Source organism: Acidimicrobiales bacterium, from assembly GCA_016716005.1.
In the GTDB taxonomy this organism is placed as follows: Bacteria; Actinomycetota; Acidimicrobiia; order Acidimicrobiales; family JADJXE01; genus JADJXE01.
Genome location: JADJXE010000001.1, coordinates 672,225 through 729,895, shown reverse-complemented (window position 1 = coordinate 729,895; position 57,671 = coordinate 672,225). Strand labels below are relative to the sequence as shown.

Genomic DNA, 57,671 nt, shown 5'->3' with positions numbered 1-57,671 from the left:
GCCACTCACCAGGGGGTGGCCGGGCAGCGCCCCGGCGGCCGTGGTGGCCAGGGCCCGCAGCCGGTACTCCTGCGCCGTCGCCGGCCGTTCGCCACGCGTGACCCCTGCGGCGAACGACGGCACGTGGGTCACCCAGGGCTCGTCGAGCGCGGCCAGGTCGGCCGGCCAGAGCCGTCGACCGACCTGCTCGCCGGCGATGCGCAGCAGCCACCGGGACGGCACCTGCTCGGCGCTCCGGCGGAGGTCGCCCCGGGGAGCGGCCAGGATCACCCGGTGGCGGGCGGCGGCCACCGCCGCGACCAGCTCGCGGTGCTGCCGGGGGAGGGTGTCGGCCCGCAGGGGGAGCTCCCCGGCGGTGGCGGCGCGCTCATGGTCGGGCAGCAGGGCGTCGTCGCTCACCCGGGCGGGCAGCAGGCCCTCGGCCGCTCCCACCACGACGACGACGTCGAGGTCGAGGCCCAGCCCCAGGCCGAGCGCGCCGACCAGGACGCCCTCGCCGAGCCGTCCGGTGCGTCCCAGGTCGTCGTCGAGCTCGGCTTCGAGGGTCCGGGCGAACTCCTCCAGGGTGGGCCGGTCCGCCACCCCCTCGAGGCCGGCCAGCCGCTCCAGCGTGGCGTCGACGCGGTCGGCCGCCCGCTGTTCGGCCGCCGGCCACCGGGCGCGGGCCGCCTCGCCGCCGAGCAGCCGGCGGAGCAGGTCGCCGGCCCACCGGGCGGTGGCCGGCCAGCTGGCGAGCCGGGCTCCCCGGGCCAGCTCGGACCCCAGGGCGAGCACCCAGGCGCGCAGGGCGCGGGCCCGTTCTGCGTCGCGGCGCCGGCCCTCGATCGACCAGGGGCGCGGCTCGGGGGCGGCCTCCTCGGCGGCCGCTTCGGCCTCGAGGCGGTCGGCGAGCAGCGTGAGCCGCCGGTCCCAGTCGTCGAGGTCGCGCACCACCCCGGCCTCGCGGGACAGCCGGTCCCAGGCGGCCGCAGGCACCCAGCGCCCCTCGGGGTCGAGGATCGGCGCCCCCGTGAGGAGCGCCAGCGTGTCGGGCCGGGCGAAGCGGGCGGCGGGGAGGGCGAGGGTCCGGAGCAGGGCGCGGCCCGCGCCGCGCTCGCTCACCGGGCGCACCGCGGTGCCGTTGAACGGGATGCCGGCGCCGGCGAGCTGCTCGTGCAGGATGCGGGCGTAGGGGTCGCGGGTGCCGTACAGCACGGCGATCCGCTCGGCCGGGACGCCCTCGCCGAGGGCCGCGATGATCCGTCGGACCACGGCCCGCACCTCGTCGTCGGCGTCGGAGGCGGTGAGCACCTCGACCGCGGCGGCGGACGGGGCCGCGGGCCCCGGGGCGGCGGGGCAGGGGCAGAGGCGTTCGAGGGAGCGGTGCACGTCGGCGTCGGCCCGGTCGTCGCCGGTGAGGCCGGCGATCACGACGAGGGGTCCGCGGGCGCCGAGGGCCTGGAGCAGGCGGCCCGCGCCCTGCGAGAGCTGCTGGGGGAGGTGGACGACGACGGTGCCGAGCTCTCGTGCGACGGGTGCCACCTCGGTGGCGGAGGTGGCCGCGTCGAGCAGGTCGGCCTCGTCGTACCAGCCGGGCCGGAGGTGGGCGCGGGCCGCCGCGCAGAGGCGCACCACGTCGCTGGCACGGGGGCTGCAGGCGGCCAGCGCGGCCTGGGCCCGCGACGACACGTCGGCCAGCTCGCGGAACGCGCCGACGAGGGCCTCCTCGGTGGCCGGATGGCCGGCGACGGGCTCGAACACGCCGGGCTCGGCCCGGAGGGCGTGGCGCAGCGCGGCGGTGACGACCGGCGTCGACACCGGTCGGCGCCCGCCGGCGGCCAGCGCGGGCGCGCCCAGGAGCTCGGCCAGGCGGTACGGCGTGAGCAGGGTGACCCCGGCGACGCCCGCGCCGCGGCCGGCCAGCGGGCCCAGACCACCCGACGCCAGCTGCCGGCGGGCGGCCACGCCCACGTAGTTGGAGGGGACGACGATGGTCACGGGTGCCAGCGGGTCTCCCCCCTTGGCCGCGGCCACGGCACGGTGGAGCGCCTCCGCGGCCGGGGGGCCGTAGGCCGTGGTGATCACCTCGATGGCCACGTCCCCACAGTACGGACGCGGTGTGTCAGCAACAGCGCTGCCGGCCGACGGATCCGTTCTCCGACCGGTCCACCACCCAGGAGGGGGTCGACGTGCCGCAGAAGGCCGCGCCGCCGTGTGCGAGCCGGCCGCGGGTCCCGTTCAGGACGCGATCGGCCGGGGCGCTTCGCCCTCGGCACCGAACCACGGCGACGGCGGCATGGGTTCGGGCGGCGGCTCGGCGTGCTGCTCGTAGCCGAGCCACGAGTGGGCCGCGCCGTCGGGGAGGGGGAGCCCCAGCCCGGCCCGCTCCCGGAGGGCCTCGGCCACCTCGTCCTTCACGGCTCGCAGGGCGTCGAGGTCGGCCCGGCCTCGGAAGCGCGAGCCCTCCTCGAGGAACCAGGCCCGCACCCGGGCGTCGACGGCGGCGTCGGTGAGGCTGCGGGCCCGGGCCCGATCGGTGTCCGTGAGGTCGGCCAGGCACTCGCCGGCGCGCAGCCAGCCGTAGTCGAGGTCGATCCGCATCAGCCCGGGGTTGACCTCGAAGGCGTCGACCACGTCGAGGGTGGGGTCGACGACGGTGTGCTCGGCCCCGGCCGGTAGGGGCGAGGCCACGTTCGAGCGCTGGATCTCCGACAACTGGATCAGGCCGGCCCGGAGGTGGATCTCGAGCAGGTTGGCCGACGTCCAGTCGCGCCCGGCGACCGGCTGCACGTAGGGGACGGCGAGGACGGTGACGATCCGGGTGGCGCCCAGCAGCAGCGCCGCCTCCACCGGCACGAGCTGCCGGGAGCCGCCGTCGGTGTACACGCCCCCGGCCAGGCGCCGGGGCGGGAACACCATGGGCACGCTGGCCGAGCTCAGCACGCCGTCGACGAGGTCGACGCCGCCCTCGGCCCCGACCGCCGGGGTGGTGGCGTCTCGCTCGACCAGCCCGCCGCGCTCGGTGACGTAGCGGGTGGCACCGTCGTCGATGCAGGTCACCGCCAGGCGCAGCTGCAGGCCTGGGCGGCCGACGAGCGCTGGGTCGACCGGACCCAGCTCCGGACGCCCGCCCCGGAGCTGGTCCTCGAGCGGGTCGAGGGTGAGGATCGACGAGGGCGCGGTGCGCAGCTTGGTGCCGGCCCGGGACACCGACGGCAGCGACCCGAGCGCCTGGACCAGCTCGCCGAAGAGGTGGCGGGCCCGGCGGCGGGGCGGCTCGCCCGGCACCGGCTTCGGCGGGGAGAGGAGCCGCTCGACGGCGTCGCCGACAGGGGTGCCCTCGAGCTCGGCCAGCCACGGCTGGGGTGCGAAGACCACGTCGCGGTCGGTCATAGCGAGCAGGTCGCGCTCGAGCTCGTCGAGCCGGCTCCGCAGCTCGTCGGGGCCCCGGGCCTCGGCCAGCTTCACGCCGATGAGGGCCCCCGCCGACGTCGCCGTGATGATCGACGGCACGAACCCCCGGTCGTCGATCACGTGGCGCAGCGCGCCGACCTCGAAGGCACCCTTGGTGCCGCCACCCGAGAGGACCAGCGCATCGCTCATCCGGCTGTTGTAGCCGCCCGCGGCGCGCCGGTGGCGGCCGGGTCCCCGGCGCCCGCTACCCTCGCCGGGGAGAAGTCCGAGGAGCCACCATGTCCACCACCGAGGCGACACCGACGTCCGGGCCGCGCGACCGGCGGCCCCGCGCCGAGGACCGGCCCCGGCTGCGCGGCGTGTCCCACGAGGTCGCGTTCTTCGTCAGCCTGGTGACGGGCCCGCTGCTGGTGGCCATGGCCCCGGCCGGTGCCCGGTTCCCGGTCGTCGTGTACGCGCTGTCGATGTCGGCGCTGTTCGGGGTGAGCGCGCTGTACCACCGGCGGTCGTGGCGGTGGTCGGCCAACGCCCACCGCTGGATGCGCCGGCTCGACCACTCGACGATCTTCGTCTTCATCGCCGGCACGTACACCGTCGTCGCCGGCCTCACCCTGTCGGCGCCCCTCGTCACCGTGGTGCTGAGCGTGGTCTGGGGCGGCGCCATCGCCGGCGTGGTGTTCAAGCTCGTGTGGATCGACGCGCCCAAGTGGCTGGTCGCGGCCATGTACGTGGTGCTGGGGTGGGTGGCGGTGATCGCGCTGCCGGCCCTCTGGAGCGCCCTCGGGGTCGGCGGGTTCGCCCTCGTCGTCGCCGGAGGGCTGTCGTACAGCGCCGGCGCCCTGGTGTACGCCAGGCACCGGCCGAACCCGTGGCCCCGCATGTTCGGGTACCACGAGGTGTTCCACGGGCTCGTGATCCTCGCCGCGGTCTGCCACTACCTGGCCGTGGCGATCTACGTCCTGCCGGACGCGTAGGGCGCTCAGGCCGGCAGGGGCCCGGCGGTCGCCGCCACCAGCTCGGCGACGGCCGGCGGGAAGGCCGCGGTGAGCGCCGCCAGCGGGGGCGTCACGTCGGGGCAGCCCAGCAGGCCGATCTCCACGTCGTCCTCGCGGCTCATCACCGTGAGGTTCAGGGCGATCCCGTCGAAGATGGGTCCCAGCGGGAACAGCCCGACGATGCGGGCCCCGGCCATGTAGAGGGGCGTCGTGGGCCCGCTGAGGGTGGTCAGCAGCACGCTCGCCACCGGCGGGGCGTGATCGGCGCCGTCGAGGCCCGAGAAGGCGCGGAAGGCCGGGCTGACCAGCCGCCACGGCGCCAGCTCGGCCAGGGCGGCCAGGAGCGGGCCCAGGTCGTTGCGCAGGAGCCGCCCGGCGTGGAGCCGCTCGCGCAGGAGCTCGATGCGCCGCCGGGGATCCGCCTCGTCGGTGGGGAGGGGCGCGAACAGCACCGACAACCGGTTGCCCGGCTCGGGGCCGTCGAGGCCCTCGATGTCGGTGGTGGCCAGAGCGGGGATGGTGGCCAGGAGGGGCGTGTCGGGCAGGGCGCCGGCGTCGGCCAGCCACCGGCGGAGCGCCCCGGTGACGATGGCGGCGAGCACGTCGGTGAAGGTGGCCCCGGTGGCCAGCTTCACGGCCAGCACGTCGGCCACCGGGACGGTGGCCAGCGCCACCTCGCGCTGGGGGGTGATGGCCCGGCTGAGCGGCGTGGGTGGCGCGGTGAGCGGCAGGGTGACGTGGTGGGGGCCGGCGACGTGCTGGATCACCCGCTCGATGGCGAAGGCGGCGCTGGCGAGGCTCCGGGCCACCACCGCGGGGCGGCGCACCAGGTCGGCGGCCATGGCCGCCAGCACGTCCAGGGGCCCGGTCGCGGGAGGGGCGGGCCGGGCGGGTGGCTCGGCGGGCGGCGCCACGGGCTCCGCGTCGACCAGCGTGGCCAGCAGGCCCAAGGCCGACGCACCGTCGGTGATGGCGTGGTGCACCTTCATGATGAGGCCGACCCGCCCGTGGCGGAGCCCCTCGACCACGACGGCGTCCCACAGCGGCCGGTCGAGCGGCAGCGGACGCTCGGCCTCCTCGGCGGCCAGGCGTGCCAGCGCGGCCAGGTCGTCGAGGTCGTGATCGCTCGCCCCGCCCGCGAACCCGTCGTCGAGCGGTCGGGCATCGCCGCTCCGGGGGTCGTCGAGCTGCAGGTGCACGGTGCGCATCTGCACGTCGACGTCGACCGAGTCGTCGACCCACAGCGGCCGCGAGGGCAGCCACGGGAGGTGCACCATCCGGCGGCGCAGGGGGGCCATCCGCGCCATGCGATCGGCGAACAGGCGCTTGAGGGTGCGGGTGTCGACGGGCTCGGGCGCATCCGTCGGGTCGAGCACGACCACGGCGAGGACGGCCCAGCGGGTGGAGTCGGTGTCGAGGTGGAGGAAGGCGGCGTCGATGCCTCGGAAGCGCTCCATGCGACGCCATCCTGTCGCGTGGACCGGCCGTGCGTCGGCGCGGCGCGTCGCCACCGTACGATCGGGCTCGTGGCCGACGCCCTGGTGCGCTACGAGGTGCAGGCTCCGGCCGCAATCCTCACGCTGAACCGGCCCCGGGAGCGCAACGCCCTGAGCCCCGAGCTGATCGACGCGCTCCTGGAGGCCATCGAGCGGGCCACCGCCGACCGCCAGGTGCGTGCCCTCGTCGTCACCGGCGCCCCGCCGGCGTTCTGCTCGGGGATGGACCTGGCCGAGCTGGCGGGCGTCCTCGACGACCTCCGGGTCGATGGGCGAGGGGCGGTGTGGGACGCCGCGCTGCGGGGCGAGGAGGTGCTGGACGCGCTGTACCACTGCCCGAAGCCGACGATCGCCGCGATCAACGGCGTCGCTGCGGGCAACGGTGCCGGCCTGGCCAGCGCGTGCGACATGGCGGTGATGGCGGACGGGGCGTCGATCGGCTACCCGGAGATGCACAGCGGCATCCAGGCCGGGATGGTCGTGGTGCACCTGATGCGGCTGGTGGGGGAGCGCGCAGCCCGCTGGCTGCTCCTGCGCGGCGAGCTCGTCGACGCCCCGACCGCCCTCCAGATCGGGCTCGTGAACGCGGTGGTCCCCCCGGCCGAGGTCGCGCCCACCGCGCTGGCGTGGGCGCGCCAGACCGCTCGCAACGGTCCGCTCGCCGAGGCCGGCACCAAGGATCTGCTCTGCCGGTTCTCGGGGCAGGCGATGGCCCTGCACTCCACCGCCTACACCGCGGCGCCGCACCTCACGCCCGAGGCGCGCGAGGGGCTCGAGGCGTTCTTCGCCAGGCGACCGCCGCCCTGGGCGCCCCCGGCCGAGCCCGGCTGAGCCGCCCGGGCCGGCACGGCGCGACGCTCAGCCGGTGTCCCCGTCGGGGGTGGCGGTGCCGCCGTAGTGGCGCCGGGCGAGGGCCCAGGCGTCGATCCCGCACTGGGCGCCCATCCGGCGGCCGGTGAGGTCGTCGGCCCGCACGTGGATGCCCCCCCAGAGGCGCGAGGTGCCGGCCTGGTCGGCGGCGTCGTCGTACGTGGCCCACTGCAGGGTGACGTCGGTGGTCGGCCCCGCCTCGAACTCGAGCCCGCCCGCCGGGACGGTGTGCTCGGCCAGCCCGCCCGGGAAGTAGGGCGACCCGGTGATGGCGGTGAGCACCTCCGCGCCGGCGTGGCTGAAGGTGCTGTGGCCCGACACGTAGCCCGCGAACGCCGGGGTCACGAAGGTCTCGCGCTGGTAGGGGACCCACTCGACGGCGCGGACCCAGCCCACGCCGGCCTGGTCGGTCTCGGGGTCGTCGATGTCGCCGGTCCAGGAGCGCACCGCGATCTCTCCCACGTGGTCGGCGAGGTGCTGGTGTCGCTGCCCCGGCGCGCTGGACTCGGCGGTCACCACCTCGACGAGCCCGGGGACGAGGGGCAGCCCCTCGGGGTCGTACGAGGGGCCGCCGGGGTCGCTCGACTGGCCGAGCCCGCCGAGGTACCGGATCATCGAGATCGGACGGACGGAGTCGTAGTGGCCCTTGACGCCCCAGGCTGCGACGGCGGCGTCGTGGAGCGCGCCGTTCAGCGCGACGTAGAGCTTGACGTCCCACTCGAGGCGGTCGACGACCGGCCCGGTCCCGCCGATCCGGTGCTCCAGGCGGGGGTCGTCGGAGACCTCGTTGGCGAGCACGTTCCAGTGGCCCGGTGGGAGCTCCGAGCGCGGCCCGTCGGCCCAGAACTCGGCGAGCACCCGCCCGTAGTCGCCCCGCAGCACCACGTTCGGCTCGTAGGGCTCCCCCGTGGCGGGGTTCACGTCGTGGCCGTCGCCGTCGTTCGTGCCGAGCGGGTTGTCGCCCAGGGCGCCCGGGCCGATGTCGACGGCCTCGCCGTCGCTCGGGTCCAGCTCGCTGCTGTAGCGGACGACCTCGACCGCTCCTTCCTTGTAGGCCTGGTCGGTGGCCGGATCGCCGAGCAGGGGCGGCGGGCCGGGGTCGATCGGGAGCCCGTCGGCCGAGCCGGCGGGGAGGGCGAACGGCTCGACGTGGCCCCACTGGGGCCCGACGAACGTCTGGACCGTCTGGTCCATCGGGAGGCCGTTCTGGCCGATCATCACCTCGAGCTCGAGCGGTTGCCACCGGTTCGGGTCGACCATCCGGGTGCCCGGCTGGTCGACGACGAGCGGGGGGTTGACCGGCTCGTAGCCGGGGTCGGCGTACCGTCCCTCCTCGTTCGAGCCGTCGACGAGGCCGCGCGCCACGACTGCGGCCGCGACCCGGTTGCCGACCGCCGCCGGCGAGTCGCCCTCGGTCGTCGTCACGTCGATCGGGTAGCACAGGGACGCCATCAGCTGGTCGAACTCGGTGACGGTCTGCTCGGCGCCGGGGGAGTCGAGGTAGCGCTCGACCAGCACCCCGTAGGCCGCGTAGCTGATCGCCTCCTCGCGAGCGGCGGTGACGTCGTCGGCCGTGTGGTCCTCGTCGACCAGGTAGCCGGTGGCCGCGGGGTCGTAGGCCGCCCAGGCGTCCCACATCGCCACGGAGAGGTGGAAGAGGTTCCGGGCGTGCACGGTGGGTGCCGGGAAGTCGTGGCGGATGCCCTCGAGCGCGGCCTCGTCCCACTCGCGGGCCACCGAGCGCTCCGCGCCGGCGGTCCGCTCGCACTCGGCGCCCCCGTCGCCGCCGCGCGTCGCCGCCAGGACCACGGCGCCGGCCGCCACGAGGAGGGCGGTCGCCCCGGCGACCACGCCCATCCACCGCGCTGTCGGCTTCTTCTCCATGGTGGCCCTCCGCCTGCGCCGACGACGCTAGCGGTCGGACCGCCGGGCGGTAGGGTCGGCCGGTGGGCCGGGGCGACGGCGACGAGCGGTGGTCACGGGCGTTCGGTGGGGCCGCCGCCCGCTCCGGTCCGGGCCGGGCACGCGACGAGTTCGAGGCGCTCGCCGACGAGGCGGAGCGCCGGGGCGTCGCCTGGCGCGACCTTCTGGGGAGAGCGTATCGGGCGCCGGGCGACCGCAGCCTGGGCGGGTTGGCGGTGCGCTTCGACTGGCGCTGGCGGGCCGCCGAGCTCCGTCGTGGTCTCGGCCGGGACGGGTGGTCGGGCGATGAGGGTGGTGGTTTGGCCTAGAGTCCTCCCCGGCCGGCTGCGGGTCGGCGTGACGACAGGGGGAACTCCATGCGAACGAAGCCCTTCAGGCTGCTGGTGGTACTGCTCGCCGCGTTCTCGCTCGTGGCCGCTGCGTGCGGTGACGACGACGACGACACCGGCGCCACCGACACGACCGCCGCCACCGGCGGCACCGAGACGACCATCGCTCGGGCGGCAGCCTGCGGCGAGGGCAACATCTGGGTGCTCCTGCCCGACACCGCGACCTCGGACCGTTGGGAGAAGGACGACCGTGTCTACTTCGGCGAGGCGTTCGACGCCGCCGGTCTGAGCGAGGGCGACGACTACACGATCGTGAACGCCGAGGGCGACCCGGCGGTGCAGCAGAGCCAGGCCGAGCAGGCCATCGCCGACGGTGCCAGCGTGATCGTGCTCACCAGCAACGACTCCGGGTCCGGCGCGTCGATCATCGACCTGGCCAAGTCCGAGGGCGTGCAGGTCGTCGAGTACGACCGCCTCAACACCGAGGGCCAGGGCGGCGACGTGTACGTCAGCTTCGACAACGTGGCCGTCGGTCAGCGGATGGCCGAGGTGCTCGAGCCCACCATCGACGAGCTCGGCCTCGAGCAGCCGCGCGTGGTGATGCTCAACGGTGGCCCCGAGGACAACAACTCGCAGCTGTTCCGCCAGGGCTACGCCGAGACGGTCGAGGCCCGCGCCGACGCGGGCGACTGGACGATCGTCGCCGACGAGTTCGTGCCCGGCTGGGACAACCAGGACGCCCAGCGGATCATGGAGCAGATCCTCGTCGACTCGCAGAACGGTGTCGACGCCGTGTTCGCCGCCAACGACGGCCTGGCCAACTCGGTGGTCAACGCCCTCGAGGCCGCCGGCCTCGACGCCACCACGATCCCCCTTAGTGGCCAGGACGCCACCCAGGCGGGCATCCAGAACATCCTGCTCGGCAAGCAGACGATGACCGTGTACAAGCCCATCAGGGCCGAGGCCGACGTCGCTGCGGCCGCTGCGCTGGCGCTGCGCAACTGCGAGGACGTCACCGCGGTCGAGGGCGACTTCACGAACCTGGTCATCAACAACGAGTCGGGCAACCCCGTCGACGAGCCGGCCGGCGGGAACAACATCCCCTACCTGGCGCTGACGCCCATCGCCGTCACCGCCGACAACATCGAGGAGACCGTCATCGCCGACGGGTTCCGCACCTGGGAAGAGGTGTGCACCGGCGACGTGGCGCAGTTCTGCCCGGAGCAGTAGCCGCCGGTCATCCAGCCGTGTGAGTGGTGGGGACGCCCCCGACGGGACGGGGGCGTCCCCACCACTCCCGATCCAGGGGGGACGTGTGAGCGACACGTCGAGCACTGACGGCCGCGGCGGGAGCGATCCGCTCCTCGAGTGCCACGGGGTCTCGAAGGCCTTCGGCGCCGTCCAGGCGCTGTACAAGGTCGACTTCCAGGTGCGGGCCGGCGAGGTCATGGCGCTCGTCGGCGACAACGGCGCCGGCAAGTCGACCCTCATCAAGGGCGTCGTGGGCATCTACCCCTTCGACGAGGGCCAGACCGCCTTCGAGGGCAAGCGGGTGCGCATCCACGGCCCCCGTGACGCGGCCGCCCTCGGCATCGAGGTCGTGTACCAGGACCTGGCCCTGGCCGACAACCTCGACGTGGTCGCCAACATGTTCCTCGGTCGCGAGAAGGTCCGTGGCGGGGTCATCCTCGACGAGCCCGACATGGAGCAGGCGGCCCGCACCACGCTCGACAGCCTCTCCGTCACGTCGCTCCGCTCGGTCCGCCAGGCCGTGGCCGGTCTGTCCGGCGGCCAGCGCCAGGCCGTGGCCGTGGCCAAGGCCGTCATGTGGAACTCCAAGCTCGTGATCCTCGACGAGCCGACGGCGGCCCTCGGCGTGGCCCAGACCCGCCAGGTGCTCGACCTCGTCAGGCGGCTCGCCGACCGGGGTCTCGGGGTCGTGATCATCTCGCACAACCTGCACGACATCTTCGAGGTGGCCGACCGGATCACGGTGCTGCGCCTCGGGCAGGCGGTCGCCCTGTTCGAGCGGGCCAGCACCACCCAACAGGACGTCGTGCACGCGATCACGGCGGGCACGCTCACCCACGTGCCCGGCATGTCGGAGGTGGTGGCGTGAGCACCGAGGAGCCCCAGCCCGGCCAGCCGCTCGACGAGCTGCCGTCGGCCGCGCCGGACCTGGAGGCGCCCACCCAGACCCTGGCGCAGTACGTGCGGGACTGGTGGCAACGAGTGAGGGCCGGCGAGCTCGGATCGCTGCCGATCATCGTGGGCCTGGCCGTCATCGTGGTGGTCTTCGGCCTCCTGAACGACACGTTCCTCACCGAGCGCAACTTCACCAACCTGCTGCTGCAGATGGCGCCGGTGGCCACGTTGGCGATCGGCATCGTGTTCGTGCTGCTCATCGCCGAGATCGACCTCTCGGTCGCCTACGTGAGCGCCGTGGGTGGGATCGTGATGGTCCTGCTGCTCCGCGAGGGAGACCCCGGGTGGCCGTGGTGGGCCGCCATCCTCGCCGCGGTGCTCGTCACGACGGCCATCGGCTTCGTGCAGTCCCTCGTGGTCACCAAGGCCGGGGTGCCGTCGTTCGTGGTGACCCTGGCCGGCTTCCTCATCTGGTCGGGCGTCGTGCTGATCCTGACCACCCAGTTCTCCACGGCCGGCACGATCCGCATCGAGGACCGTGTGATCGTGGGCATCGCCAACAACTTCCTCACCGACTTCTGGGGCTGGGTGCTCGGCGCCGGGATCGTGCTCGCCTACACGCTGGTCCAGCTGCAGCGCGCCGCGTCGAGGCGCGCCTCGGGCCTGGCGGCCAAGCCGGCGCTGCTGCTGCTGCTGCAGGTGATCGGCCTCGCCGCCGTGACCTTCTTCGCCGTCTGGTACGCCAACAAGGACCGTGGCGTCCCGATGGTCACCCTGATCCTGCTCCTCTTCGTCGTGTTCTGGTCGTTCATCGCGTCCCGGACCCGCTTCGGGCGGCACGTGTACGCCGTGGGCGGCAACCCCGAGGCCGCCCGCCGGGCCGGCATCGCCGTCGACCGCCTCCGGATCACGGTGTTCATGATCAACGGCTTCATGGCCGGGGTGGGCGGCATCATCCTCGCCTCGCGGCTGCGCTCGGTGGCCACCAACAGCGGCGGCGGCAACCTCCTGCTGCTCGTGATCGCAGCCGCCGTGATCGGGGGCGTCAGCCTCTTCGGCGGCACCGGCAGGGTGTCGGCCGCCTTCCTCGGGGCGCTGCTCATCGCCGCCATCCAGAACGGCATGGACCTGCTGGGCCTGGCGGCCGGCACCAAGTTCGTGGTGACGGGCCTGGTGCTGCTCCTGGCCGTGCTCGTCGACTCGCTGTCCAAGCGCGGCCGATCGGCCCGTGGCGTGGCGTAGGCCCCGACGGGCGCTGGGGGCCGCGGTCGTCGCCTGCCTGCTCGCCCTGCCGGCCTGCGTCGGCTCGAGCGGCGACGGGGGTGGTCCCGCTCCCGGGGCCGACGTCGACCGCCCGGCCCAGCCCTCGGCCGACCTCGTCCGGCTGACCGACGTGGCCGGCGAGGTGGGGCTCGACTTCCGCCACGGCGCCTTCCGGTGGGGCCTCACCAGCGACCCGGTCTCGATGACCGCGGGCGGGCTGTGCTGGATCGACTACGACCGCGACGGCTGGCTCGACCTGTTCGTCGTCAACCTCTGGTCCGAGCGGGAGTGGGGTCAGTGGCGCCGAGAGGGCGGTCTGCCCGAGACGGCGCTGTTCCGCAACGACGGCGGCACGTTCGTCGACGTCACCGACGACGCCGGGGCCGGCCTCGCGATCCGGGGCACCGGGTGCGTGGCCGCCGACCTCGACCTCGACGGCTGGACCGATCTCTACGTCACCACCGAGCGCGAGAACGTGCTGCTCTGGAACGAGGGCGGCGACGCCTTCGAGGAAGGGGCGGCGGCCGCCGGGGTCGACGGCTACGGCTGGCACGCCGGGGTGGCGGTGGGCGACGTCGACGGCAACGGGTGGCCCGACGTCTTCGTCGCCGGCTACGTGAACCGCAACGGACGGAACCCCGACGCCGGCCGGGCCTTCCCCGCGAACTTCCTGGCCGAGCCCGACCTGCTGTACCTCAACCTCGGGCCCGGCGACGACGACCGGCCCCGGTTCCGCGAGGTCGGCGAGGCGGTCGGGCTCGAGCCGGACGGCGCCGAGTACGGGCTCGGTGCGGTGTTCAGCGACGTCGACGGCGACGGCGACCTCGACCTGTTCGTCGCCAACGAGACCAACCCCAACCGCCTGTACGTGAACGAGCCGGACGGCGATGCCGGCGGGCTCGGCTTCCGGCTCGACGAGCGTGCGGTCGAGGCGGGGGTCGGCGATCCCACCAGCGCGATGGGCGTCGCCGCCGGCGACGAGGACGCCGACGGGTCGGTCGACCTGCTGGTCACCAACATCGACGGCGAGCGCCACTCGCTCTACCGGAACCAGAGCGGCGCCGGCGGGCTCGCGTTCGTCGATGCGGTGGCCACCGGGGAGGCGGGCGTGCCCGACCTGGGCCTCGACGTCACCGGCTGGGGTGCGTCGTGGGCCGACCTCGACCTCGACACCGACCTCGATCTGGTCGTGGCCAGCGGTGCGCTGCCCATCGTCGACCTCGAGGCCGACCGGGAGCCGGTCGAGGCGTTCGAGAACCGCACCGCGCAGGGTGAGGCGGGCCGGCTGGCGCCGCTCGGCGCCGGCCTCGACGCCCTCGGGCCGATCCAGGGCCGTGGCCTCGCCGCCGCCGACTACGACAACGACGGCGACCTCGACGTCGCCATCGTGGCGATCGCCGGCGAGCTGGTGCTCCTCCGCAACACCGGCGCCGGGGGCCACTGGCTGGAGGTCGCCCTCGAGGAGTTCGCGCCCGGTGCGACCGTCACCGTGGTGCTGCCCGACGGCACCGAGCTGGTGCGGGAGATCCGGGCGGGTGGCAGCTTCCTCTCGTCGGAGGATCCCCGAGCCCATGTCGGCCTCGGCACCGCGACGCAGGTCGACGAGGTGCGGGTGCGCTGGCCCGACGGCGAGACGACCACGGTGGCCGACGTCGAGGCCGACCGGATCCTGTCGGTCGGCCGCGACTGACCGACGTCAGCGCCCGGCGGCGCTGGCGCTGATGCGCTCGATCACCCGGAGGTTCGCCACGCCGTCGGCCGGTGCGATCGGCACCGGGGTGCCGTCGAGCACCGCCCGGGCGAAGCGCTCGGCCTCGATCGCGTACTGGTCCGCCGGGGGCAGCGTGATCGCCTCCGTGGCCGGATCGACCGGCGGGTCGCCGCCGGCGGTGACCAGCACGCGGGTGGGGCGATCGGGCGGGATGTTGAACGGGATCTCGACGGAGATCCGCCCGGCCGAGCCGTACACGTGGACCCGCTGGTCGGGCTCGACCCGGGTGGAGCACGTGAACGTGGCGGTCCCCCGGGGGCCGAACTCGAGCACCGCGGAGGTCAGCACGTCGACCCCCGAGGCGGGGTCGCGGATCGACGAGGCCTCGACGCCCGTCGGCTCCCCGCCGAACAGCAGGCGCGACAGGTTCACCGGATAGCAGCCGATGTCGAGCAGGGCGCCGCCCCCGTACGAGGCGACGTTGCGGATGTTGCCGGGGTCGTCGTTGAAGTAGGAGAACCAGCTCTGGATGGCGGTGAGCTCACCGATGCGCCCGCTGTCGACCAGCTCGACAACCGTCTGCCACGACGGGTGGAGCCGGTACATGAACGCCTCCATCAGCAGCACGCCGGCGTCCTCGCAGGCCTCCACCATCCGCGCCGCCTCGGCGGACGTGACGGCGAGCGGCTTCTCGCACAGCACGTGCTTGCCGGCCCGCGCCGCCGCGATCGTCCACTGGGCGTGGAGGTGGTTGGGCAGCGGGACGTAGACCGCGTCCACCTCGGGGTCGGCGAGCAGGGCCTCGTAGGAACCGTGCGCCGTCGGGATGCCCAGTTCGGCGGCCGCCCGGCCGGCCCGGGCCCGGTCCCGGCTGGCGATGGCCACCACCACGCAGCTCGGGGCCGCGTGCATCCCGGGCACGACCTTCTGACGAGCGATCCTGGCCGTGGACAGGATCCCCCAGCGCAACCGCGCCGGCCCGGTGTGCACAGCCATCGCACGACAGTACCCACGGGGCGGGCGGCGCTCCCTCCGAGGCGAAGATGGGGCGATGAGCCCCCTGGTGGCGGTGGCGGCCGTCGCCCCGCCACAGGTGCTGGCCTCGTCGGAGTGGGAGTTCCTCCCGCTCGTGGTCTGCGCGTTCCTCTTCGTGGGCGGGCTCTGGCTGGGCCTGGTGTGGTGGCGCCGGCGCTGGGCGATCATCGACACGCCCACGTCGAAGGCCGCCGCCGCCTTCCTGGGCCGCTGCGAGGTGACCGGGGTGGTCCAGCCGGTGGGACCCGTCGTCAGCCCCCTCACGGGCGCGGCCTGCGCCCTGTGGAGGTTCGAGGTCCAGGAGCGGATCGTCACCAGGAACGGCCACAGCTGGGAGACACGCCATCAGGCGACCTCGATCGTCCCGTTCTGGATCACCGACGACTCCGGCTCGGTCCTGGTGCAGCCGGGCGGCGCCGACGTCACCTGGTCGCAGTCGAGCATCGAGGAGAACCCCGAGGTGGTGCTGGCCGCGCTCCACCAGGTGGCCGGCGCACCCGTGCCTGCCGAGGGACCCGACGGGCCCATCGCCTCCTGGCCCGGCACCTGGCGGGTGTCGGAGCACTGGATCGGCCAGGGCGAGCAGGTGTTCGCCATCGGCGGCACCCGGATGCGCGAGGACGGTGCGGTGGGGGTGGAGTTCGCGACCACCGCGCAGGGGGCCGACAACGGCGAGCTGGTGCTGATCGCCGGCGACGAGGAGAAGGCGCTGGGCCAGGCCGGCTGCTCGGCCTGGGGTGGGTTGACCGCCGCGGTGCTCGGCGCCGCCGGGCTGCCGTGGAGCGTCGGGCTGATCGCCACCCTGGAGGCCGACGCCCGCTGGCAGGGCAGCACCCTCGGCCTGTGGTCTGCGTCGCTGGCCGGCGGGCTGCTCCTCGTGCTGTGGGTGATGTGGCTGGCCCGCGTGTACAACCGCCTGGTCACCGTGCGGCACCAGGCCGAGCAGGCGTGGGCCCTCATCGAGGTGGCCACGCAGCGACGCACGGCCACCATCGAGCCCTTGGTGGCCGTGGTGCGGGGCTATGCCGCTCACGAGCTCGACACCTTGGAGCTCATCGGCCGGGCGCGGTCCACGCTCACCGGTGGGAGCCGCATGCCCACGTCGGCCCAGCTGGCCGAGGCGTCCCGGGCGCAGGGCGCGGCCGCCGTCGCCGATCGCCGGCTGCTGGAACTGGGCGAGGCGTACCCGCAGCTGAAGGCCGATCAGGTGTTCCTCCGCCTGTCCGGCGAGCTCCGCCGCCAGGAGAACCTGGTGGCCTACGCCCGCGGCTACTACAACGACGCCGTCGAGGTCCTGCGCACCCGGCGGGGCACGTTCCCGTACGTGTTCTTCGCTCCGCTCGTCCGCACACCCACCTTCGAGTACTTCGAGCTCACCGAGGCCACCACCGGCTGACCGGCCGCCGGTGGTCGGCGCGATGGCCGGCGGCGCGATGGCTGGCGGCGCGACGGCTGGCGGCGCGACGGCCCACCGCTCGGCTCAGCGAGTGAAGCGCGTGGCCAGCACGCCTCGGGCGATAGCGCTGCCGGCGATGGCGTCGAGCGTCTCGTCCACGGTCAAGGCCTCGGGAGCGGGCAGCGGCTCGCCCAGCGCGTACACGCTGAACACGTAGCGGTGCTCCTCGCCCTCGGGCGGGCAGGGGGGTGCGTAGCCGGGCTCGCCGCCGCTGTTCACCGCCGAGACCGCGTCCGGGGGGAGCTGGCCCTCGAGCAGGGCGGCCTCCGTGGGGTCGATCCCGGTGGCGATCCAGTGGACGTAGGTGCCGCCGGGCGCGTCGATGTCGTCGAGCACCACCGTCACCTCGGCCGTGCCCTCGGGGAGGTCGGTCCACTGCAACGGCGGGGAGAAGCCCGGGCCCTCGCAGGTGAACGGGAGGGCGAGGGGACCGCCGTCGGTGAGCACCGGGCTGGTCACGACGATGGTGTCGGGCACGCGGACCGCGGCCAGGGCATCGGCGGCCTCCGAGCCGGCCGGCGTGTCGTCGGAGCACCCGCCGGCCGCCAGGACGGCCAGCGCGATGCCGGCCGCGGCGGCGCGGCCCCGGCCCGCTCGACGGCGGGCGCGGGCTCCGGCGGTGCGCATGACGGGATCATGCCAGCCTCGATCCGTGCAGCCGGTCGCGCCCCGCCCTAGCGTGGCGTCGCACATGGACCGCGACGCCAGCCCGACCCCCACAGCCGACGGTGCCGCGCCGCTCGTCCCTGCGCTGGCCGATCTCTCCGAGCGGGCGACGCGCGCGGCCGTGGGGCTGGCCGCCCTGGCCGCGGACGCGCTGGTGGAGCTGCTCGGCGGCTCGGGCCCGGCCGACGCAGCGGGCCTGCCGGCCAGGCTGCCGAGGGCTGCGCTGGGGCTCGGGCTGCGGGCGCAGGAGGCCGCGCTCGTCGCGCTGGCCGCCGCCGAGCGGCGGCTCGCAGCGGTCGCCGGGGTGCTGGCCAGCCCGGTGCCGATCCGTGCCCTGCTGGATCGGGCGGGCCGGCCCGTGGTGGCGCTGGACGACGCCGGGAGCGCCGCCCTCGCCCGCGATCGGGCCGCTGCCGCGGCCCTCTTGCGCGATGCGGTCCGCCGGGCGGTCGAGGCTGCGCTCGACGAGATCGACCTCGACGCCATCGTGGCTCGCGTCGACATCGACAAGATCGTCGACCGGCTGGACCTGAACCGGATCATCGCGGAGCGGGTCGACGTGAACGCCGTCGTGGATCTGCTCGACCTGAACCAGATCGTGGCGGAGCGCGTCGACCTGAACGCCATCATCGGACTGGTCGACTTCGACCAGGTGCTCGACCGGCTCGACTTCAACCGGATCGTCACCACGCGGGTCGACCTGGCCGGGATCGCGACCGATGTCGTCGACGAGATCGAGCTGCCGGCGCTGGTGCGCAGCTCGTCGAGCACGCTGGCGTCGGAGACCCTCGACGCGGTGCGGGCCCAGGGCATCACCGTCGACGAGTTCGTGGCGCACGTGGTCGACCGGATCCTGTTCCGCCGCCGGGCGCGGCGGCTCGAGCTGGGTGGGCCCATCGAGCGGCCAGCGCCTGCGCCTGCGCCGGCGGCCCAGGACGAGCGGTGACCTCCGCCGACGCGGCCCCTCACCCCGAGGACGCGCTGGGGCGCCGGGCCGGCATCGTCACCCGGGTGGCGGCCAACGCCCTCGACTGGTTCGTGGTGTTCGGCGTCTGGGTCACCGCCGTGCTGGGGTGGGAGCTGTTCTGGGCCCTGGTCACGGGAGGCAAGGTGGGCTTCAGCAGCCCGCCGGCGTGGGTGTCCGTGATCGGCGTGCCGCTGGTGCTGTTCGTCTATCTCGGGGGAGCGTGGGCCGCCACCGGCAAGACCCTCGGCAAGCAGCTGGTGGGGCTGCGCGTCCTGCGCGCCAGCGGGCAACGCCTCAAGCCCGGGAGGGCGTTCCTGCGGGCCGCGCTGTGCCTCTTCGTCCCGGGCACGCCCGGGCTGATGTGGGCGACGGTCAGCCGCAAGAACGCGTCGTGGCAGGATCTGATGCTGCGCACCGCCGTCGTCTACGACTGGCACCAGCGCGAGCCCTGGCTCGCAGGGCGCCGTGCCGTGGCGGTCGCCCGGCCCGCCCGCGAGGTGGCCGACGGGGCCGGGGTGGAGCCCGAGCGCCGCTCCGCCTGAGCACGGGCCCCCGGGCCCCCGGGCCCCGGCCCCCGGGCCCCGGGCCCGATGGCGCCACCGGGCGTTCGGTCTAGTGTTCCGGTCCGTTCACGGGGTCGGGGTCCGAAGGGGGTCGACGTGACCGAGGCACGCGGCGTCGCGGTGGCGGCGGGCGAGCGCGTCGGTGGCGTCCCCGCGGTCCAGCTGGTCGGGCTCCGCAAGACCTTCGGCGAGGTCGTCGCGGTCGCCGGCATCGACCTCGAGATCGCCGACGGCGAGTTCTTCTCGCTGCTCGGGCCCTCCGGCTCGGGGAAGACCTCGGTCCTGCGGATGGTGGCCGGCTTCGAGGAGCCCACCGCCGGGGCCGTGCTCCTCCATGGCCACGACGTCACCCGCCAGCCGCCCTACGAGCGGCCGGTGAACACCGTGTTCCAGGACTACGCGCTCTTCCCGCACCTGAGCGTGCAGCAGAACGTCGAGTACGGCCTGAGGGTGAAGCGGGTGGGGAAGGCCGAGCGGCGCCGCCGGGCGGGCGAGATGCTCGAGGTGGTCCGTCTCTCGGGCCTCGGCGACCGACGGCCCGGCCAGCTCTCCGGCGGCCAGCGCCAGCGGGTGGCCCTGGCCCGGGCCCTGGTGAACCACCCGCGCGTGCTGCTGCTCGACGAGCCCCTGGGCGCGCTCGACCTGAAGCTCCGCGAGGGCATGCAGGTGGAGCTCAAGGCGATCCAGCACGAGGTGGGTATCACCTTCGTGTTCGTCACGCACGACCAGGGCGAGGCCCTTTCCATGAGCGACCGGATCGCGGTGTTCAACCAGGGCCGCGTCGAGCAGGTCGGCGCCCCGCGCCAGATCTACGCGCACCCGGCCACCGCGTTCGTCGCCGGGTTCGTGGGCACGTCGAACCTGCTGGTGGGCGAGTTGGCCCAGCGGGTGCTCGGCCGGCCGGGCAGCTTCACCGTGCGCCCGGAGCGCATCCGGTTGCTCGCGGCGGGCGAGCAGCCCGGCGACGACGTGAGCGTCGAGGGCACCGTGCGCGACGTGCAGTACCTGGGGGCCGAGTCGAGGGTCCGCGTGCTGCTCGACGACGCCACCGAGCTAATCGCCAGCGTGTCCAGCGACGGGACCGCAGGCGCCACCCGGGTGGGCGACCGCGTCCGCCTGGCCTGGCCGCGATCCGCGGCCTTCCACGTCGCAGACCCGGTCACCGGACAGGAGGGGGAACACCGATGAGGTACGGCACGAGGCTCGTGGCGGTGCTCGCCGCAGGGGTGCTGGTCTTCGCCGCGTGTGGTGGCGACGACGACGACAGCGCCAGTGACACCACGACCGCGGAGACCGGCGGCGGGGCCACCGACACCACCGAGGCAGGGGGCGGGGCCGCCGGCGGCGAGATGCTCACCGAGCTGGGCGAGCCCGAGGGCGAGGTGAACCTGGTGGCGTGGGCCGGCTACGTGGAGGACGGCTCCACCGACCCGACCGTCGACTGGGTCACCGGCTTCGAGGAGGAGACCGGCTGCCAGGTGAACGTGAAGATCGGCAACACCTCCGACGAGATGGTGGAGCTCATGCAGTCGGGTGAGTACGACGGCGTCTCCGCCTCGGGTGACGCCACCCTGCGCCTCATCGCCGGCGGGGAGGTCGCGCCCGTGAACGTGGATCTCATCCCGAACTATGCCGACGTGTTCGAGGACCTGAAGCTGCAGCCCCACAACTCGGTCGACGGTGTGCCCTACGGGGTGCCCCACGGCCGGGGTGCCAACCTGCTCGTCTACAACACCCAGGCGGCGGGGGCCGAGACGCCCACCTCGTGGGGGGCGATGTGGGACGCCGAGGGCCCCTTCGCCGGCTCGATCAGCGTGTACGACTCGCCCATCTACATCGCCGACGCGGCCCTGTGGCTGATGGCGACCCAGCCCGACCTGGGCATCACCAACCCGTACGCCCTCGACCAGGAGCAGTTCGATGCGGCCGTCGCGCTGCTCGAGCAGCAGAAGGACATCGTCGGGCAGTACTGGTCGCTCTACACCGACCAGCAGGCCGCGCTCGAGCAGGGCACCGTGCTGGCCGGCACCACCTGGCAGGTGATCGTGAACCTGGCCCAGGCCAACGGCGCCACGATCGACGCGGTGAAGCCCCAAGAGGGGGCGACGGGCTGGTCGGACACCTGGATGATCTCGTCGCAGGCCCAGCACCCGAACTGCATGTACCTGTGGATGGACCACATCATCTCGCCCGAGGCCAACGCGGCCGTGGCCGAGTGGTTCGGCGAGGCGCCGTCGAACGAGCTCTCGTGCGACCTGACCGCCGACGAGGACCACTGCGCCACGTTCCACGCGGCCGACACCGCGTACTGGGAGGACGTCTGGTACTGGACCACTCCCGAGGAGACGTGCCTGGACGGCCGGACCGACGTGACGTGCGTCGGCTACACCGACTGGGTGAACGCCTGGAACCAGCTGCGGGCCTGACCCGCCCGGGGGTGTGGCCCAACCGGGGCCTCCCGGGGCCGGCCACACCCCCGCACCACCCCTGATGACCGCCCCGACCGCTGCCGCCGACGCGCCCGCTGCGCCGCCCTCGCCGGGCCCCACCCGGCGCATCGCGCGCGGGTTCAGCCGCCACCGCGGCCTCGGCCTCGGCGGCACCCTCGGGCCGCCGCTGGCCTGGCTGCTCGTCGTCTACGTGGGCTCGATCGCGATCCTGGTGGTGACCGCGTTCTTCACCCTGGACACGAGGTCGTTCCAGGTGACGGGCACCCCCACGCTCGAGAACGTCCACGAGGCGTTCACCGTGCCCGAGTACCGCACGGTGGTGCTCCGCAGCCTGGGCGTGGCCACGGCCGTGACGATCATCGACCTGCTCATCGCCCTGCCCATGGCCTTCTACATCGCCAAGATCGCCGCGCCCTGGGCCCGCCGGGCGCTCATCACCGCGGCCCTGCTCCCGCTGTGGGCCGGGTACCTGGTGAAGGGCTACGCCCTCAAGGCGGTGTTCCAGCCCGGCTCGGAGTTCGGCATCGACACCAGCGGCGGCGTGCTCGCCAGCACGATCGGCTGGACCCCGGGCACGGGGGTGCTGGCGGTCACGCTGGGCCTGGCCTACCTGTGGCTCCCCTACATGGTGCTGCCGATCTACGCCGGCCTCGAGCGGCTCCCCACGTCGCTGCTCGACGCGTCGGGCGACCTCGGGGCCAGGCCGGGGCGCACGATCCGGTCGGTGGTGCTGCCCATGCTGGTGCCGTCCATCGCAGCCGGGTCGATCTTCACGTTCTCGCTCGCCCTCGGCGACTACATCATCCCGGTGGTGCTCGGCGGCAAGACCCAGCTGATCGGCAACCTCATCGCCCGCACGATGCTCGCCCCCAACCAGCCCCTGGCGGCCGCCTTCACCCTCTGGCCGATCTTCATCATGATCGCCTACCTGGTCGTCATGAACCGCCTCGGGGCGTTCGAGAACCTGTGACCGGCGGCCGCTGATGCGCCTCTCGCAGCCCGCACGCTGGACCCTGCGGATCCTCGCCTGGCTCGGCCTGGTGGTGTCGTACCTGCCGCTGGCCGTGATCGTGGCGCTGAGCTTCAACACGGCCCGCTCCCTGTCGTGGCCGCCCCAGGGGTTCACCACGTCCTGGTGGTCGGAGACCCTCCGGATCGAGGGGCCCCGGCAGGCCTTCGCGACGTCGGTGAAGGTCGCCCTCCTCGCCACTCTCGTCGCCCTCGTGCTGGGCTCGCTGCTGGCCTTCGCCCTGCAGCGCTTCCGGTTCTTCGGCCGCGGCGCGGTGTCGTTCCTCGTGGTGCTGCCCATCGCCCTGCCCGGCATCGTGACCGCGGTGGCGCTGCGCAACTCCATGCTGCGGGTCGGCTTCCCGCTCGGGTTCTCGTCCGTCGTGATCGCCCACGCCACCTTCTGCGTGGTGATCGCCTACAACAACGTGATCGCCCGCCTGCGCCGTCTGTCGCCGAACCTCCAGGAGGCGTCGGCCGATCTCGGGGCCGACGGCTGGCAGACGTTCCGCTATGTGACGTTCCCGCTCATCCGGTCGGCGCTGCTGGCCGGGGGGCTGCTCGCCTTCGCGCTCAGCTTCGACGAGATCGTCGTCACCACGTTCACGGCCGGGGCCGGCGTCGAGACGCTGCCCCAGTGGATCTTCAGCAACATCAGCCGGCCGAACCGGGTGCCGAACGTGGCGGTGGCGTCGACCATCGTGATGGTGCTGTCGATCCCGGCCGCCTGGCTGGCGCAGCGCCTGAGCGAGGGCGAGACGCCCGGGGGCGCGGCGGCGATGCCGTAGGCGGTCGGGCGGGCGAGTGGGCGCCCCCCGGCCCCGGGCCCGCGGGTCACGCCCCCCGGGTCACGCGGCCGGACCGTTGCCCAGGTGGGGAGCGAGCGTGAGGAGGCGGGTGTGGTCTGTCCAGTGGCGGCCCGTCCACCAGCGCAGCGTGCCGACCGGCGAGAGCGGATCGGGGTCGCGGTACCAGCCGGGCTCGTGCTCGGGGTCGTCCTCGGCGGGCGCCGGGGCGTCGGGCGACGGATCGGCCAGCTCGCGTGCCACGTCGTCCCAGGTCGTCGCCGGCTCGCCCAGCAGGAGGTCGAGGTCGGCGGGGCCGCCCTCGGGGTCCCACGGACCCTCCGGCGGCGAGGCCGAGGTGTCGTGCCCCGGCTCGGGGGCGGCGTCGGCCAGCGCCGCCTCGATGAGCACCCGCTCCTCGGCGCCCCGCCGCTCGGCGTCGGCCAGGGAGGCCACGGCCAGCCGGTCGAGCCCCACGGTGACCTCCTCGACGACGTCGTCCAGGCGGGCCAGCAGGCGCTCGTGCTCGCGCCGCATCCGCTCCCGGTCCGCCTCGATCGTGGCCTGCAGCTCGGCCAGCTGGACGCCCCACTGGGCGAGCCGCTGCCCGACCTGTCCGTCGACCGCGACCACGATGCGGTGCACCAGGTCGTCGGCCGGCGGATGGCCGGTGTAGGAGGGTCGGGCCCCGGCGAGGCTGTCGAGCTGCCCGTTCCCCGTCGTCGGCGTCGTGTCCATCGTGTCCAGCGCCTGTTCCACGGGCGTCCCGTCGGCAGGCGGCGAGCCGGGTTGAGGGACGGGCCGGCCGCCGACGGCTCGGGGCCTCCGCCGGCGTCGGCACCGTGCCAGGCTGTCCGCGGTGCCGCGGGCGCCCGGCGCAGGGTCGGGCCCGGCCCAGGGAGGGTGCGTGGCTCGCACGGCGACGGGGGCGTGGGCGCCGCGGGCCGTGCTGGCTCTGGCCCTCGTGCTGGTGGCGGCGGCCTGCGGCCGCCCGGCCGGCCAGGTCGAGGACGCCGCTCCCGGTGGCCGTGCCGCCCCGGGTGCGCCGGCGGTGGGGTCGGCCGCGGCGCCGACCGGCGACTTCGGCGACCTGGCCGCCGTGTGCGGACCGGGTGACGCCAGCGGCGCCACCGACGTCGGGGTGAGCGACGACGCCATCCGGGTGGGCACGATCGCCGATCCCGGGTTCTCCGGTGCGCCCGGCACCAACCAGGAGCTGTTCGACACGGCCGAGGCCTTCGTGGGTTGGTGCAACGCCGCCGGGGGGATCCTGGGCCGGCGGCTCGAGGTCGACCTGCTCGACGCCCGCCTGGTGGAGTACCGGCCCCGCGTGCTGGAGGCGTGCGACCGGGACCTGGCGCTGGTCGGCGGCGGCGGGATCCTCGATGACACCGGCGTCGAGGCTCGGGTGGCGTGCGGCCTGCCCGACGTGAACGCCCTCACCGTCTCGCCCGCGGCGGCGGAGGCCGACCTGCTCGTGGAGGCGCTGCCCAACCCCAGCGACCAGTGGGGGGTGGGCATCTACCGGATGCTCCAGCAGGAGCACCCCGCCCTGCCGAGGCGCTTCGGGGTCCTGTGGTTCAACGCCCCGCAGGGCCGGTCGTACGCCGATCGCGCCGTCGCCGCCGTGGAGCAGCTGGGCTGGGACGTGGCCTACGCGGCCCCCTACAACCTGGCCGGCGAGGCCAACTGGGCGCCGTTCGTGCAGGCGATGCGTGACGCCGGCGTGACCATGTTCGAGTTCTTCGGCGAGCCCACCATGCTCGTCGCCCTCCAGCAGGCGATGGCCGACCAGGGCTGGTTCCCCGCCCTGACGGTGCTCGACGCCAGCCACTACAACGGCCGCTACGTCGAGCTGGGTGGCCGCAACGCCAGGGACACCTTCGTGTGGCTCCACTACCACCCGTTCGAGGAGGCCGATCGCCACGCCGCGACCCGCCAGTACCTCGACGTGCTCGCCCGCGAGGCGCCGGGCGCCAAGCCGAGCCATCTCGGCATGCAGGCCTGGTCGGCGTGGCTCCTGTTCGCCCGGTCGGCCGCCGCCTGCGGGTCCGAGCTCACCCGCGAGTGCCTGCTCGACCGGGCGCGGGCCGTCACCGGCTGGACCGGCGGCGGGCTGCACGTGCCGGTGGACCCGGCGTCGAGGCAGTGGCCCGACTGCGTGATGGTCCTGCAGGTGACCCCCGACGGCTACGTCCGCCGCCAGCCCCCCGGCGACGGCTTCGCCTGCGATCCCGCCTACGTGGTGTCGGTGGGCGATGCCGCGTGGGGGCCGGGTGGCCGGCCGGGCGGCGCCGCCGGCGCGGGGGCCGGGGGGTGAGCGACCTCCTCGCCTTCACCGTGCTCGGGCTGTCGGCCGCGGCCGTGTACGCCATCGCCGCCGGTGGTCTGGTGCTCACGTACGCCACCTCGGGGATCTTCAACTTCGCCCACGGCGCCATCGGGATGCTCGCCGCGTTCACGTACTGGCAGCTGCGCTACGGCTGGGGGTGGCCTGCGCCCCTGGCCGCGCTCGTCGTGATCGGCGTGCTCGCCCCCGCCTTCGGCGCGCTCCTCGAGCGGGTCGTGTTCCGAGGCCTCGAGACCGCCGCCGAGGTCACCAAGGTGGTCGTCTCGGTCGGGGTGCTGGTGGCCTGCGTGGGCCTGGCGTTCTGGTGCTGGCCCTCCGAGGCCCGGCCCTTCCCGCCGTTCTTCGGCGGCACCGTGGTCGACCTCGGGCCCGTGAACGTCACCGGGCACCAGCTGCTCACCCTGGTGGTGGCGGTGGTCGTCGCCGTGGGGCTGCGCCTCGCGCTCCACCGGCTGCGGGGCGGCGTGGCCATGCGGGCCGTGGTCGACCACCGCGAGCTCCTCCGCCTGTGCGGTGGCCGGCCCGACCGGTCGTCGATGCTCGGCTGGGCCCTGGGCTCCGCCCTGGCGGCCGTGGCAGGGATCCTCGTCGCCCCCGTCCTGCAGCTCTCCGTGATCCCGCTCACGCTCCTGGTGGTCAACGCCTACGCCGCCGCGGTGATCGGGCGGCTGCGCAGCCTGCCCCTGACCTTCGTCGGGGCGGTGGTGGTCGGCGTGGCCGAGGCCTACGCCATCGGGTACCTGCCCACCGACGTTCGCTGGCTCGGGGGCGTGCGCCCGGCCGTCCCGGTGATCGTCCTGTTCGTGGCGCTCCTCGTCCTGCCCCACGCGCGTCTGCGCCCGTCGGGAGCGCGGCGTCGGGCGTGGGTGCCGGCGCCCTCACCCGTCGCCGCCCTCGCCGCCGGAGCGGTGCTGGTGGCCGCGGCGGTCGCCCTGGGCGGCGTCCTGTCGCCGAGCGACTCCCTCCTCGTCGGCAGGGGCCTGGGGCTGGCCATCGTCGGGCTCTCCCTGGTGCCGCTCGTCGGGTGGGCCGGGCAGCTCTCGTTGTGCCAGATGAGCTTCGCCGCCGTCGGCGCCCTCGTCATGGCCCACGCCGGTGCCGACGGCCGGGCCGGGGGCCTCGTCCTGGCCTTCCTCGTCGCCGGCGCCGTCGGCGCCGTGGTGGCCCTCCCGGCGATCCGGCTGTCGGGCATCTACCTGGCCCTGGCCACGGCCGCCTTCGCGGTGCTGCTCGACCGCTGGGTCTTCACGATCCCCTCGGTCGGCGTCCTGGGCCGGCGTGTGCCCCTGTTCGAGAGCGGCACCGTCACGGTGGGTCGCCTCGACCTGCCGGGGGTCTCGTTCGAGTCGGAGCGGGCCCAGCTGGTGCTCCTGGCCCTGGTGTTCGCGCTGCTGGCGCTCGTGGTCGTGGTGCTGCGGCGGGGGCCGCTGGGCCGGGTGCTGCTGGCCGTGCAGGACAGCCCCGCGGCCTGCGCCACCCTCGGGCTGCGCCTCACCCTGACCAAGCTCGGGGTGTTCGCGCTGTCGGCCGGGATCGCCGGGGTGGGCGGTGCGCTGCTCGGCGGGCTCGCGGGCTCGGTCAGCGCCCAGACCTTCGGGTTCTTCGAGAGTCTGCCGGTGCTGCTGATGACGGCCGTCGGTGGGATCGGCGCGGTGAGCGGCGCGCTCGTCGGCGGGCTGGGGCTGGTCGTGTTCTCGCTGTTCGGCCGCCTCTCCGGTGCGTTCGATCCGCTGGTGGTGCTGCTCCCCGGGGTGGCCGCGGCGGGCCTCGCCCGCGACCCGCGCGGGGTGGTCGCCTGGGTCGTGGCCCGGTGGCGGGAGCTCGGGGGCGCGGCGGTCTGGGACGGCGCCGCTCGGGCCGCCGACGACCCCCTGGCCCTCGACGCCCTGCTGGCCGCGGGTGCCCCGGCGCTGGAGCGGGCCGTGGGGGAGGTGTCGTGACCGGCTCAGGGACCGGGACCGGGACCGGGACCGGGACGGTGCCGGTGCCGGTGCTCGACGTCGACGACGTCACGGTTCGCTTCGGCGGGCTGACCGCGCTCGACAACGTGAGCCTGGCGGCCGCGGGCGGCCGGGTCACGGGGCTGATCGGGCCGAACGGCGCCGGCAAGTCGACGCTGTTCGACGTGGTCACCGGGCTCCGACCGGCGGCGGGGGGCCGGGTGCGCCTGGGCGGGCGCGACCTGCGCGGGATGGGGCCGGGCCGGCGGGCGCGCCTCGGCCTGGCCCGCACCTTCCAGCGCCTCGAGCTGTTCGGCCTGCTCTCGGTGCGCGAGAACGTGCTGGTGGCGGCCGAGGCGCGGCGGCGCTGGACGCGAGACGGCAGCGACCCGGGCGACGTGGCCGACGCCTGCCTGGCGCGGCTCGGCCTGCGGGAGCTCGCCGGGGAGCCGGCCGACAACCTCCCGACCGGCCTGGCCCGGCTGGTCGAGGTGGCCCGCGCCCTGGCCTCCCGACCGCGGGTGCTGCTGCTCGACGAGCCCGCCTCGGGGCTGAGCGCAGCCGAGACGGGTGCGCTGACCCCGCTGCTGCGGTCGCTGGCCGCCGACGGGCTGGCGGTGGTCCTCGTCGAGCACGACGTCGGTCTGGTCGCCGAGGTGTGTGACGTGGTGCACGTGCTCGACGCGGGCCGGGTGCTCGCCAGCGGGCCGCCGGCCGAGGTGCGGGCCGACCCCCGGGTGATCGCCGCGTACCTCGGGCCCGCCGCGGGGGTGCGCTGAGGTGGCGGCGCCGCTGCTCGAGCTCCGGGGTGTGCACGCCGGCTACGGCCGCATCGAGGTGCTGCACGGGGTGGACCTGTCGGTGGCGGCGGGATCGGTCGTGGCCCTGCTGGGCCCGAACGGCGCGGGGAAGTCCACCCTGCTCCGCGTGGCCGCGCTGGCGCACCCCCTGACGAGGGGCGACGTGGTCGTCGGTGGCCGGGTGGTCACCGGCGCCCCGGCCGACGACCTGGCTCGAGCCGGCGTGTGCCTGGTGCCGGAGGGCCGCGGCGTCTTCCCCAACCTGACGGTGCGCGAGAACCTGCGGATGGCCACCTATGCGGGCACCCGGCTGGCGGCCGTCGAGGAGGTGGCCTACGCGCGCTTCCCCAGGCTGGCCGAGCGTCGCTCGCAGCCCGCGGGCTCGCTCTCGGGTGGCGAGCAGCAGCAGCTCGCCCTGGCGCGGGCCCTGGCCGTCGACCCCGCCGTGCTCCTGCTCGACGAGCTCTCGCTCGGGCTGGCGCCGCTGGTGGTCGACGAGCTGTACCGGACGGTCGCCGACGTGGCCGGCCGCGGCGTGGCCGTCGTGGCGGTGGAGCAGCTCGCCCACCTGGTGCTCGAGGTCGCCGACCACGTGGTGGTGCTGGCGGGCGGCCGGGTGGTGCGGGCGGGGCCCCCCGGCGACATCGGCGGCGAGCTGGCGGCGGCCTACCTGGGGGACGCATGAATCGGTCGGACGCCCCCGACGGCGACGAGCGGGCCGAGCGCCTGCGCCGCGACGTGGCTGCGGTGCGGCGGCGCGACCCCGTCTCGGGCCGCGAGCAGCTGCTCGCGGCGGTGGGCGTCGCCGCCATGCTCGGCGGCATCGCCGTCGGGATCGTGGCGGTGTCCGGCTCGCACGCCACCACCAACCCCCTCACCCAGCGCGACTACACGATCGTGGCCATCGTGGGCCTCACCGTGTCGGTGTGCGGCGCCGCCCTGTTCCTGCGGTACTCGCTGGCCCGGTTCGGCCGGCTGTGGCTGGCCCGCCTGCTCGTCGAGCAGCGGGCCCAGACCGATCGCCTGCTCGACGTCCGTCCGGCCGGCCCCGACGCCGACGCCCACGCCGAGGGACCCCCCGAGCCTTGACAGGGCGGGGAGGGGGCCGGAGACTCGCCCCGCTCGCAGCCCGACGCAGGTCAGGGGGATGTCGATGGGGCGCCGCTTCCCGTTCCCGATCCCGTACGGCTGGTACCACGTCGCCTATCCGGACGAGGTCGGGCCGGGCGACGTGCGCAGTGTCCACTGGTTCGGGCGCGACCTGGTGGTGTGGCGCGACGGCGACGGCGTCGTCCACACCCAGGACGCGATCTGCCCGCACCTCGGCGCGCACCTGGGCGTGGGCGGCAAGGTGGACCGGGGTTGCATCCGCTGCCCGTTCCACGGCTGGCGGTTCGGGGGCGACGGCGCCTGCGTGGAGATCCCGTACAGCGAGCGCCTGAACCGTCGGGCCCGGCTGGGGACCCATCCCACGGTGGAGCGCAACGGCTTCGTGATGGCCTGGTACCACCCCGGTGGGGCGGAGCCCCGCTGGGCGGTGCCCACCGTGGCCGAGCACGCCGATCCCGACTACACCGACTACCAGGTGTCGGCCCACACCATCGGCACCGTCATCCAGGAGATGGCGGAGAACGCCGTCGATCCCGCCCACTTCCGGTACGTGCACGGCACGGACCAGGTCGCCGAGGTGGAGGAGTACCGCACCGAGGGCCACACGTCGACGATGCTCTCGAGGCAGACCTACGTGACCCCCCGCGGGGTCATCGAGGGCCGCATCGACGCCTACAGCTTCGGGCCCGGCTTCTCGCTCACCCGGTTCAGCGGCATCATCGACGCCCTGCTGGTGGCCACCTCGACGCCCGTCGACGACGAGACCACGACGGTGCGGTTCCACTTCACGGTCCGCCGGCCCGCCTCGACGCTCTCCGAGGCGTTCGTCGCCGAGATCGACAGGCAGCTCGCCCAGGACATCCCCATCTGGGAGCACAAGGCGTACCTGCCGGTGCCGGCCCTGGCCGACACCGACGGCCCGGTCATGCGGTTCCGCCACTGGTTCTCGCAGTTCTACGAGGCCGGCGCACCGGCACCCGAGGGGGCCGGCTGATGGGGATGCCGACCGACCTCGGTGTGATCGACCTGATGGTCGGGATCCCGGACGGCTCCCGCGAGGAGTGGTACGCGTTCCTGCAGCCGGCGCTGAAGGACGCCGAGAGCCGCACGTCCCACTTCCCCGCCCAGTACCTCTTCCGCGACGTGCCCGACGACCCGATGGGTGCCGACTGGACCGCCTACGTGCTGGCCGAGCTCGACCGCCACGGCGTCGAGCGGGCCATGATCGGCTGGACGGGCGACGGCGGGGCGGCCGACCGGGCCCTGGCCGAGCACCCCGACCGGTTCTTCGGCTCGGTGTTCGTCGACCCCAACCAGGGGATGGAGGCCGTGCGGCGCATCCGGCGGGCGGTCGACGAGGCCGGCGTGAAGGCGGCGGAGCTGTTCCCCGCCGGCTGCGTGCCCCAGGTGCCGATCAACGACAAGCGGATGTACCCCGTGTACACGGTGTGCGCCGAGCTGGGGCTGCCCGTCACCGTGACCGCCGGCGTCCCCGGGCCGCGCGTGCCCTTCGAGTGCCAGCACCCGGGGCTCGTCGACGAGGTCTGCTACCACTTCCCCGAGCTCACGGTGGTGCTCAAGCACGGGTGCGAGCCCTGGGTCGACCTGGCCGTGAAGCTGCTGCTCAAGTGGCCCAACCTCTACTACGCCACGTCGGCGTTCGCCCCCAGGCACTACCCGGCCGAGATCGTGCGGTACGCGAACACCCGGGGCGCCCACAAGGTCCTGTACGCCGGTTACTTCCCCATGGGCCTGTCGCTCGAGCGCATCTTCCGCGAGCTCCCCGACGTGGGGTTCCGCGACGAGGTGTGGCCCGGCTTCCTGCGGGACAACGCGATCCGCGTGTTCGGGCTCTGACCCGCGACGCCGACGCACGGCACGGTGCCGGGCACCTCCGGCGAGCCGCCGCCGACGGGGTCGGCCACGCCGTCCACGGCGCCGGGTGCCCTCGACGCCCTCATACCCCCGACGTCGAGGCGGGCCGGTCGGCGCCCTCCCGGCCGTGAGCTCGGGGGGCGGGGCCGATCCGGCCGCCCCGGAGCTCGAGGATGCGGTCGACGAGGGCGAGGCCCTCGGAGCGGTGGGTCACGAGCAGCACCGATCGGCCGTCGGCGCGCGCGGCGTCCAGCGCCCCGGCCACCAGGGCCTCGGCCGTGGCCGGGTCGAGGTGGGCGGTTGGTTCGTCCAGGACGAGCACGCCGGCGTCGGTGAGCAGGGCCCGGGCGATCGTGAGCCGCTGGCGTTGACCGCCCGACAGGGCGTCGCCGCCCTCGCCCACGAAGGTGTCGAGCCCGTCCGGGAGCGCCGCCACCCAGTCGCCCAGCCGGGCGCGCCGCAGGGCGTCGGTGAGCTGGGCGTCGGTGGCGTCGGGCCGGGCCAGGGCCAGGTTCGCCCGGATGGTGCTGGTGAACACGTGGGCGTCCTGGCCGGCCACGGCGACCGCTCGGCGCACGTCGTGCTGGCGGAGCTCTCGCAGGTCCCGGTCGGCGAGGCGCACGGCGCCGTCCACCGGGTCGAGGAAGCGCAGCAGCAGGGTGACCACCGTGGTCTTCCCGGCACCGCTCCGACCGGTCAGGGCCACCTGGTCGCCCGGGGCGACGGCCAGGTCGGCGTGGTCGAGCACCAGGGGCGGCGCCACGGTGGCGTCCTCGTCGGGCGGGGTGGGGTAGCGGGCCGCCACCGCGTCGAGGGCCGCGGCCGGCCGCGGCGGCGGTGCCGGCCGGGGGTCGGGCGGGTCGGTGACGGCCGGTTCGGCGTCGAGGAGGGGCAGGAGGCGTCGGCCGGACGTGACGCAGCCGGCCATGGCCAGGGCGGCCGCCGGCAGGGGCACCAGGGCCTCGAAGGCACCGAGCGCCAGGAGGGCGAGCAGGGCGACGCGGGTGCGGTCGAGGTCGCCGGCGGCGGCTCCGGCCACGGCCACGGCCAGGACGGCGACCGTCGTGGCGCCGGCGCCCAGCAGGAGCACGCCGTCGGCCAGCCCGCTGGCCCACGCCCCCCGGCGGGCGAGGGCGCCCAGCTCGGCGTCGCTGTCCCGCACCCGGCGGATGGCCTCGTCCTCCCGGCCGTACACGGCCAGCTCCGGAGCCCCCTGGAGGGACTCGACCAGCTCGGCGGTGAGCGCGGCGCGAAGCGGCGCCTGGGCCCGGCCGGGTCGCCGGCCCAGGGGTGCGGCCACGGCGGCCACGGCCGCAGCGGTGAGCGCCATCCCGGCCAGCAGCACCGCCCCGGCCGCCGGCAGGAACGCGGCCGCCACCGCCGAGGCGCCGAGCGTGACCACCAGGGCCACCAGCGGGGGTGCCAGACCGCGGAGGTAGAGCTGCTGCAGGTCGTCGACGTCGCCGACGAAGCGGGCGAGCAGCTCGCCCCGGCGCAGAGGCGGGAGCCCCACCGGCGCCAGCGGCTCGATCCGCTCCCACACCCGCACGCGGATCCGGCCGAGCACGCGGAACGCCAGGTCGTGCGTCGCCAGGCGCTCGAGGTACCGGGCGAGCGGGCGGGCCAGGCCGAACGCCCGCACCAGCACGATGGTCACGAAGAGCGACAGGATCGGCGGCTGCTCGGCCGCCCGCGAGATCAGGTAGCCCGACGTGGCCAGCAGGCCGGCCGAGCAGGCCACGCTGGCCACCCCGAGGGCGACGGCCAGGGCCAGGCGGGCGCGGGGCACGCCGGCCAGGCGCACGAGCCGCCGCAGCACGGCCGGCGCCGACCGGGCCTGGCGGGCCCCGGTCGGCGGGGCGCCGTCGCCGCGCCGGGCGCTCACGGCGCCACCCCGTGGGCCAGGTGGAGCCGCCCGCCCTCCAGGCGCAGCACCCGGTCGGCCGTGCGGGCCAGCTCGTCGCGGTGCGCCAGCACCACGACGGTGCGCGAGGCGCCCAGGCGGCCCACCGCCGCGGCCACGACAGCCGCGCCGGCGGGGTCGAGGTCGGCGGTCGGCTCGTCGAGGATCACGAGGGACGCGTCGCGCAGGAAGGCTCGGGCGAGGGCGATGCGCCGGCGCTCGCCCGTGGACAGCGGGCGGCCGCCCTCGCCGACTCGGGTCTGGTAGCCGTCGGGCAGCTCGTCGATGAACCCGGCGGCCCCGGAGGCCCGGGCGGCCGCCGCCACTCGCTCCGGCGACGCGCCGGGATCGCCCAGCCGGATGTTGTCGGCCACCGTCCCGGCGAACAGGGTGGGGTGCTGGGGCACCCAGGCCAGGTGGCGCCGCCAACCGGCCGGGTCGCACTCGGACAGGTCGACCCCTCCGGCGGTCACCCGGCCGGCCGACGGGGCGGCCAGCAGCAGCAGCAGCGACGCCAGGGTGCTCTTGCCGGCGCCGCTCGCGCCCACGATGGCCACCGTCTCGCCCGGCCGCAGCTCGAGGTCGACGGACTCGAGCACCGGCGCGGGGCGTGACGGGTAGGTGAAGGCCACCCCCTCGAGGCGCACCGCGCACCCGTGCGGAGCGGGCGCCGGCCGGGTGGGCGGCGTGCGGCGCGGGGCGGTGCCGTCGCCGATCAGGTCGAGGATGCGTCCGGCCGCGGCCAGTCCGTCGGCGGCGTCGTGGAACCGGGCGCCGACGGCTCGGATCGGCGCGTACAGCTCGGGGGTGAGCAGCAGCACGGTGAGGGCGGCCTCGAACCCCACGCGGCCGCCGACCAGCCGGACGCCGAGGGCCACCGCGACGAGTGCGGTGGCCAGGGTGGCCGCCAGGTCGAGCACCGCGCCCGAGAGGAACGACCACCGCAGGGTGGCCATGGTGGTCCGGCGGTACTCGTCGGTGACGGCGGCGATCCGCTCCGTCTGGGCCTCACCCCGGTTGAAGGCCCGCAGGGTCGCCAGGCCGGTCACCACGTCCAGGAAGTGGGTGGAGAGGCGGGCGAGGGCCTCCCACCTCGCCCTCGTCCGCGCCTCGGTCGCCCGGCCGACCAGCACGAGGAACACGGGGACCAGCGGCAGGGTGAGCAGCATGATCACCGCCGACTGCAGGTCGATCGTGGCGGTCAGCACCAGCACCACCGGCGGCACGAGCAGAGCCAGGGCGAGCTGGGGGAGGTAGCGGGCGAAGTAGGCCTCGAGGGCGTCGACGCCCTGGACGGCGGCGGCGGCCACCTCGGCGCTGGCCGCGCCGTCCAACGCCGCCGGCCGCTCGCGCAGGCGCCGCTCCACCAGCGCGCCACGCAGGGACGTCAGCACCGCGCCGGCGGCGGCGCGGCCCGCCACGGCCACGCCCCAGGTGCACAGACTCCGGCCGCCCACCACCGCCAGCAGCGCCCACAGCTCGGGTGCCACGTCGGCGACGGCCTCGCCGGCGAAGGCCCCGGCGACCACCCGGGCCAGCAGCACCGCCTGAGCGAGGAGGAGGACCGTGGTCGCCAGCCCGAGCCCGACGTCGAGGGCGAGGGCGAGCCGCGCCGCTCGGGCGTGGTGGAGCAGCCGCGGGTCGAACGGCCGCACGGCGGAGGGTGTCAGTCGGCCGGCGACGGGGACACGCCGGACGTGGGCGCGTCGGGCCCGCCGCCGTCCGGCGCGCCGCCGGCGGGTGCGCGCCGGTCGAGGGCGTCGAGCGGCGTGCGCACCCCCTCGAGGTCGGCCCGGGTGACGCGGGCGCGGAACACCCAGTACGTCCAGCCCTGGTACAGCAGCACGACGGGGAGGAACACCACGGCCACGATCGTCATGACGGTGAGCGAGTAGGAGCCGGCCGCGGCGCCGGCCACCGTGAGGTTGTACGCCTCGTCGGTGCTGGAGACCATCACGTTCGGGTACAGGTCGACGAAGAACGTGGCGACGGTGAGGGCGATGGCCACGCTGGTGGCGGTGAAGGCCCAGCCGAAGCGCTCGTCGCGCACCAGCACGGCCGCGGCGAACAGCAGGAGGAGCGAGAGCACCGGCGCCGGGCCCGGCAGCACGCCCCTGCCGGCCACGACGTGGGTCCACACGCCGAACAGCAGGGTCACCACCGCGGTGAGCAGCCCCAGGCGCAGGGCGATCCGCTCGGCCCGCCGCCGCACCTCGCCGTCGGTGCGCAGGCCCAGGTAGCTCGCCCCGTGGAACGCGCACAGCAGGGTGAGGGTGACGCCCGCGGCCAGGGCGTAGGGGTTGAGGAGCGTGAAGAACGTCCCGGTGAAGTTGCCGGCCTCGTCGATGGGCACGCCGCGGACCAGGTTGGCCAGGGCCACGCCCCACAGGAACGGGGCGAGGGCGCTGCAGACCGCGAGGATGACGTCCCACGTGCCCCGCCACCGCGTGTTCGGCGACTTGCTGCGGAACTCGAAGGCCACGCCCCGCAGGATCAGCACCACCAGCACCAGCACCAGGGCGACGTAGAAGCCCGAGAACATGGTGGCGTACCAGTCGGGGAAGGCCGCGAACATGGCTGCGCCCGCGGTGATCACCCACACCTCGTTGCCGTCCCAGAGCGGGCCGATGGTGTTGATGGCGACCCGGCGGTCGACGTCGTCGGTGCCGACGATCGGCGCCAGCATCCCCACGCCGAAGTCGAAGCCTTCGAGCACGAAGTAGCCGGTCCAGAGCAGGGCGACGATGACGAACCAGAAGACCTCGAGGCCCATCCCCACCCCCTCAGTAGCTCATGGCCGGCACGGGCGCGCCGGTGGACTCGTCGTGGGGCACCTCGGGCGCCCCGCGGCGCGCGTACCGGGTGAGGAGGACGGCCTCGAGCACGGCGAGCACCGCGTAGAGCGCGAAGAACACGCCGAGGCTGAGGGCGATCTGGAACGTGGTGAGCGTGGGCGACACCGCGTCGGTGGTCTGCTGCAGCCCGTACACGATCCAGGGCTGCCGCCCGACCTCGGTGAGCACCCAGCCCGCGGTGTTCATGAGGAAGGGCAGGGCCACGGCCGCCACCGCGATCCGGGGGAACCAGCGTGCGGCGGCGAGGGTGCGCCGGTGGAGCAGCCACAGCCCCCACGCGGCCAGAGCGGCTGCGACCGTGGCGAGGTAGGCCATCGCGCGCATGGCCCAGAACGAGACGAACACGTTGGGGATGTAGTCGCCGGGCCCGTACTCCTGCTCGTACTGGGCCTGCAGCTGGTTCAGGCCGACGACCTCGCCGTCCCAGGAGTTGGTGGCGAGGATCGACAGCAGGTGCGGGATCTCGATGTCGAACGACGGGTCGGGGTCGCTCGGTGACCAGCCGCCGACCTGGAAGAGGGTGAACGAGGCCGGCTGCTCGGTGTTCCACAGGGCCTCGGCGGCTGCGATCTTCATGGGCTGGTACGTGCCGAGGACCACCCCCAGCCCGCTTCCCACCACGGCCGCCAGCAGGGCCGAGGGCAGCAGCACCCAGAGGGAGAGGGCGGCCGAGCGGGCGTACAGCTCCGGGTCGGAGCGCCGCCGCAGGTGCCAGGCCGACACCGCCAGCATCACCATCGAGCCGGTGACCAGCGAGGCGAGGATGACGTGGGCGTAGGCCCACAGCTGGAAGCTGCTGGTGAGCACCGCCCAGATGTCGGTGAGCCGGGCCTTGTCGGCGGCCTGGTCGAGCGAGTAGCCCACCGGCCGCTGCATCCAGGAGTTGGCGGCCATGATGAAGTACGCGCTGAGCGCGGCACCGATGGCGACGGCCCAGATGCAGGCCAGGTGCACGCGCTTCGACAGGCGGTTCCAGCCGAAGAGCCACAGGCCGAGGAACGTCGACTCCAGGAAGAAGGCGGCCAGGCCCTCCATGGCGAGCGGCGCGCCGAAGACGTCGCCCACGAAGCGCGAGTAGCTGGCCCAGTCCATGCCGAACTGGAACTCCTGCACGAGCCCGGTGACGACACCCACCGCGATGTTGATGACCAGCAGCGTGCCGAAGAAGCGCGTGAGCCGCAGGTGGGCCTCGTCGCCTCCCCGGTGCCAGGCGGTCTGCAGCAGGGCGACCAGGAACGACAGCCCGATCGTGACGGGGACGAACAGGAAGTGGAAGATCGAGGTGCTGGCGAACTGGAGGCGAGCCAGGTCGAGCGTGCTCACCGGCTCGCCTCCCGGCCCGGTGCCACCCGGGTCTTCGGGGGGTGCCTCTCCACCAGGCCAATCCTGGCACAGGGGGGGATCCGGCCGGTGGCCCGGCACCCCGGGTGGGTACCGTTCGATGCCGTGGCTCCCAGCCGTGCGCCCCGTTCCGCCGTCGCCACCGCCGAGGCCGCGCTGGCCGCCGCCGATCCCGTGCTGGCCGGTCTGGTGGAGCGGGCCGGCCCGTGTCGGCTCCCCTCCCGCCGGCCGGCCGCGACCGACTTCGCCTCGCTGGCCGAGTCGATCCTCTACCAGCAGCTGCACGGTCGCGCGGCCGCGGCGATCCACGCCCGGTTCGTGGGGCTGGTGGGCGGTGCGGTCACGCCCGCGTCGGTGCGGCGGGTGCCGGTCGAGGCGCTGCGCGCCGCCGGGCTGTCGAGGGCCAAGGCGACGGCCGTCCACGACCTGGCCGCGAAGGTCGACGACGGCACGGTGCTGCTCGACGGCATCGGCCGCTGCCCCGACGACGAGGTGGTGCGGCGGCTCGTGCAGGTGTGGGGGATCGGGCGCTGGACGGCCGAGATGTTCCTCATGTTCCAGCTGGGCCGGCTCGACGTCTGGCCGGTCGACGACTTCGGCGTGCGCACCGGCTACCGCGTCGCCTGGGGGCTGCCCGACCTGCCCGCACCCCGCGCGCTGGACGAGCTGGGCGAGCGCTACCGGCCGTACCGGTCGGTGGTGGCCTGGTACTGCTGGCGTGTGGTCGACACGGCGCTGCCGGGGGGCTCGGCGGCGCCCGACGACATCGCGGCGCCCGGGGGATGATCGGGCCGACGGCCGTCGCGTGGGGCGCCCGTCGCGTGGGGCGCCCGTCGCCCGTCGCCGCTCGGGCGTGCTGACGTGGCCGAGGTGCTCGACGCCCGCGACCGGCCCGCCCACCGCTTCTTCCGCACGGCCCGTTGAGCGCGGGCTCGATCCGGCCCGAGGGGCCGACGGCGGTCAGCCTGGTTCCACCTCGGCCGGCGCGGCCGGCTGCCCGGCCACGGCCTCGATCCAGGCCGCGTGGCCGAGCACCGCGACGTCGTGGCCCCGGCGGCCGACCACCTGCACCCCCACCGGCAGCCCGTCGACCCGGTCGACCGGCACGACGGCGGTGGGCACGCCCACCAGGCTGAACAGGACGGTCAGGCGCAGGAAGGCGGTCCGATGGGACGTGGTGCCGGTCTCCAGCTCCACCTCGACCGCCCCCCGCAGCGGGGCCGGCACCGGCGTGGCCGGCAGCACCAGCACGTCGACGCCCTCCATGGCCGCGACCAGCTCGTCGAGCAGCCGCCGGCGCTGCCGCAGGGCCTCGAGGTAGTCGACCGCCCGGACGTCGAGGCCCTCGCGGAGCACTGCCCGCACCGGGTCGCTGAACGAGTCGGGCTCGGTCTCGACCGCCCGACGGTGCACGTGGGCGGCCTCGGACCGCAGGAGGGGCAGGTACGTGGCGACCGCCCCGCCCAGGGACGGCCCGTCGACCGGGTGGACGTCGGCGCCAGCGCCGGCGAGGGCCTCGAGCAGGCGCTCGTAGCTGGCCCGCACCCCCGACGACAGGGTGCCCTGGAGCGGCCCGAGGGGAGCGCCCACCACCGGCGGTCGGAGATCGGCCGCCACGGGCGGGGTCACCGCCCGGCCGGCGAGCACCCCGAACACCGTCGCCGCGTCGGGCACGCTGCGGGTGATCGGGCCGGCGTGGTCGCAGGTGGCGCAGAGGGGGAGCGCCCCGTCGAGGGGCACCGCCCCGAGGGTGGGCTTGAAGCCGACGACCCCGCACAGGGCCGCAGGGATGCGGATCGAGCCTGCGGTGTCGCTGGCCAGCGAGGCCCAGCCCACCCCGGTGGCGACGGCCACGGCCGAGCCGCTGCTCGATCCGCCCGCCTGCCGGCGCCGGTCGTGCGGGTTGTGGACGTCGCCGGTCCAGGGGTTCTCGCCGGTGATGCCGAGGGCCACCTCGTGGAGGTTCGTCTTGCCGAGGATGACGGCCCCGGCGTCGCGGAGACGACCGACCGCCGTGGCCTCGTGCCGGCCGAGGCGGGGGAGCGGGGCCCGGGTGCCGCAGCCGGTGGGCAGCCCCTCGACGACGAACAGGTCCTTCACCGTCACCGGGACGCCGTGGAGCGGGCCACGGATCCGTCCCTGGTGGGCCTCGTCGGCCCGCTCCTCGGCGGCGAGCAGGGCGCCCTCGGCGTCCACGTGGGCCAGGGAGTTCAGGGCGTCGACCCGTGCTGCCCGGGCCAGCGCGGCCTCGAGCAGGTCGACCGGCGAGACGTCGCCGGCGCGCACCGCGGCCGCCACGTCGAGGAGGGATCGGTCGAGGAGGGGCGTCGGGGTCACGGCGCCGACGCCCGGGCGAGCGGGGCGGCATCGTCGGAGGGGAGGGCGGCGCGACGGGCGCGCACCGGTGCGACCTCCACGAGCGTGACGCGGGCACCGGTCATCGGGGGGAGTCTCGCAGCACGGGCCCGGCGAGCGGGGACTACCGTCGGCCCACGCCCCCGCCCCGGGGGTCGACATCGAGGGGGACGAGTGCCCGAGAGCATCCGCGACGCGGCCGAGCGCTGGTGGCAGGGCGATGCCGACCTGGTGCACGCCGAGCACCCCGTGCAGCCCACGCACCGGTTCGGCGAGGAGATCGCCGACGGCGTGCTCACCTTCAAGAGCACGGCCAGCGCCAACACCCTCGACACCGGTGACGGCCTGGTGATGCTCGACACCGGCGCCTGGTACGACGCGCCGACGCTGCACGAGCACGTCCGGACGTGGCGGCCCCACGATCGCCTGGCCGCGGCCGTGTACTCGCATCACCACGTCGACCACGTCTTCGGCACGAGGCCGTTCGAGGCCGAGGCCCGCGACCACGGGTGGACCCAACCGACCGTGTACGCCCACGCCGACGTGCCCGACCACTTCCGCCGCTACGAGCGCACGCTCGGCTGGAACGCGGCGATCAACAAGCGCCAGTTCGCCATACCCATGCCCGACTTCACGTGGCCCGACGACTACCGCTACCCCGACGTCACCTACGACGAGCACCTCACGTTCCGCCAGGGCGACCTCACGTTCGAGCTGCACCACGGGCGGGGCGAGACCGACGACGCCACGTGGACCTGGGTGCCCGAGCGGCGCATCCTGCACCCCGGCGACCTGTTCATCTGGGCGGTGCCCAACGCCGGCAACCCCCAGAAGGTGCAGCGGTACGTGAGCGACTGGGCGGCCGCGCTGCGGCGGATGGCCGGGCTCGGGGCGGAGCTGATGCTCTCGGGGCACGGCCTGCCCATCTTCGGGGAGGACCGGATCCGGGCGGCCCTCACCGACACCGCCGAGCTGCTCGAGGTGCTGGAGGCCCAGGCGCTCGAGCTGATGAACCGCGGCTGTCCGCTCGACCGGGTGATCCACGAGGTGGAGGTGCCGGCCCACCTGCGCGACCAGCCGTACCTCCGCCCGGTGTACGACCACCCGCAGTTCATCGTCCGCAACGTGTGGCGGCGCTACGGCGGCTGGTACGACGGCGAGCCCGACAACCTGCTCCCCGCTCCCCGCGTCCAGCAGGCCCGCGAGTGGGTGGCGCTCGCCGGCGGCGTCGACGCGGTGCTGGCCCGGGCCCGCTCCCTGGCGGAGGCCGGCGACCTGCGCATGGCCTGCCACCTGGCCGAGTTCGCGGTGCTGGCCGAGCCGGACTCGTCCGACGTGCACGCGGCCCGGGCCGAGATCTACGCCGCCCGTTCGGCCGAGCAGGAGTCGTCCATGGCTCGCAACATCCTCAACCACGCCGCCCTCGCCAGCCTGGAGGGCCGGCGCGACCTGGCCGGCGACTACCAGTACTGATCCGCGGCCCGCCGTTCGACCAGCCTCGCTGTCCGAGCGGTTCTGTGTGGACGAATCCCGATGGCATGAGGATTCGTCCACACAGAACGGCGCGGGCCGGCGGTCGGGGCGCGTTCAGCTGCCGGAGGCGACCAGGTCGGCGGTGAGCTGGGCCACGCGCTGGCCGTAGCCGGCCGAAGGGGCCCACCGCCCGCCCAGCTGCTCGACGGTCTTCACCGTGCCCGCCCACGGGGCCGAGGCCACCACGGCGTAGCGGGGGTGGGGCTCGGTGGCCGGGTCGACGACGACCACGTGGGTGGGGGCGCCGGCGTAGGCGCTGAGGTGGTTCACGTGGGCCCGCACGCCGGCGTCCCACGTGGGGAAGCGCTGGTGGTCGTCGGGCGCGTCGCCGGTGGCCCCGGCCGTCTTGATGCCGGCCGGGTTGCGCCACGCCGCGGTGATGGCGCCCCCGAAGCGGCCCCAACCGGTCTCCAGGGCCGCCTGGGCGTAGGCCACCTCGGGGCGGATGCCGGCCTGCGGGGCCCACGTCCAGTAGAGGCGGGCCAGGTCGACGAACACCTGGGCCGCGCCCTTGCCCTGGGCCCACGCGGCCGCCGCCTGCCAGCCGTCGGCGCCGAGCGCGGACGGGCCGGCGATGGGGGTGCCCCCGGCCGGTGGGGTGGCCGGTGCGGTCGTGGGCGGCACCGTGGTCGTGGTCGCGGTCGTGGTGGGCGGCACCGTGGTCGTGGTCGCGGTCGTGGTCGGGTTGGGCGGCAGCGCGGTGGTGGTCGACGCGGTGGTGGGGGGTGCGGTCGCGCCGGTCACCGGCCCGCCGGGCCGGGCCGGGGCGGTGCTGGCGGGCTGGCCAGTGCCCGCTGGGGGAGCAGCCGTGGTGGGCACCGGGGTGGCGCGGGGCGCCGCTGGGGTGGCGGGCGCCGCCGCGGGGGCGCCGTCGTCAGCCTCGGGCGGGGTCGGCTCGGTGGTGGGCGCCATCGGGGGCGGGGCCGCGACGGCCGGGCCGATCGTCATCGTGGTGGGGGTCGCGGTGGGAGCGTCCGGAGCGGCCGACTCCTGCCGACCGGGAGCGGCGGCGAGCACCCGCTGGGCCCCGGCCGGGCCCAGGGGCCCCGCGAACAGGGCAGGGCCCGAGCCCCGACCCGCGACCGCACCGACGGTCAGCACGATGGTGGCCGCCATCACCACGCCCAGGGCGCGGGAGCCGGTGGCGACCCGTCGGTGCATGACCACACCTATCGGCCGCTCGAGGCGCGTACTTCACTCTCCGTGGTCGTCGACGGCGGGGAGGGCGCACCCGCTCGGCGGCGGAGCGCCTTGGCCGCCTCGGCCACGGCCACGACCACCAGCGCCGCCCCGGCGGCGACCATCAGGTCGCGGGCGCCGAGGGCCTGGGTGTCGAACAGGTGCTGGAGGGGAGGCAGGTAGACGACGCCCAGCTGGAGCAGCACGCTGAGGGCGACGGCGCCCAGCATCGCCCGGTTCGAGCCCAGCCCCACCTGGCGCAGCGACCGCCGCTCGGTGCGCACCTCGAGGGCCAGCGCCAGCTGGCAGAAGACGAGGGTGGTCAGCAGGGCGGTGCGCCAGGCCGGGTCGTCCAGCCGCCACAGCTCGTAGCCGACGCCGATGGCCAGCACCGAGAGCACCAGGCCCATCCCGACCACGAAGGCACCCATGCCGCGGGCGAACACGCCTTCGGAGGGGCGGGTGGGTGGCCGCCGCATCACCGTCGAGCCGGCCGGCTCCACCGACAGCGCCAGCGCGGGCAGGCCGTCGGTGACCAGGTTCATCCACAGGATCTGCAGCGCGAGCAGGGGGAGGGGCATGCCGAGGAAGGGGGCGAGCAGCATCACCGCCACCTCGCTCGAGTTGCAGCTGAGGAGGTAGGCGATGAACTTGCGGATGTTGTCGTAGACGACGCGCCCCTCCTCGACCGCCGCCACGATGGTGGCGAAGTCGTCGTCGAGGAGCACCATGTCGGCCGCGCCCTTGGACACGTCGGTGCCGGTGATGCCCATGGCCACCCCGATGTCGGCCTTGGTCAGGGCCGGCGCGTCGTTCACGCCGTCGCCGGTCATGGCCACCACCCGGCCGTCGGCCTGGTAGGCGGCCACCAGGCGCAGCTTGTGCTCCGGGGACACCCGGGCGAACACCGACACCTCCTCGGCCGCCGAACGCAGCCCCTCGTCGTCCAGCGCGTCGAGGTCGACGCCGGTGAGGAAGCGCTCGTCGTCGGCGATGCCCACCTGGGCGGCGATGTGCCTGGCGGTGAGCGGGTGGTCGCCGGTGATCATCACCGGTCGGATGCCGGCCGACCGGCAGGTGAGGACGGCGTCGCGGACCTCGGGGCGGGGTGGGTCGACGAGGCCGAACATGCCCACGTAGGTCAGGTGCTGCTCGAGCTCGGCGGGGGTGGGGTGTGGCGGGACGCGGTCGAGCGCGCGCACGCACACGCCGAGCACGCGCATGCCCCGTGCCGCCAGCGCGTCGTGGGCAGCCGTGATCCGACCTCGCCAGGCGGCGTCGAGGGGCTCGGCCCGCTCGTGCGCCCAGACCCGGTCGGACACGTCGAGGAGGCCCTCGACCGCGCCCTTGGTGACGGCCACGTACTCCGGCCCGCCGTCGCCGATGAGCTCCTCCCGCCAGTACCGGGCCAGCGTCGCCGGCAGCGCGTCGGCCGACTCGGGCACGTCGTGCACGGTCGTCATGCGCTTGCGGTCCGAGTCGAAGGGCGCCTCGGCCACCCGGGGGAGGGCGCGGTCGAGGTCGCCCTCGACCAGCCCGGCCTCGGCCGCCGCCAGCACCAGGGCGGCCTCGGTGGGGTCGCCCACGGCGCGCCAGGTCCCGCCGCTGGCGCGGGGCACCAGGGTTGCGTCGTTGCACAGGGCGCCGCCGGCCAGGAGCAGGGCGAGGGTGCGGTGCAGCCGCAGCTCGGCCGCCGCCCCGGGCGCCAGAGTGAGGTCGACCCCGTACCCCGGTCCGCCCGGGCCGGGGAGCAGGTCGATCCGGTGGTCGGCCACGTCGACGACCGTGACGGTCATGCGGTTCTGGGTGAGGGTGCCGGTCTTGTCCGAGCAGATCAGGCTCACCGACCCGAGCGTCTCCACGGCCAGCAGGCGCCTGATCAGGGCCCGGCGCTCGAGCATGCGCTTCGCACCGAGCGAGAGGGCGATCGTCACCACCGCCGTCATGGCCTCGGGGATGGCGGCCACGGCCAGGCTCACGGCGGTGAGCAGGTTCTCCTCGAGGTCCTCGCCGCGGGCCATGCCGGCGAGGAACACCACGACCACCACGGCGATGGCGCCCAGCGCCAGCACGCGCCCGAGGCGGTCGAGGCGCCGCTGGAGCGGCGTCAGCTCGTCGTCCACGGTCTGGAGCAGGTCGGCGATCCGGCCCAGCTCGGTGCCCATGCCCGTGGCGGTCACCACCAGCTCGCCGCGGCCGTAGGTGACGAGGGTGCCGGAGAAGACCAGGTTCCTGCGGTCGGCGAGGGCCCGCTCGGTCTCGAACACCAGGCCGGCGTCCTTCTCGACGGCCTCCGACTCGCCGGTGAGGGCGGCCTCCTGGACGCGGAGGCTCTCGGCCAGGACCAGGCGGCCGTCGGCCGGCACCACGTTGCCCGTCTCCAACAGCACCAGGTCGCCGGGGACCAGGTCGACGGCCGACCGCTCCTGCAGGGCACCGTCGCGACGGACCCGGACCGTCGGCACCGCCAGGCGCCGGAGCGCCGACATCGATTCCTCGGCGCGGGCTTCCTGGGTGTAGCCGAGCAGGGCGTTGAGCACCACGATGAGCAGGATCACCGCCGCGTCGAGCCACTCCCCGAGGGCCAGCGACAGCCCCACGGCGCCGTAGAGGACGAAGCTCAGCACGCCCGTCAGCTGGGCGAGCAGGATCCGCCCGCGGCTGCGGCCGCCCCGCTCCTCCAGCTCGTTGGGGCCGTGCTCGGCCAGGCGGCGGGCCGCCTCGTCGGCGCCGAGGCCGGTGGCGGGGTCGGTGCCGAGGCGGGCGAGGGCGTCGGCGGCGGTGCACCGGTACCACTCCGGGGGGCCCGCTCGCCCGGTGCGCCCGTGGCCCTGCTCGGCCGCCACCCGGCCATCCTGGCAGGTCGGCGCGGCCCGGCGCGCCGGGCACCTCGGGCACGATGGGGGACGTGGGAAGGACCGTCGCCCTGGCCGGCACCCTGACCGCGCTGGCCCTGCTCGCCGGGTGCGGTGGTGTGGAGGCCGCGCCCATCGAGCGGGCCGTGGCCGGCCCGGGGGGCAGCACGCTGGTGCTCACCGTCGGGCTGTGCGACGCCCGCGACGTCGACACCCGGGTCATCGAGGGGCCGGGCCAGGTGCGGGTGGGGGTGCTGGTGCGGGGCGACCCAGAGCGCGACTGCACGGGCGAGGTCACCGTGCGCCTGAGCCGGCCGCTGGGAGACCGGGTGCTCATCGACGACAACAGCGGCCGGCAGGTCCCGGTGGAGGGGGCCGGGTAGGGGCCCCGAACCCGGCGTCCCCGGTGCCGGGCGAGGCGACCGTCTCCAACGCCGGCCGCGCGTGCGATCTGGTCGCCGAGCACGGGTCGCTGGCGGCCTTCGTGTGGCGCCACGAGTCGGTGGCCCTCTCGAAGACCTGAAGCGCCGGGGCTGGGGTCCGTGGGGCCGGTGTGGTGCCGGCGGCGGCTCGGGGCCAGCAGTCGGCGGGGCGGGGTCCTAACGTGGCGCCGTGCCCGACGCTGCGACTCACCACCATCTCCCGACCCGCCGCCACCGCCGCCGGGCGCGGGCGAGCGCCGCCCGGGCCGTGCGGACCGTGGCCCGCCACGCCGGCCGCGTCGAGCTGGTCGAGGCCAGGGGTGCGCACGCGGTCGGCCTGGGCCTCACGGGGAGCTCGGGCACGGGCGCGTCGTCGTGGGGGGCGCTGGCGGTGGGCGCGCTCGCGGTCGGGGCCACGGCGATCGGTGTGGTGGCCATCGGCCGGCTCTTCGTGCGCAAGGCGGTGATCCGCGAGCTGCGGCTGGGCACGGTGGAGATCGAGCACCTGCGGGTGCACGATCTCGAGATCGTCGGCGCCGAGGGCGACGAGGCCGCGGGCGGCTCCTAGGGCCGCCCGCCGCCCGCCTCCCCCCGCCCGGTCACTCCGCGGTCGGGCCGGTGAACCGGGGTGGGCGCTTCTCGGTGTGCGATGCAAGGCCCTCGCGCGCGTCGGGGCCACCGAAGCCGTAGAACTCGTAGGCCAGGCTGGCGTCGAGGACGGCGGTCTGGGCCCGGTACCAGTTGTTCAGCGTCTGCTTGGTCCAGCGGATGGCCGACTGGGCGCCGCCCGCGAGCTGCGTCGCGATCTCCAGGGCGCGGGCGTGCACCTGGTCGTCGTCGACGCACAGCGACACCAGCCCGATGCGCTCCGCCTCCTCGCCGGTGAGGGTGTCGCAGGTGAGCAGGTAGTACTTGGCCTTGGCCATGCCGCACAGCAGGGGCCAGCAGATGGCCGCGTGGTCGCCGGCCGTCACACCCAGGCGGGTGTGGCCGTCGATGATGCGGGCGGTGCGGGCCACCACCGACACGTCGGCCAGGATGCCGGCCACGAGGCCGGCACCCACCGCCGGGCCGTGGATGGCGGACACGATCGGCTTCGAACAGCCGATCACGTTGAACACCAGGTCGCGGGCCTCGCGCATGACCCGCGTGCGCACCGCGTAGTCGGACATCAGCGAGTCGAGCAGCTCGAAGCTCCCGCCCGCGGAGAAGGCCTTGCCCGCGCCCTGGAGCACGGCGACGTTGGTCTCGGGGTCGCGGTCGATGGTGAGCCACACGTCGGCCAGCTGGCGGTGCACGGCGTGGTTCACGGCGTTCAGCCCCGGAGCGTCGAGCGTGATGCGCAGCACCCCGGCAGCCGGCCGGTCGAAGGTGAGGTCGGGATGGTCGTCGTAGCCGCTCATGGGGCGCATACTGCCCCGCAGCGCCGCCACCCGAGGCGGCGCCCCCGCGTTCTGCGTCCCGCACGTGCCAGAGCGGGCCATCCCGGCCGGAGAACCCGGAGGAGGGCGTCGCGCCGCGTGCGCCGTCGGCGGATCAGACGCTGTCGAAGGCGGGGGCGTAGCGGAAGGTGCCGGTGAGCGACTGGGTCCAGCGGGTGAGCCGGCGCACCTGGAAGTGTGGAGCCCAGGCCGGCTCCGGCGGCTCCACGCCCCACCGGGCCGAGTGCTCGAAGCCGAACCGGGCGTAGTAGCCGGGGTCGCCCAGGAGGCCCACCAGGGCCTCGTCGAGGGCGTCGGCCGCGCCCAGCACGGCGTGCACCAGGGCGCTGCCCGCGCCGAGCCGTTGGTGGCCGGGCCGCACGCCCAGCGGCCCGAGGCCGAGCACCGGGACGCCGTCGGGCTCCAGGGTGGCGCGGGTGCAGCAGACGTGGCCGATGACGGTGCCGGGGTCGTCGGCCGGGCAGGCCACGAGGGAGAGGGCCGGGATCCACGCCGAGCTCGCCCGCAGGTCGTCCACCAGTGCCACTTCCACCGGCACCTCGGCCGAGCCGGGCCGGGCGAAGGCGGCGGTGTGCACCTGCTCGATGGCGGCACAGTCGGCGGAGCGCTCACGGCGGACGAGCACGCACCCATCCTGCCCGCGACGCGGCCCCACCGGCCGGCCCTCCCTCGCCGTCCGCCGAGGGAGCGGTCCGTCGGCGGACGGCGAGGCGGCGCACGCCCTAGCCTTCCCGGTCGTGCTCGACCCCGACGCGCTCGAACCGCGACTGCGCGCCGTCGCCGCGAGGGGGAGCTTCGAGCCGACCGGCCTTGCCGACCTGCCCGAGCCGGCCCGGCGCTACCTGCTCCACGCCTTGGCGCCGGGGACGCCTCTCGCCGGCGGGGCCGAACTCCGGATGCACGGCACCATCAAGCTGGGGCCGTGGGTGCCGTTTCGGGCGACCGAGGTGCTGGTGCCGGGCTCGGGGTTCGTGTGGCGGGCCGACGCCGGGCTGCTGCTGGGCCCGCTCGCCCTGGGCATCCGGGGGTTCGACGCGGCCGACGCCGCCGAGGGCCGGATGCACTGGGCCGTCGCCGGCCTGGTCCCCGTGGTCCGGGCGGGCGGGCCCGACGTGGCCCGCAGCGCCCGGGGCCGGGCGGCGGGCGAGGCCCTGCTCGTGCCCACGGCGCTGCACCCGGCGTGGGGTGTGACGTGGCGCGCCGACGGCGCCGACCACGCGGTGGCCTCGGTGCCGATGGGCCCCGACACGGTCGACGTGCACCTGGAGCTCGACGCCACCGGCCGGGTTCGACGCTCCTGGTTCGACCGGTGGGGCAACCCCGGTGGCGGCGCCCACCGGGTGGAGGTGTGCGGGATGGAGGTGCTGGCGGAGCGCACCTTCGGCGGGGTGACGGTCCCCTCCGCCGGCCGGATCGGCTGGTTCTTCGGCACCGACCGGTGGGCCGAGGGGGAGTTCTTCCGGATGTCGCTCGACCAGGTCTGCCTGCTCGACGGCGGCGCCTGACACGGGGTTCGGACGACGTGCGCGAGCGGTCCCAGGTGGGCGCGCCCGGCCGGTGCGCCGGTGCGCGGCGCCACGTCGACGGCGGCACGGTCTCGTCCGCCGGCCTCGACCTCCCCGGAGGCGAGGCCCCGGGCGCGGTGCTCGTGTCCCCGGCGGTGGCCCGGTCGGCGCGCTGCCCCGCACGGGCCCGGCTGGAGGCCGCGGGGTGAGCAGCGTGGGCGTGGCCGTGCCGGCGGCCGGCCGGCGGGTCGACCCGGCCGTGCTGGTCGGCGCCGCCCGCTCCCTCGCCCCGGCGGCCGCCATCGTGGTGGTCCAGCAGCTGCTCCTGCCCCTCCCGGCCGGCCAGGTGGTGGTGGGCCTGGTGCTCGGCCTGCTCACCGCCCTGCTGGCCCTGGGCATGGCCCTGGTGTACCGGGCCAACCGGATCCTCAACTTCGCCCAGGGAGACCTCGGCCTGGTGCCCACCACCCTGGCCGTGAGCCTGGTGAACCTGGGCGGCCTGGCGTACCTGCCCGCTCTGGGCGTCGGTGCCGTGGCCGCGGTCGCCCTGGGGGCGGTGGTCGAGCTGGCCGTGATCCGGCGGTTCTTCCGGGCGCCCCGGATGATCCTCACCGTCGCCACCATCGGCCTCTCGCAGCTGCTGGCCTTCCTGGCCCTGCTCGTGCCGCGGCTGTGGGACGAGACCGACGTGACCCAGCGCATCGACGCGCCGTTCGGGTGGCGGCTCACCATGGGCAGCCAGGTCTTCTTCGCCGACGACGTGCTGGTGCTGGTGCTGGCCCCCCTCGCGCTGGTGGCCGTGGCGGTGCTGCTGCGGCGCACCGACGTCGGGGTCGCCGTGCGGGCGTCGGCCGAGCGCGCCGACCGGGCGGCCCTGCTCGGCATCCCGGTGGGGCGCCTGCACACCTACGTGTGGGCGCTGGCCGCGCTGCTGTCGTTCCTGTCGCTGTTCCTGCGGGCGGGCGTGTTCGGCCTGCCCCTCGGGCCCGCGGTCGGGTTCACGGTGCTGTTGAGCGCCCTGGCCGCGCTGACCCTCGGCCGGCTGACGCACCTGGGCGCGGTGGTGGCCAGCGCGGTGGCCCTGGGCCTGCTCGAGCGGGGGGTCGTGTGGAACGACGCCCTGACGGTGGGGTGGGGCCCGGCGTCGTTCACGCTCGGCCTCGACTCGGACCTGCTGGTGCCGCCCGTGCTCGGCCTGGTGATCGTGGTCGCCCTGCTGGTCCAGCGACCCGGCACGAGCCGGGCCGAGCGCGACACCGGGGCGTCGTGGCCCGCGGCCGACGAGGTCCGTCCGGTGCCGCAGGAGCTCCGGCGGGACCTGTGGGTCCGGGTGGCGCACTGGGCCGGGCTGGCGGCCGTGGTCGGCCTGCTGCTCGCCCTGCCGCGGTGGCTCGGGCCCGGCGACACGCTGAAGGCCGGGGCGGTCGTGATCTTCACGATCGTGCTGCTGTCGATCGTGGTGCTCACCGGGTGGGCGGGCCAGGTCTCGCTCGGGCAGATGGGCTTCGTGGCGGTGGGGGCCGCCGTGGGGGCCAAGGCGACGGCCGACTGGGGCCTCGACCTCGCCCTCGCCCTGCCGCTGGCCGGGCTGGCAGGGGCGGGCGTGGCCGTCCTGGTCGGGCTGCCCGCGCTGCGCCTGCGGGGCCTGTACCTGGCCGTCACCACCCTCGCCTTCGCCCTGGCGACCACGTCGTACTTCCTGAACCGCCAGTTCTGGTCGTGGGTGCCGGTGCAGCGCATCGGCCGGCCGCCGCTGCTCGGGCGGGTCGGGTGGGACTCGCCGGCCGGCGTGTACCACCTCTCGCTCGGCGTGCTGGTGCTGGTGGCCGCCGGGCTGCTCGGGATCCGCCGCAGCCGCACCGGCCGGGCGCTGGTGGCCCTGCGCGAGAACGAGCAGGGCGCCCAGGCCTACGGCGTCCCCGTGGTGCGGGTGAAGCTGTTCGCCTTCGCCCTGTCGGGCTTCCTCGCGGCGGTGGCCGGCACCCTGCTGGCCCACCACAACCAGGGGTTCAGCCTCGGTCTGGTGGCACCGGAGGAGAACCTGCTCGTGTTCACCGCGGCCGTGGTGGGCGGGCTGGGCTCGATGCTCGGAGCCGCCCTGGGCGCCGTGTTCATGAAGGGCGGCCAGTGGTTCCTGCCCGGCGACTGGCGGCTGGTGGCCTCGGCCGTGGGCGTGCTGGTGGTGCTGTGGGTGGTGCCCGGCGGCCTCGGCGGCCTCGTGTACCAGGTGCGCGACGCAGGCCTGCGATGGGTGGCCCGCCGCCGGGAGGCGGGCCGGTGAGGGCCGGGCGCGGGCCGGCCGGCGCCGTCCGCCACCCGGTGCGCCGGCTGCGCGCCCTGTGCGGCGACGGGCCCGTGTTCGCCCTGGCGGTGCTCTTCGGCCTGAACGCGGTCGACGAGCTGGGCCGCTCGGCCTTCGGGGTGCTGAGCCCGAACATCGCCGAGCACTTCGACATCGGCATCGGGGGCATCTCGGTGGTCGTCGCGCTGGCCCTGGCCGCCTCGCTGGCCCTCACCGTGCCGGTGGCGGCGCTGGCCGACCGGGGCAACCGGGTGCACCTGGCCGTGCTGGGCGGGCTGCTGCTGGTGGTGTTCCAGGTGGGCCTTGGCCTGTCGGTGTCGGTGTGGATGCTGACCACCATGCTGGCCGGGGTGTCGATCGGCAAGGCGGTGATCGACCCCACCCACAACTCGCTGCTGGCCGACTACTTCCCGGTTGGGGTGCGCCCCCGCATCTACTCGTTCCACCGGGCCGCCAACGCCGTGGGCCAGTTCGTCGGGCCGCTGACAGCGGGGCTCATCGCCGGGGCCTTCGGGTGGCGTGCGCCGTTCGTGGTCTTCGCCGTGCCGACGCTGGTGCTGGTGCTCCTGGGCCTGCGGCTGCACGAGCCGGTGCGGGGGGCGCAGGAGCGGCGGGCGGCCGGGGCCAGCGACGACGTGATCGCCACCGAGGAGGAGGCGCCGTCGTTCGCGGAGGCCTGGCGGATGTGCTGGAAGATCGACAGCCTCCGGCGCATCTACCGCACCCTGCCCTTCCTCGCCCCGGCGCTGGTGGGGTTCCTCACGTTCGCGGCGTTCCTCTACAACGACGAGTTCGGGCTCGACGAGCAGGCTCGCGGGCTCCTGGCGTCGCTCACCGAGCCCTTCCAGCTGGTCGGGCTGATCGTCGGGGCGCGCCTCGGCATGCGCGCCTTCGGCCGGGACCCGGGCGCCCTGTTCGGGCTGCTGGCCAAGGTGATCCTCGTGGTCACGGCCATGTCGCTGGTGTTCGCCTGGTCGCCCAACGTGGTGGTGGCGGTGGCGGCCAACGTGGTGATCACCGCCGGGCTCGCCTTCGTGCTGCCCGGCATCTTCGCGGCCCTCTCGTTGGCGATCCCGCCGCGGGCGCGGGCCATGGGCTTCTCCATGGGGTCGGTGTTCATCCTGCCCGGGCTCGTGGTCGTGCCCCTGATCGGGGCCATCGGCGACGCGTGGGGGATCCGCTGGGGGATGACGGCCATGGTGCCGGTCTTCCTCGGCGGCGGGCTGGCCATCGCCTCGGCCGGCGGGCTTGTGCAGCGCGACATCGTCGACGTGTGGACCGCGGCGTCGGCGCGGGCCGAGGTGCTGCACGAGCGGCGCCGGGGGCGCGCCAAGCTCCTGCTGGTGCGGGGCCTCGACGTGTCGTACGGCGGGGTGCAGGTGCTGTTCGGCGTCGACCTCGAGGTGGACGAGGGGGAGATCGTGGCCCTGCTCGGCACGAACGGGGCCGGCAAGTCCACGCTGCTGCGGGCCGTCTGCGGGGTGGTGCAGGCCGACCGGGGGGCGGTGATCCTCGACGGCCGCGACATCACCCACGCGCCACCCCACGAGGTCGCGGCCCGTGGGGTGAGCATGGTGCCCGGCGGGCAGGCCGTCTTCCGCTCGCTCACCGTGGCCGAGAACCTGCGGGCCGCTGGGTGGCTCGACCGCCACCACCGCCGCCGCCTGGCGGAGCGCACCGAGCACGTGCTGGCCGCCTTCCCCGTGCTGCGCGAGCGGCTGCACGAGCCGGCCGCCGACCTGTCGGGCGGCCAGCAGCAGATGCTGGCCCTGGGCATGGCGTTCCTGCGGCCGCCCACGCTGCTGCTCCTCGACGAGCTGTCGCTGGGGCTGGCCCCCGCGGTGGTGGAGCAGCTGGTGCCCATGGTGCGGGCCCTGCGCGACCAGGGGACCACGGTGGTGGCGGTGGAGCAGTCGGTGAACGTGGCCCTCACCCTGGCCGACGAGGCGTACTTCATGGAGAAGGGCGAGATCCGCTTCCACGGCCCCACCCTCGAGCTGCTGGAGCGGCCCGACGTGCTGCGCTCGGTGTTCCTCGAGGGCGCATCCGCCCGCACCGGCGGGGTCGGGGCCTCGCGCCCGCGCCGGGCGCGTCCGGGCGGCGGGGGGCCCACCCGCGAGGTGCCGCCCGCCCTCGAGGTGCCGCCCGCCCTCGAGCTGTCTCCCGCGCTCGAGCTGGTGCCAGCGCTCGAGCTGGTCGAGGTGTCCCGCTCGTTCGGGGGCGTCCAGGCGGTGGGCGACGTGTCGCTCATGGTGGCCCCCGGTGAGATCGTCGGGCTCATCGGGCCCAACGGCGCGGGCAAGACCACGCTGTTCGACCTGGTGAGCGGCTTCACGTCCCTCGACGCCGGGCGGGTGCGGCTGGGGGGCGTCGACGTGTCCGACCTGGCGCCGCACCGGCGCGCCCGCCTGGGCCTGGGGCGCTCGTTCCAGGACGCCGCCCTGTTCCCGGCGCTCACCGTCGAGCAGGCCATCGCCGTCGCTCTCGAGCGGTGGGTGGCGGTGCGCGACCCGCTGGAGGCGGCCCTGCACCTCCCGGCCGCCTTCGACGCCGAGGACGACGTGGCCCGGCGGGTCGCCGAGCTGGTCGAGCTGTTCGGGCTGGGCGACCACCGGGGCGCCTTCGTGCACGAGCTGTCCACCGGCTCGCGCCGCATCGTCGACCTGGCCTGCCTGGTGGCCCACCAGCCGTCGGTCGTCCTGCTCGACGAGCCGTCGAGCGGGATCGCCCAGCGCGAGGCCGAGGCCCTCGGCCCGGTGCTGCTGCGCCTGCGCGACGAGCTCGGCGCGAGCCTGCTGCTCATCGAGCACGACATGCCTCTCGTGACCTCGGTGGCCGACCGGCTGGTCGCCCTCGACCGGGGCCTGGTGGTCGCCGAGGGCCCGGCCGCGACCGTGCTGCACGACCCGGCGGTGGTCGCGTCGTACCTCGGCACGACCGAGGCCCTGATCGCCCGCAGCGGCGCCCTCCCCGGGCCCGCGGCCGGGCCCGACGCGCAGAGGAGCCAGGGTTGATGCGACCGGCCACCGACCGTCCCGCCAGCGACGCCGCCACCCAGGTGCGGCGCTGGGGCCCGCTGGTGCTGATCCTGGCCGCCCTGCTCGCCGTGGCCGTGCTGGTGGTGGTCGACGATCCCGAGGGGGGCGCCGCCGGCGACGCCCGGACGGTCGGGTCGAGCGCCGTCGGGACCGAGGAGGACGGTGACGCAGCGGCGGGCGACGCGGCAGTGGGGGCGCCAGAGCCCGTCGGGCGGATGCCGGTGACGTACGCCGAGGCGGTCGAGGCCGGCACCGCAGACGAGCTCGACTGGGGCGACCGGTGCGACCCCGACACGGGCCGGGTCGCCCTCCCCACCGTGTACGCGGTGCCGTGCGTGCCGGTGTTCAGCGGCGACAACGGGGGGGCGACCCACCGGGGTGTCACGGCGGACACCGTCCGCGTGGTGCGCTACCGGGCCACCGGCAGCGCCGACCTGGCCTCGCTGCTCACCGGGGCCGGCCTCGAGGACACGCCCGAGGCGCAGCTGGCGACTCTCCAGGGCTACGCCCGCATCTACACCTCGCGCTCCGAGACGTACGGTCGGCGCCTGGAGATCGTGGAGTACGCCGGCACGGGGGCGGGCGACGACGAGGTGGCGGCCCGGGCCGACGCCGTCACCATCGCCGAGGAGCTCCAGCCGTTCGCGGTGGTCGGGGGACCCGGCCTCGACCGGGGCGCCTTCGCCGAGGAGCTGGCGGCCCGCCAGATCCTGTGTGTGGGCTGCGCCGGCGCGGCGCCCGACCGCCTGGTCCAGGAGAACGCCCCCTACCTGTGGGACGCGGCGCCGTCGGCCGACCAGTTCCTGCAGACGTTGGGCGCCTGGCTGGACCAGGCCGGCGACGACGTGGCGGCCACGGCCGAGTTCGCCGGCGACCCCGCCGTGCGGGCCAGCCCCCGCAAGGTCGGCGTGATCCACTTCGAGCAGGACCCGCCGATCTTCGAGGGCACCGCCGACGAGCAGGCGGCCGAGGGCGAGGACTACGCCCTGCGGGAGACGTACCTGTTCAACCTGGCGACCATGCCCGAGAAGGCGGCCGACCTGGTGGCCAGGCTGAAGGCCGAGCAGATCACCACCGTGCTGTTCCTCGGCGACCCGATCATGCCGATCTACCTCACCCGGTCCGCCACCGAGCAGGGCTACTTCCCCGAGTGGGTGTTCACCGGCACCGCCCTGACCGACACCAACGTGATGGCCCGCCAGTACGACCAGCAGCAGATGACCCACGCCTTCGGCCTGTCGAACCTGGGCGCGCCGACTCCGCAGGCCCTCCAGACGTCGTGGCGGCTGTGGCCGTGGTACTTCGGGGCCGGGAGCGAGCCCCCGGCTCTGGCCCAGTACGGGCTGCTGGAGCCCCCGGCCGAGCTCCTGGCCGCGGGGATCCACATGGCGGGCCCGGATCTCACGCCCGAGACCTTCTCCCGCGGCCTGTTCCGCCTCCCGCCCGCCGGGGGCGGGCCCACGACCCCGCAGGTCAGCTGGGGCGCATGGGGCTTCTTCGACGCGCCCGACCACCAGGGGATCGACGACTCGGTCGAGATCTGGTGGGATGCCGCCGCTGTGGGCGAGGACGAGATCGGTCGCACCGGCACCGGCATGTGGCGCAGGGCCCGGGGGGCCGAGCGGTTCACGGCCGTCGATGCGCCGGCGCCGGCCCCATTCGTGGTGGAGGGGTCGGTGACGTCGTTCGACGTGCTGCCGCCGGAGGACACGCCGCCCGACTACCCGCCACCGCCCGGCTCGCCCGCAGCCGGGCCCTGACGCAGGGCACCACCGTGACGGTGCACGCCGGCGCCGTCCTCGTCTGCATCGCGCCGACGACGTGTGAGGGGGCGTCGACGCGCGCAGGTTCGGCGTCGTCTGGTCTCGATCGCGCCAACGACGGGTGAGCCGTCGCCGGCGCGCGGCGGGCCGACGTCGGCACCATGCGCCACCTCGGGCCAGCCGGGTCCCATGCTGTGCGGGTCGGGCGGCTCGCGCCGAGCCGCCCCTGACCGGGGAGGGACGAGACGTGCCCGCTGTCGCCGACGCCCAGCTGGCCCGCATGCGAGAGCAGTTCTTCGACGGCCCCGACCGGGGCCGCAAACTGAGCCGCTTCTGGGTGCTGCTGGCCCTCTCCGCGGTGATCGCCTCGGCCGGCGTGGCCGCCGACTCCACGGCCACGGTCATCGGCGCCATGATCGTCGCCCCGCTGATGACGCCGATCATCGGCATCGTGCTGGCCATCGTGGTCGCCGACCGGGCCAACCTCGCTCGCAGCGTCGTGCTGGTGGTCGGCGGCGCCGCGCTGGTGATCGTCCTCGGTTGGATGTTCGGGAAGATGGCGCCGGTCGACGTCGTCGCGGTCACCAGCTCGCAGGTTTCGTCGCGGGTGAGCCCCCGGCTGGTCGACCTGATCGCGGCCCTGGCCACCGGCGCGGTCGGCGCCTTCGCCCTGGTGCGGGACGACGTGTCCGACACGCTGCCGGGCGTGGCCATCGCCATCTCCCTGGTGCCCCCGCTGGCGGTGGTGGGCCTCACCCTCGAGGGAGGCGCGCCCTCGCAGTCCCTCGGTGCCCTGCTGCTGTTCCTCACCAACGTGGCCGCGATCCTGCTGAGCGGCGTGGTGGTGATGGCCCTCTACCGGGTGCCCCGGGCCGCGTCCAGGTCCCAGATCCTGAAGCCGGTGAGCCGCCGCCGGGCGGTGCTGGTGGTGGTCGTGATGGTGGTGGCCGTCAGCGTGCCGCTGGCCGCGACGAGCGTGCGGGTCGCCAGCGACACCGTGCGCCGAGGCGAGGTTGCCAACGTGGCCCGAGACTGGGCGGGGCCGGCGGGGTGGCGGATCGCCACCGTCGATTCGACCGAGGGCGCCATGGTGGTGCGGGCCCGGGGCCCGCTGCCGTCGCCCGACCCCGACGCGCTCCGCACCGCGCTGGACGACGCCGGCCTGGCCGATGTCAGCGTCCGCTTGGAGCTGGTGCCGGAGGAGCAGGTCGAGCTGCCGGCTCCCTCACGCGGCGGGTCGCCATGATGGGCTCGTGACAGGCATCGTCGACACACGGCTGCAGCACCACCGGCCGGCCCGCGCGCCACGCGATCGTCGGGCGGCGGCGACGGCGACGGCGGCTGGGGCGCTCGGCTCCGACCTCCACCTGCGGGCGGCGGCCCGGGCCCTCGGGCCCCTCGACGCCCTCGGCCTCGACGACGAGGCGCCTGCGGTGCCCCTGTCGGCCGACGCCTGCCGGGTGCCCGGCCCGTGAGCGGTGTGCGGGCCACCTACCTGGCCGCCGCCGGTCTGGCCGTGGGCGTCCTCGGCCGCCCGGAGGTGGCGGCTGCCTGGCACGAGCCGAGCGCCGTGCCGCCCCTGACGGTGGGTGCCCTGGCCGCCCACCTGGCCCGTTCGGTGCTGCAGGTGGGCTGGTACCTCGACGGGCCGCCGCCGGAGGGCGACCCGATCGGTGCCGACGCGTACTACGGGGACCTGGAGGGCACGGCCGAGCCCGACTCGGCTCTCAACGTGGGGGTGCGGGCTCGGGCCGACGAGGCGGCGGCGACCGGCGCGGCGGGTGTGGCCGCCCTGGCGGCCGAGGCCCTCGCCGCGCTGCGGGTGCGCCTCGACGTGGAGCCGCCCGACCGGCGGTTGGAGGCCCTGGGCCGTCCCCTCCTGCTCGACGAGTACCTCCGGACCCGCCTGGTCGAGGTGTGCGTCCACGTCGACGACCTCGGGCGTTCGGTGCCCGGGCTGGGTGACCCGACGGCCCAGGTGCCGTGGGCCGCCCTCGACGAGGCCATCCAGGTGCTGGTGGGCGCGGCGGTCGTCCGGCACGGGCGGG

The 57,671-nt window shown here is 75.3% G+C and carries 49 protein-coding genes (2 of these 49 cut by a window edge); 33 read left to right on the top strand and 16 right to left on the bottom strand.

Going from position 1 to position 57,671, the window contains the following annotated elements; all coding sequences use genetic code 11:
• Positions 1 to 2,076 carry the 5' portion of a PD-(D/E)XK nuclease family protein gene (locus IPM45_03530; GenBank protein MBK9178644.1) on the bottom strand. It extends 1,095 nt beyond the left edge of the window, so only the first 2,076 of its 3,171 coding nucleotides appear in the window; the start codon lies at positions 2,074 to 2,076; the stop codon falls past the left edge of the window.
• Positions 2,077 to 2,217: 141 nt separating this feature from the next.
• Entirely contained in the window at positions 2,218 to 3,582 is a 1,365-nt protein-coding gene (locus IPM45_03525) for a patatin-like phospholipase family protein (protein ID MBK9178643.1), read from the bottom strand.
• 89 nt (positions 3,583 to 3,671) lie between these two features.
• Between IPM45_03525 and IPM45_03520 the strand changes: the two genes are divergently transcribed.
• Complete coding sequence (locus tag IPM45_03520) at positions 3,672 to 4,367, top strand: hemolysin III family protein (GenBank protein MBK9178642.1); 696 nt, start codon at positions 3,672 to 3,674, stop codon at positions 4,365 to 4,367.
• 5 nt (positions 4,368 to 4,372) lie between these two features.
• Here the strand turns inward: IPM45_03520 and IPM45_03515 are convergent, their stop codons facing one another.
• Complete coding sequence (locus IPM45_03515) at positions 4,373 to 5,845, bottom strand: DUF1298 domain-containing protein (protein MBK9178641.1); 1,473 nt, start codon at positions 5,843 to 5,845, stop codon at positions 4,373 to 4,375.
• An 81-nt stretch (positions 5,846 to 5,926) separates the two neighbouring features.
• Between IPM45_03515 and IPM45_03510 the strand changes: the two genes are divergently transcribed.
• Positions 5,927 to 6,715: an enoyl-CoA hydratase/isomerase family protein gene (locus tag IPM45_03510; GenBank protein ID MBK9178640.1), complete on the top strand. Its 789-nt coding sequence runs from the start codon at positions 5,927 to 5,929 to the stop codon at positions 6,713 to 6,715.
• A gap of 27 nt (positions 6,716 to 6,742) precedes the next feature.
• Here IPM45_03510 and IPM45_03505 read toward each other — a convergent pair whose 3' ends face one another.
• Complete coding sequence (locus IPM45_03505; protein ID MBK9178639.1) at positions 6,743 to 8,638, bottom strand: vanadium-dependent haloperoxidase; 1,896 nt, start codon at positions 8,636 to 8,638, stop codon at positions 6,743 to 6,745.
• A gap of 62 nt (positions 8,639 to 8,700) precedes the next feature.
• On the opposite strand from IPM45_03505, the gene IPM45_03500 reads away from it, so the two are divergent.
• The 5 genes from IPM45_03500 (at position 8,701) to IPM45_03480 (ending at position 14,104) form a co-directional block, all read left to right on the top strand.
• Positions 8,701 to 8,985, top strand: a complete 285-nt coding sequence (locus tag IPM45_03500) for a hypothetical protein (protein MBK9178638.1) — start codon at positions 8,701 to 8,703, stop codon at positions 8,983 to 8,985.
• Between the two features lie 48 nt (positions 8,986 to 9,033).
• Positions 9,034 to 10,236 carry a substrate-binding domain-containing protein gene (locus IPM45_03495; protein MBK9178637.1) on the top strand — a complete coding sequence of 401 codons (1,203 nt, stop codon included), beginning with the start codon at positions 9,034 to 9,036 and terminating at the stop codon, positions 10,234 to 10,236.
• Between the two features lie 85 nt (positions 10,237 to 10,321).
• Positions 10,322 to 11,125, top strand: coding sequence for a sugar ABC transporter ATP-binding protein (locus tag IPM45_03490; GenBank protein MBK9178636.1), 804 nt, complete (start codon positions 10,322 to 10,324; stop codon positions 11,123 to 11,125).
• A gap of 38 nt (positions 11,126 to 11,163) precedes the next feature.
• Entirely contained in the window at positions 11,164 to 12,393 is a 1,230-nt protein-coding gene (locus IPM45_03485; protein ID MBK9178635.1) for an ABC transporter permease, read from the top strand.
• Positions 12,380 to 14,104, top strand: coding sequence for a CRTAC1 family protein (locus IPM45_03480; protein MBK9178634.1), 1,725 nt, complete (start codon positions 12,380 to 12,382; stop codon positions 14,102 to 14,104). Before IPM45_03485 ends, IPM45_03480 begins: the two co-directional genes overlap by 14 nt.
• A 6-nt stretch (positions 14,105 to 14,110) precedes the next feature.
• On the opposite strand, the gene IPM45_03475 is transcribed toward IPM45_03480, so the two are convergent.
• Positions 14,111 to 15,121, bottom strand: coding sequence for a Gfo/Idh/MocA family oxidoreductase (locus tag IPM45_03475; protein ID MBK9178633.1), 1,011 nt, complete (start codon positions 15,119 to 15,121; stop codon positions 14,111 to 14,113).
• 55 nt (positions 15,122 to 15,176) lie between these two features.
• On the opposite strand from IPM45_03475, the gene IPM45_03470 reads away from it, so the two are divergent.
• Entirely contained in the window at positions 15,177 to 16,556 is a 1,380-nt protein-coding gene (locus IPM45_03470) for a LemA family protein (GenBank protein ID MBK9178632.1), read from the top strand.
• A gap of 84 nt (positions 16,557 to 16,640) precedes the next feature.
• On the opposite strand, the gene IPM45_03465 is transcribed toward IPM45_03470, so the two are convergent.
• Entirely contained in the window at positions 16,641 to 17,243 is a 603-nt protein-coding gene (locus IPM45_03465; protein MBK9178631.1) for a YbhB/YbcL family Raf kinase inhibitor-like protein, read from the bottom strand.
• A gap of 64 nt (positions 17,244 to 17,307) precedes the next feature.
• Between IPM45_03465 and IPM45_03460 the strand changes: the two genes are divergently transcribed.
• The 6 genes from IPM45_03460 (at position 17,308) to IPM45_03435 (ending at position 23,058) form a co-directional block, all read left to right on the top strand.
• Positions 17,308 to 18,228 carry a hypothetical protein gene (locus IPM45_03460; protein MBK9178630.1) on the top strand — a complete coding sequence of 307 codons (921 nt, stop codon included), beginning with the start codon at positions 17,308 to 17,310 and terminating at the stop codon, positions 18,226 to 18,228.
• Positions 18,225 to 18,791 carry an RDD family protein gene (locus IPM45_03455; protein MBK9178629.1) on the top strand — a complete coding sequence of 189 codons (567 nt, stop codon included), beginning with the start codon at positions 18,225 to 18,227 and terminating at the stop codon, positions 18,789 to 18,791. Before IPM45_03460 ends, IPM45_03455 begins: the two co-directional genes overlap by 4 nt.
• Before the next feature lie 48 nt (positions 18,792 to 18,839).
• Positions 18,840 to 20,000 carry an ABC transporter ATP-binding protein gene (locus tag IPM45_03450; GenBank protein ID MBK9178628.1) on the top strand — a complete coding sequence of 387 codons (1,161 nt, stop codon included), beginning with the start codon at positions 18,840 to 18,842 and terminating at the stop codon, positions 19,998 to 20,000.
• On the top strand, positions 19,997 to 21,238 hold the full coding sequence (locus IPM45_03445) for an extracellular solute-binding protein (GenBank protein ID MBK9178627.1): 1,242 nt from the start codon (positions 19,997 to 19,999) through the stop codon (positions 21,236 to 21,238). The genes IPM45_03450 and IPM45_03445 overlap by 4 nt, the downstream gene beginning before the upstream one ends.
• Positions 21,239 to 21,302: 64 nt before the next feature.
• Positions 21,303 to 22,232: an ABC transporter permease gene (locus tag IPM45_03440; GenBank protein ID MBK9178626.1), complete on the top strand. Its 930-nt coding sequence runs from the start codon at positions 21,303 to 21,305 to the stop codon at positions 22,230 to 22,232.
• A gap of 13 nt (positions 22,233 to 22,245) precedes the next feature.
• The gene (locus IPM45_03435) at positions 22,246 to 23,058 is read left to right on the top strand and encodes an ABC transporter permease (protein ID MBK9178625.1); all 813 of its coding nucleotides are present in this window, start codon (positions 22,246 to 22,248) and stop codon (positions 23,056 to 23,058) included.
• A 60-nt stretch (positions 23,059 to 23,118) separates the two neighbouring features.
• Here IPM45_03435 and IPM45_03430 read toward each other — a convergent pair whose 3' ends face one another.
• Positions 23,119 to 23,814, bottom strand: a complete 696-nt coding sequence (locus tag IPM45_03430; protein ID MBK9178624.1) for a DUF2510 domain-containing protein — start codon at positions 23,812 to 23,814, stop codon at positions 23,119 to 23,121.
• A 148-nt stretch (positions 23,815 to 23,962) separates the two neighbouring features.
• On the opposite strand from IPM45_03430, the gene IPM45_03425 reads away from it, so the two are divergent.
• Genes IPM45_03425 through IPM45_03395 form a run of 7 tightly spaced genes read left to right on the top strand, consistent with a single transcriptional unit; the run spans position 23,963 to position 31,112 of the window.
• Positions 23,963 to 25,375, top strand: a complete 1,413-nt coding sequence (locus IPM45_03425) for an ABC transporter substrate-binding protein (protein MBK9178623.1) — start codon at positions 23,963 to 23,965, stop codon at positions 25,373 to 25,375.
• Entirely contained in the window at positions 25,372 to 27,345 is a 1,974-nt protein-coding gene (locus tag IPM45_03420) for an ABC transporter permease (GenBank protein MBK9178622.1), read from the top strand. The genes IPM45_03425 and IPM45_03420 overlap by 4 nt, the downstream gene beginning before the upstream one ends.
• 44 nt (positions 27,346 to 27,389) lie before the next feature.
• Entirely contained in the window at positions 27,390 to 28,124 is a 735-nt protein-coding gene (locus IPM45_03415; GenBank protein ID MBK9178621.1) for an ABC transporter ATP-binding protein, read from the top strand.
• Position 28,125: 1 nt separating this feature from the next.
• Positions 28,126 to 28,830 carry an ATP-binding cassette domain-containing protein gene (locus IPM45_03410; GenBank protein ID MBK9178620.1) on the top strand — a complete coding sequence of 235 codons (705 nt, stop codon included), beginning with the start codon at positions 28,126 to 28,128 and terminating at the stop codon, positions 28,828 to 28,830.
• Complete coding sequence (locus tag IPM45_03405) at positions 28,827 to 29,234, top strand: hypothetical protein (protein ID MBK9178619.1); 408 nt, start codon at positions 28,827 to 28,829, stop codon at positions 29,232 to 29,234. The genes IPM45_03410 and IPM45_03405 overlap by 4 nt, the downstream gene beginning before the upstream one ends.
• A 58-nt stretch (positions 29,235 to 29,292) precedes the next feature.
• The gene (locus IPM45_03400; protein ID MBK9178618.1) at positions 29,293 to 30,249 is read left to right on the top strand and encodes an aromatic ring-hydroxylating dioxygenase subunit alpha; all 957 of its coding nucleotides are present in this window, start codon (positions 29,293 to 29,295) and stop codon (positions 30,247 to 30,249) included.
• Complete coding sequence (locus IPM45_03395) at positions 30,249 to 31,112, top strand: amidohydrolase family protein (GenBank protein ID MBK9178617.1); 864 nt, start codon at positions 30,249 to 30,251, stop codon at positions 31,110 to 31,112. The genes IPM45_03400 and IPM45_03395 overlap by 1 nt, the downstream gene beginning before the upstream one ends.
• A gap of 100 nt (positions 31,113 to 31,212) precedes the next feature.
• On the opposite strand, the gene cydC is transcribed toward IPM45_03395, so the two are convergent.
• From cydC to IPM45_03375, 4 genes are read right to left on the bottom strand one after another with little or no spacing between them, the layout of a single operon-like run.
• Entirely contained in the window at positions 31,213 to 33,015 is a 1,803-nt protein-coding gene (cydC, locus tag IPM45_03390; GenBank protein ID MBK9178616.1) for a thiol reductant ABC exporter subunit CydC, read from the bottom strand.
• Entirely contained in the window at positions 33,012 to 34,688 is a 1,677-nt protein-coding gene (gene cydD / locus IPM45_03385; GenBank protein MBK9178615.1) for a thiol reductant ABC exporter subunit CydD, read from the bottom strand. The genes cydC and cydD overlap by 4 nt, the downstream gene beginning before the upstream one ends.
• An 11-nt stretch (positions 34,689 to 34,699) precedes the next feature.
• Positions 34,700 to 35,806 carry a cytochrome d ubiquinol oxidase subunit II gene (gene cydB / locus IPM45_03380; protein MBK9178614.1) on the bottom strand — a complete coding sequence of 369 codons (1,107 nt, stop codon included), beginning with the start codon at positions 35,804 to 35,806 and terminating at the stop codon, positions 34,700 to 34,702.
• Positions 35,807 to 35,816: 10 nt separating this feature from the next.
• Complete coding sequence (locus IPM45_03375) at positions 35,817 to 37,211, bottom strand: cytochrome ubiquinol oxidase subunit I (protein ID MBK9178613.1); 1,395 nt, start codon at positions 37,209 to 37,211, stop codon at positions 35,817 to 35,819.
• 123 nt (positions 37,212 to 37,334) lie between these two features.
• Between IPM45_03375 and IPM45_03370 the strand changes: the two genes are divergently transcribed.
• Positions 37,335 to 38,015, top strand: coding sequence for a DNA-3-methyladenine glycosylase 2 family protein (locus IPM45_03370; GenBank protein ID MBK9178612.1), 681 nt, complete (start codon positions 37,335 to 37,337; stop codon positions 38,013 to 38,015).
• A 174-nt stretch (positions 38,016 to 38,189) separates the two neighbouring features.
• Here the strand turns inward: IPM45_03370 and IPM45_03365 are convergent, their stop codons facing one another.
• Positions 38,190 to 39,566, bottom strand: a complete 1,377-nt coding sequence (locus IPM45_03365) for an amidase (GenBank protein MBK9178611.1) — start codon at positions 39,564 to 39,566, stop codon at positions 38,190 to 38,192.
• A gap of 192 nt (positions 39,567 to 39,758) precedes the next feature.
• Here IPM45_03365 and IPM45_03360 point away from each other — a divergent pair, with 192 nt between their 5' ends.
• A complete protein-coding gene (locus tag IPM45_03360) occupies positions 39,759 to 41,057 on the top strand; it encodes an MBL fold metallo-hydrolase (GenBank protein MBK9178610.1) in 1,299 nt (432 codons plus the stop codon).
• A 114-nt stretch (positions 41,058 to 41,171) separates the two neighbouring features.
• On the opposite strand, the gene IPM45_03355 is transcribed toward IPM45_03360, so the two are convergent.
• Together IPM45_03355 and IPM45_03350 are read right to left on the bottom strand one after the other, a co-directional pair.
• Positions 41,172 to 42,278: a glucosaminidase domain-containing protein gene (locus IPM45_03355; GenBank protein ID MBK9178609.1), complete on the bottom strand. Its 1,107-nt coding sequence runs from the start codon at positions 42,276 to 42,278 to the stop codon at positions 41,172 to 41,174.
• Between the two features lie 8 nt (positions 42,279 to 42,286).
• Positions 42,287 to 45,142 (bottom strand): cation-translocating P-type ATPase, encoded by a 2,856-nt coding sequence (locus tag IPM45_03350; protein MBK9178608.1) that lies wholly within the window; start codon positions 45,140 to 45,142, stop codon positions 42,287 to 42,289.
• 62 nt (positions 45,143 to 45,204) lie between these two features.
• Here IPM45_03350 and IPM45_03345 point away from each other — a divergent pair, with 62 nt between their 5' ends.
• Positions 45,205 to 45,534: a hypothetical protein gene (locus IPM45_03345; GenBank protein ID MBK9178607.1), complete on the top strand. Its 330-nt coding sequence runs from the start codon at positions 45,205 to 45,207 to the stop codon at positions 45,532 to 45,534.
• 376 nt (positions 45,535 to 45,910) lie between these two features.
• Positions 45,911 to 46,141, top strand: coding sequence for a hypothetical protein (locus IPM45_03340; protein MBK9178606.1), 231 nt, complete (start codon positions 45,911 to 45,913; stop codon positions 46,139 to 46,141).
• A 31-nt stretch (positions 46,142 to 46,172) separates the two neighbouring features.
• Here IPM45_03340 and IPM45_03335 read toward each other — a convergent pair whose 3' ends face one another.
• Positions 46,173 to 46,976 (bottom strand): enoyl-CoA hydratase/isomerase family protein, encoded by an 804-nt coding sequence (locus IPM45_03335; GenBank protein MBK9178605.1) that lies wholly within the window; start codon positions 46,974 to 46,976, stop codon positions 46,173 to 46,175.
• A gap of 133 nt (positions 46,977 to 47,109) precedes the next feature.
• The gene (locus IPM45_03330) at positions 47,110 to 47,640 is read right to left on the bottom strand and encodes an N-acetyltransferase (GenBank protein ID MBK9178604.1); all 531 of its coding nucleotides are present in this window, start codon (positions 47,638 to 47,640) and stop codon (positions 47,110 to 47,112) included.
• A gap of 112 nt (positions 47,641 to 47,752) precedes the next feature.
• On the opposite strand from IPM45_03330, the gene IPM45_03325 reads away from it, so the two are divergent.
• From IPM45_03325 to IPM45_03290, 8 genes are all read left to right on the top strand, one after another.
• On the top strand, positions 47,753 to 48,520 hold the full coding sequence (locus IPM45_03325) for a hypothetical protein (protein ID MBK9178603.1): 768 nt from the start codon (positions 47,753 to 47,755) through the stop codon (positions 48,518 to 48,520).
• Between the two features lie 17 nt (positions 48,521 to 48,537).
• The gene (locus IPM45_03320; GenBank protein ID MBK9178602.1) at positions 48,538 to 48,729 is read left to right on the top strand and encodes a hypothetical protein; all 192 of its coding nucleotides are present in this window, start codon (positions 48,538 to 48,540) and stop codon (positions 48,727 to 48,729) included.
• A complete protein-coding gene (locus IPM45_03315) occupies positions 48,726 to 50,801 on the top strand; it encodes a hypothetical protein (GenBank protein MBK9178601.1) in 2,076 nt (691 codons plus the stop codon). The genes IPM45_03320 and IPM45_03315 overlap by 4 nt, the downstream gene beginning before the upstream one ends.
• Positions 50,798 to 53,836, top strand: coding sequence for an MFS transporter (locus IPM45_03310; protein ID MBK9178600.1), 3,039 nt, complete (start codon positions 50,798 to 50,800; stop codon positions 53,834 to 53,836). Before IPM45_03315 ends, IPM45_03310 begins: the two co-directional genes overlap by 4 nt.
• Positions 53,836 to 55,620 carry a hypothetical protein gene (locus IPM45_03305; protein MBK9178599.1) on the top strand — a complete coding sequence of 595 codons (1,785 nt, stop codon included), beginning with the start codon at positions 53,836 to 53,838 and terminating at the stop codon, positions 55,618 to 55,620. Before IPM45_03310 ends, IPM45_03305 begins: the two co-directional genes overlap by 1 nt.
• 250 nt (positions 55,621 to 55,870) lie before the next feature.
• A complete protein-coding gene (locus IPM45_03300) occupies positions 55,871 to 56,869 on the top strand; it encodes a DUF389 domain-containing protein (GenBank protein MBK9178598.1) in 999 nt (332 codons plus the stop codon).
• Positions 56,870 to 56,876: 7 nt separating this feature from the next.
• Entirely contained in the window at positions 56,877 to 57,098 is a 222-nt protein-coding gene (locus tag IPM45_03295; protein MBK9178597.1) for a hypothetical protein, read from the top strand.
• Between the two features lie 5 nt (positions 57,099 to 57,103).
• Positions 57,104 to 57,671: the 5' portion of a maleylpyruvate isomerase N-terminal domain-containing protein gene (locus IPM45_03290; protein MBK9178596.1), read on the top strand. 65 nt of this gene lie beyond the right edge of the window; 568 of the gene's 633 nt are visible here — the first part of the coding sequence; it begins with the start codon at positions 57,104 to 57,106; the stop codon falls past the right edge of the window.

Bases quoted from the DNA above. Each gene is read 5' to 3' on its own strand.
- IPM45_03525 (MBK9178643.1), bottom strand. From the start codon at position 3,582: ATGAGCGATGCGCTGGTCCTCTCGGGTGGCGGCACCAAGGGTGCCTTC.
- IPM45_03520 (MBK9178642.1), top strand. From the start codon at position 3,672: ATGTCCACCACCGAGGCGACACCGACGTCCGGGCCGCGCGACCGGCGG.
- IPM45_03515 (MBK9178641.1), bottom strand. From the start codon at position 5,845: ATGGAGCGCTTCCGAGGCATCGACGCCGCCTTCCTCCACCTCGACACC.
- IPM45_03505 (MBK9178639.1), bottom strand. From the start codon at position 8,638: ATGGAGAAGAAGCCGACAGCGCGGTGGATGGGCGTGGTCGCCGGGGCG.
- IPM45_03495 (MBK9178637.1), top strand. From the start codon at position 9,034: ATGCGAACGAAGCCCTTCAGGCTGCTGGTGGTACTGCTCGCCGCGTTC.
- IPM45_03475 (MBK9178633.1), bottom strand. From the start codon at position 15,121: ATGGCTGTGCACACCGGGCCGGCGCGGTTGCGCTGGGGGATCCTGTCC.
- IPM45_03470 (MBK9178632.1), top strand. From the start codon at position 15,177: ATGAGCCCCCTGGTGGCGGTGGCGGCCGTCGCCCCGCCACAGGTGCTG.
- IPM45_03465 (MBK9178631.1), bottom strand. From the start codon at position 17,243: ATGCGCACCGCCGGAGCCCGCGCCCGCCGTCGAGCGGGCCGGGGCCGC.
- IPM45_03460 (MBK9178630.1), top strand. From the start codon at position 17,308: ATGGACCGCGACGCCAGCCCGACCCCCACAGCCGACGGTGCCGCGCCG.
- IPM45_03450 (MBK9178628.1), top strand. From the start codon at position 18,840: ATGGCGCCACCGGGCGTTCGGTCTAGTGTTCCGGTCCGTTCACGGGGT.
- IPM45_03445 (MBK9178627.1), top strand. From the start codon at position 19,997: ATGAGGTACGGCACGAGGCTCGTGGCGGTGCTCGCCGCAGGGGTGCTG.
- IPM45_03440 (MBK9178626.1), top strand. From the start codon at position 21,303: ATGACCGCCCCGACCGCTGCCGCCGACGCGCCCGCTGCGCCGCCCTCG.
- IPM45_03435 (MBK9178625.1), top strand. From the start codon at position 22,246: ATGCGCCTCTCGCAGCCCGCACGCTGGACCCTGCGGATCCTCGCCTGG.
- IPM45_03405 (MBK9178619.1), top strand. From the start codon at position 28,827: ATGAATCGGTCGGACGCCCCCGACGGCGACGAGCGGGCCGAGCGCCTG.
- IPM45_03400 (MBK9178618.1), top strand. From the start codon at position 29,293: ATGTCGATGGGGCGCCGCTTCCCGTTCCCGATCCCGTACGGCTGGTAC.
- IPM45_03395 (MBK9178617.1), top strand. From the start codon at position 30,249: ATGGGGATGCCGACCGACCTCGGTGTGATCGACCTGATGGTCGGGATC.
- cydB (MBK9178614.1), bottom strand. From the start codon at position 35,806: ATGGGCCTCGAGGTCTTCTGGTTCGTCATCGTCGCCCTGCTCTGGACC.
- IPM45_03355 (MBK9178609.1), bottom strand. From the start codon at position 42,278: ATGCACCGACGGGTCGCCACCGGCTCCCGCGCCCTGGGCGTGGTGATG.
- IPM45_03335 (MBK9178605.1), bottom strand. From the start codon at position 46,976: ATGAGCGGCTACGACGACCATCCCGACCTCACCTTCGACCGGCCGGCT.
- IPM45_03305 (MBK9178599.1), top strand. From the start codon at position 53,836: ATGCGACCGGCCACCGACCGTCCCGCCAGCGACGCCGCCACCCAGGTG.